This is a genomic window from Pseudomonas sp. NPDC087185, assembly GCF_044744955.1.
Classification (GTDB): Bacteria; Pseudomonadota; Gammaproteobacteria; order Pseudomonadales; family Pseudomonadaceae; genus Aquipseudomonas.
On record NZ_JBIUZK010000006.1, the window covers coordinates 284910 to 340746 of the forward strand.

Annotated in this window: 54 protein-coding genes and 1 other RNA gene (2 of these 55 only partly in view); 16 read left to right on the plus strand and 39 right to left on the minus strand. The window is 62.4% G+C overall.

What is annotated here, in order from left to right:
* A protein-coding gene (locus ACIPIJ_RS21475) for a multidrug efflux RND transporter permease subunit (protein WP_401080300.1) crosses the window boundary here: on the plus strand, nt 1-1657 show its 3' portion. Its footprint begins 1388 nt before the window's first position; the window shows 1657 of its 3045 coding nt (coding positions 1389-3045); its start codon lies beyond the left edge, outside the window; it ends in the stop codon at nt 1655-1657.
* A gap of 95 nt (nt 1658-1752) precedes the next feature.
* On the opposite strand, the gene ACIPIJ_RS21480 is transcribed toward ACIPIJ_RS21475, so the two are convergent.
* The 5 genes from ACIPIJ_RS21480 to colR form a co-directional block, all read right to left on the minus strand.
* Nucleotides 1753-1983: a hypothetical protein gene (locus ACIPIJ_RS21480; protein WP_401080302.1), complete on the minus strand. Its 231-nt coding sequence runs from the start codon at nt 1981-1983 to the stop codon at nt 1753-1755.
* Complete coding sequence (locus tag ACIPIJ_RS21485; protein WP_401080304.1) at nt 1980-2681, minus strand: lipopolysaccharide kinase InaA family protein; 702 nt, start codon at nt 2679-2681, stop codon at nt 1980-1982. The genes ACIPIJ_RS21480 and ACIPIJ_RS21485 overlap by 4 nt, the downstream gene beginning before the upstream one ends.
* A 6-nt stretch (nt 2682-2687) precedes the next feature.
* Complete coding sequence (locus ACIPIJ_RS21490) at nt 2688-3368, minus strand: class I SAM-dependent methyltransferase (protein ID WP_401080306.1); 681 nt, start codon at nt 3366-3368, stop codon at nt 2688-2690.
* A gap of 107 nt (nt 3369-3475) precedes the next feature.
* Nucleotides 3476-4786 (minus strand): sensor histidine kinase, encoded by a 1311-nt coding sequence (locus ACIPIJ_RS21495; protein ID WP_401080308.1) that lies wholly within the window; start codon nt 4784-4786, stop codon nt 3476-3478.
* A complete protein-coding gene (gene colR / locus ACIPIJ_RS21500; protein ID WP_003255215.1) occupies nt 4776-5459 on the minus strand; it encodes a two-component system response regulator ColR in 684 nt (227 codons plus the stop codon). Before colR ends, ACIPIJ_RS21495 begins: the two co-directional genes overlap by 11 nt.
* A 181-nt stretch (nt 5460-5640) precedes the next feature.
* Here colR and ACIPIJ_RS21505 point away from each other — a divergent pair, with 181 nt between their 5' ends.
* Entirely contained in the window at nt 5641-6369 is a 729-nt protein-coding gene (locus ACIPIJ_RS21505; protein ID WP_401080310.1) for a phosphatase PAP2 family protein, read from the plus strand.
* Between the two features lie 76 nt (nt 6370-6445).
* Here ACIPIJ_RS21505 and groL read toward each other — a convergent pair whose 3' ends face one another.
* The 5 genes from groL to ACIPIJ_RS21530 form a co-directional block, all read right to left on the minus strand.
* Nucleotides 6446-8089 carry a chaperonin GroEL gene (groL, locus tag ACIPIJ_RS21510; RefSeq protein WP_401080312.1) on the minus strand — a complete coding sequence of 548 codons (1644 nt, stop codon included), beginning with the start codon at nt 8087-8089 and terminating at the stop codon, nt 6446-6448.
* Between the two features lie 48 nt (nt 8090-8137).
* Nucleotides 8138-8431, minus strand: coding sequence for a co-chaperone GroES (locus tag ACIPIJ_RS21515; RefSeq protein ID WP_009395550.1), 294 nt, complete (start codon nt 8429-8431; stop codon nt 8138-8140).
* Between the two features lie 242 nt (nt 8432-8673).
* Nucleotides 8674-9135, minus strand: coding sequence for an FxsA family protein (locus ACIPIJ_RS21520; RefSeq protein WP_401080314.1), 462 nt, complete (start codon nt 9133-9135; stop codon nt 8674-8676).
* A 66-nt stretch (nt 9136-9201) separates the two neighbouring features.
* Entirely contained in the window at nt 9202-9933 is a 732-nt protein-coding gene (locus ACIPIJ_RS21525) for a HugZ family protein (protein WP_401080316.1), read from the minus strand.
* A 73-nt stretch (nt 9934-10006) separates the two neighbouring features.
* On the minus strand, nt 10007-11017 hold the full coding sequence (locus ACIPIJ_RS21530; protein ID WP_401080317.1) for a DUF481 domain-containing protein: 1011 nt from the start codon (nt 11015-11017) through the stop codon (nt 10007-10009).
* 151 nt (nt 11018-11168) lie between these two features.
* Between ACIPIJ_RS21530 and ACIPIJ_RS21535 the strand changes: the two genes are divergently transcribed.
* Nucleotides 11169-11522 carry an MGMT family protein gene (locus ACIPIJ_RS21535; RefSeq protein WP_401080319.1) on the plus strand — a complete coding sequence of 118 codons (354 nt, stop codon included), beginning with the start codon at nt 11169-11171 and terminating at the stop codon, nt 11520-11522.
* Between the two features lie 43 nt (nt 11523-11565).
* The gene (locus tag ACIPIJ_RS21540) at nt 11566-13113 is read left to right on the plus strand and encodes an AmpG family muropeptide MFS transporter (RefSeq protein ID WP_401080321.1); all 1548 of its coding nucleotides are present in this window, start codon (nt 11566-11568) and stop codon (nt 13111-13113) included.
* A gap of 133 nt (nt 13114-13246) precedes the next feature.
* Here ACIPIJ_RS21540 and ACIPIJ_RS21545 read toward each other — a convergent pair whose 3' ends face one another.
* The 3 genes from ACIPIJ_RS21545 to ACIPIJ_RS21555 all read right to left on the minus strand — a co-directional run bounded on the left by ACIPIJ_RS21545 (nt 13247) and on the right by ACIPIJ_RS21555 (nt 16057).
* A complete protein-coding gene (locus ACIPIJ_RS21545) occupies nt 13247-14491 on the minus strand; it encodes an MFS transporter (RefSeq protein ID WP_401080323.1) in 1245 nt (414 codons plus the stop codon).
* 123 nt (nt 14492-14614) lie between these two features.
* Nucleotides 14615-15457 carry a mechanosensitive ion channel family protein gene (locus ACIPIJ_RS21550; protein WP_401080325.1) on the minus strand — a complete coding sequence of 281 codons (843 nt, stop codon included), beginning with the start codon at nt 15455-15457 and terminating at the stop codon, nt 14615-14617.
* 114 nt (nt 15458-15571) lie between these two features.
* Nucleotides 15572-16057, minus strand: coding sequence for a YajQ family cyclic di-GMP-binding protein (locus tag ACIPIJ_RS21555; protein WP_401080327.1), 486 nt, complete (start codon nt 16055-16057; stop codon nt 15572-15574).
* Between the two features lie 102 nt (nt 16058-16159).
* On the opposite strand from ACIPIJ_RS21555, the gene ACIPIJ_RS21560 reads away from it, so the two are divergent.
* From ACIPIJ_RS21560 to ACIPIJ_RS21585, 6 genes are all read left to right on the plus strand, one after another.
* Complete coding sequence (locus ACIPIJ_RS21560) at nt 16160-17077, plus strand: putative 2-dehydropantoate 2-reductase (RefSeq protein ID WP_401080329.1); 918 nt, start codon at nt 16160-16162, stop codon at nt 17075-17077.
* A gap of 36 nt (nt 17078-17113) precedes the next feature.
* On the plus strand, nt 17114-19144 hold the full coding sequence (locus tag ACIPIJ_RS21565; RefSeq protein WP_401080331.1) for an ATP-binding protein: 2031 nt from the start codon (nt 17114-17116) through the stop codon (nt 19142-19144).
* 1 nt (nt 19145) lies between these two features.
* Nucleotides 19146-19712, plus strand: coding sequence for a cob(I)yrinic acid a,c-diamide adenosyltransferase (locus ACIPIJ_RS21570; protein WP_401080333.1), 567 nt, complete (start codon nt 19146-19148; stop codon nt 19710-19712).
* Nucleotides 19713-19916: 204 nt separating this feature from the next.
* Nucleotides 19917-20786, plus strand: a complete 870-nt coding sequence (locus ACIPIJ_RS21575; protein ID WP_401080335.1) for a T6SS effector BTH_I2691 family protein — start codon at nt 19917-19919, stop codon at nt 20784-20786.
* Nucleotides 20725-22686 (plus strand): hypothetical protein, encoded by a 1962-nt coding sequence (locus ACIPIJ_RS21580; RefSeq protein ID WP_401080337.1) that lies wholly within the window; start codon nt 20725-20727, stop codon nt 22684-22686. Before ACIPIJ_RS21575 ends, ACIPIJ_RS21580 begins: the two co-directional genes overlap by 62 nt.
* Nucleotides 22683-23528: a hypothetical protein gene (locus tag ACIPIJ_RS21585; protein ID WP_401080339.1), complete on the plus strand. Its 846-nt coding sequence runs from the start codon at nt 22683-22685 to the stop codon at nt 23526-23528. The genes ACIPIJ_RS21580 and ACIPIJ_RS21585 overlap by 4 nt, the downstream gene beginning before the upstream one ends.
* A 57-nt stretch (nt 23529-23585) precedes the next feature.
* On the opposite strand, the gene ACIPIJ_RS21590 is transcribed toward ACIPIJ_RS21585, so the two are convergent.
* The 4 genes from ACIPIJ_RS21590 to secA form a co-directional block, all read right to left on the minus strand.
* Entirely contained in the window at nt 23586-24530 is a 945-nt protein-coding gene (locus ACIPIJ_RS21590) for a Nudix family hydrolase (protein ID WP_401080340.1), read from the minus strand.
* On the minus strand, nt 24527-25159 hold the full coding sequence (locus ACIPIJ_RS21595) for a glutathione S-transferase family protein (RefSeq protein WP_401080342.1): 633 nt from the start codon (nt 25157-25159) through the stop codon (nt 24527-24529). The genes ACIPIJ_RS21590 and ACIPIJ_RS21595 overlap by 4 nt, the downstream gene beginning before the upstream one ends.
* A 136-nt stretch (nt 25160-25295) precedes the next feature.
* Nucleotides 25296-26513, minus strand: coding sequence for a bifunctional glutamate N-acetyltransferase/amino-acid acetyltransferase ArgJ (gene argJ, locus ACIPIJ_RS21600; RefSeq protein ID WP_401080344.1), 1218 nt, complete (start codon nt 26511-26513; stop codon nt 25296-25298).
* 88 nt (nt 26514-26601) lie between these two features.
* Nucleotides 26602-29337 (minus strand): preprotein translocase subunit SecA, encoded by a 2736-nt coding sequence (gene secA, locus ACIPIJ_RS21605; RefSeq protein ID WP_401080346.1) that lies wholly within the window; start codon nt 29335-29337, stop codon nt 26602-26604.
* A 304-nt stretch (nt 29338-29641) separates the two neighbouring features.
* Here secA and ACIPIJ_RS21610 point away from each other — a divergent pair, with 304 nt between their 5' ends.
* The gene (locus ACIPIJ_RS21610; protein ID WP_401080348.1) at nt 29642-30097 is read left to right on the plus strand and encodes a DUF721 domain-containing protein; all 456 of its coding nucleotides are present in this window, start codon (nt 29642-29644) and stop codon (nt 30095-30097) included.
* A gap of 61 nt (nt 30098-30158) precedes the next feature.
* On the opposite strand, the gene lpxC is transcribed toward ACIPIJ_RS21610, so the two are convergent.
* The 18 genes from lpxC to rsmI all read right to left on the minus strand — a co-directional run bounded on the left by lpxC (nt 30159) and on the right by rsmI (nt 49578).
* Complete coding sequence (gene lpxC / locus ACIPIJ_RS21615; protein WP_012312873.1) at nt 30159-31070, minus strand: UDP-3-O-acyl-N-acetylglucosamine deacetylase; 912 nt, start codon at nt 31068-31070, stop codon at nt 30159-30161.
* Between the two features lie 112 nt (nt 31071-31182).
* Nucleotides 31183-32379: a cell division protein FtsZ gene (gene ftsZ / locus ACIPIJ_RS21620; protein WP_016488958.1), complete on the minus strand. Its 1197-nt coding sequence runs from the start codon at nt 32377-32379 to the stop codon at nt 31183-31185.
* A gap of 55 nt (nt 32380-32434) precedes the next feature.
* A complete protein-coding gene (gene ftsA / locus ACIPIJ_RS21625; protein ID WP_346615700.1) occupies nt 32435-33697 on the minus strand; it encodes a cell division protein FtsA in 1263 nt (420 codons plus the stop codon).
* A gap of 14 nt (nt 33698-33711) precedes the next feature.
* Nucleotides 33712-34581 carry a cell division protein FtsQ/DivIB gene (locus tag ACIPIJ_RS21630; protein ID WP_401080351.1) on the minus strand — a complete coding sequence of 290 codons (870 nt, stop codon included), beginning with the start codon at nt 34579-34581 and terminating at the stop codon, nt 33712-33714.
* Between the two features lie 6 nt (nt 34582-34587).
* Entirely contained in the window at nt 34588-35544 is a 957-nt protein-coding gene (locus ACIPIJ_RS21635) for a D-alanine--D-alanine ligase (protein ID WP_401080353.1), read from the minus strand.
* Complete coding sequence (gene murC, locus ACIPIJ_RS21640; RefSeq protein ID WP_401080355.1) at nt 35541-36989, minus strand: UDP-N-acetylmuramate--L-alanine ligase; 1449 nt, start codon at nt 36987-36989, stop codon at nt 35541-35543. Before murC ends, ACIPIJ_RS21635 begins: the two co-directional genes overlap by 4 nt.
* A complete protein-coding gene (gene murG, locus ACIPIJ_RS21645) occupies nt 36982-38061 on the minus strand; it encodes an undecaprenyldiphospho-muramoylpentapeptide beta-N-acetylglucosaminyltransferase (protein WP_401080357.1) in 1080 nt (359 codons plus the stop codon). The genes murC and murG overlap by 8 nt, the downstream gene beginning before the upstream one ends.
* On the minus strand, nt 38051-39265 hold the full coding sequence (gene ftsW, locus ACIPIJ_RS21650) for a putative lipid II flippase FtsW (RefSeq protein WP_401080359.1): 1215 nt from the start codon (nt 39263-39265) through the stop codon (nt 38051-38053). The genes murG and ftsW overlap by 11 nt, the downstream gene beginning before the upstream one ends.
* A complete protein-coding gene (gene murD, locus ACIPIJ_RS21655; protein ID WP_401080361.1) occupies nt 39262-40608 on the minus strand; it encodes a UDP-N-acetylmuramoyl-L-alanine--D-glutamate ligase in 1347 nt (448 codons plus the stop codon). Before murD ends, ftsW begins: the two co-directional genes overlap by 4 nt.
* 6 nt (nt 40609-40614) lie before the next feature.
* A complete protein-coding gene (gene mraY, locus ACIPIJ_RS21660) occupies nt 40615-41697 on the minus strand; it encodes a phospho-N-acetylmuramoyl-pentapeptide-transferase (RefSeq protein ID WP_401080363.1) in 1083 nt (360 codons plus the stop codon).
* The gene (murF, locus tag ACIPIJ_RS21665) at nt 41697-43064 is read right to left on the minus strand and encodes a UDP-N-acetylmuramoyl-tripeptide--D-alanyl-D-alanine ligase (protein ID WP_401080365.1); all 1368 of its coding nucleotides are present in this window, start codon (nt 43062-43064) and stop codon (nt 41697-41699) included. Before murF ends, mraY begins: the two co-directional genes overlap by 1 nt.
* Entirely contained in the window at nt 43057-44547 is a 1491-nt protein-coding gene (locus ACIPIJ_RS21670) for a UDP-N-acetylmuramoyl-L-alanyl-D-glutamate--2,6-diaminopimelate ligase (protein ID WP_401080367.1), read from the minus strand. The genes murF and ACIPIJ_RS21670 overlap by 8 nt, the downstream gene beginning before the upstream one ends.
* Complete coding sequence (locus ACIPIJ_RS21675) at nt 44544-46277, minus strand: peptidoglycan D,D-transpeptidase FtsI family protein (RefSeq protein ID WP_401080673.1); 1734 nt, start codon at nt 46275-46277, stop codon at nt 44544-44546. The genes ACIPIJ_RS21670 and ACIPIJ_RS21675 overlap by 4 nt, the downstream gene beginning before the upstream one ends.
* Nucleotides 46277-46570 (minus strand): cell division protein FtsL, encoded by a 294-nt coding sequence (ftsL, locus tag ACIPIJ_RS21680; RefSeq protein ID WP_401080369.1) that lies wholly within the window; start codon nt 46568-46570, stop codon nt 46277-46279. Before ftsL ends, ACIPIJ_RS21675 begins: the two co-directional genes overlap by 1 nt.
* The gene (gene rsmH, locus ACIPIJ_RS21685; RefSeq protein ID WP_401080371.1) at nt 46567-47514 is read right to left on the minus strand and encodes a 16S rRNA (cytosine(1402)-N(4))-methyltransferase RsmH; all 948 of its coding nucleotides are present in this window, start codon (nt 47512-47514) and stop codon (nt 46567-46569) included. Before rsmH ends, ftsL begins: the two co-directional genes overlap by 4 nt.
* Nucleotides 47511-47966 (minus strand): division/cell wall cluster transcriptional repressor MraZ, encoded by a 456-nt coding sequence (gene mraZ / locus ACIPIJ_RS21690; protein WP_401080373.1) that lies wholly within the window; start codon nt 47964-47966, stop codon nt 47511-47513. Before mraZ ends, rsmH begins: the two co-directional genes overlap by 4 nt.
* Before the next feature lie 309 nt (nt 47967-48275).
* Nucleotides 48276-48635: RNase P RNA component class A (gene rnpB / locus ACIPIJ_RS21695), an RNA gene on the minus strand.
* Between the two features lie 67 nt (nt 48636-48702).
* Nucleotides 48703-49578 carry a 16S rRNA (cytidine(1402)-2'-O)-methyltransferase gene (gene rsmI / locus ACIPIJ_RS21700; protein ID WP_401080375.1) on the minus strand — a complete coding sequence of 292 codons (876 nt, stop codon included), beginning with the start codon at nt 49576-49578 and terminating at the stop codon, nt 48703-48705.
* Nucleotides 49579-49766: 188 nt separating this feature from the next.
* Between rsmI and ACIPIJ_RS21705 the strand changes: the two genes are divergently transcribed.
* From ACIPIJ_RS21705 to ACIPIJ_RS21725, 5 genes are all read left to right on the plus strand, one after another.
* A complete protein-coding gene (locus tag ACIPIJ_RS21705) occupies nt 49767-51584 on the plus strand; it encodes a penicillin-binding protein activator (RefSeq protein WP_401080377.1) in 1818 nt (605 codons plus the stop codon).
* Nucleotides 51584-51955: a YraN family protein gene (locus tag ACIPIJ_RS21710; RefSeq protein WP_401080379.1), complete on the plus strand. Its 372-nt coding sequence runs from the start codon at nt 51584-51586 to the stop codon at nt 51953-51955. Before ACIPIJ_RS21705 ends, ACIPIJ_RS21710 begins: the two co-directional genes overlap by 1 nt.
* An 86-nt stretch (nt 51956-52041) precedes the next feature.
* Nucleotides 52042-52635, plus strand: a complete 594-nt coding sequence (locus ACIPIJ_RS21715; RefSeq protein ID WP_401080381.1) for a phosphoheptose isomerase — start codon at nt 52042-52044, stop codon at nt 52633-52635.
* Complete coding sequence (locus tag ACIPIJ_RS21720; RefSeq protein ID WP_401080383.1) at nt 52632-53210, plus strand: BON domain-containing protein; 579 nt, start codon at nt 52632-52634, stop codon at nt 53208-53210. The genes ACIPIJ_RS21715 and ACIPIJ_RS21720 overlap by 4 nt, the downstream gene beginning before the upstream one ends.
* Nucleotides 53211-53289: 79 nt before the next feature.
* Entirely contained in the window at nt 53290-53508 is a 219-nt protein-coding gene (locus tag ACIPIJ_RS21725; protein ID WP_401080385.1) for a YgdI/YgdR family lipoprotein, read from the plus strand.
* Nucleotides 53509-53556: 48 nt separating this feature from the next.
* Here the strand turns inward: ACIPIJ_RS21725 and ACIPIJ_RS21730 are convergent, their stop codons facing one another.
* From ACIPIJ_RS21730 to ACIPIJ_RS21745, 4 genes are all read right to left on the minus strand, one after another.
* Nucleotides 53557-53988: a ClpXP protease specificity-enhancing factor gene (locus tag ACIPIJ_RS21730; protein ID WP_401080387.1), complete on the minus strand. Its 432-nt coding sequence runs from the start codon at nt 53986-53988 to the stop codon at nt 53557-53559.
* A 10-nt stretch (nt 53989-53998) separates the two neighbouring features.
* Complete coding sequence (locus tag ACIPIJ_RS21735; protein WP_401080389.1) at nt 53999-54622, minus strand: glutathione S-transferase N-terminal domain-containing protein; 624 nt, start codon at nt 54620-54622, stop codon at nt 53999-54001.
* A gap of 120 nt (nt 54623-54742) precedes the next feature.
* Nucleotides 54743-55522 (minus strand): cytochrome c1, encoded by a 780-nt coding sequence (locus ACIPIJ_RS21740; RefSeq protein ID WP_401080391.1) that lies wholly within the window; start codon nt 55520-55522, stop codon nt 54743-54745.
* Nucleotides 55522-55837 carry the end of a cytochrome bc complex cytochrome b subunit gene (locus tag ACIPIJ_RS21745; RefSeq protein WP_401080676.1) on the minus strand. Its footprint extends 896 nt past the window's final position, so the window shows 316 of its 1212 coding nt (coding positions 897-1212); the start codon falls outside the window, past its right edge; it ends in the stop codon at nt 55522-55524. The genes ACIPIJ_RS21740 and ACIPIJ_RS21745 overlap by 1 nt, the downstream gene beginning before the upstream one ends.

Below are 55837 nucleotides of genomic sequence, written 5' to 3' on the forward strand. Positions count from 1 at the left end.
CCTGACCCTGGCCGGTGCGGTGATCATCTCCGGCATCGTCGCCCTGACCTTGTCGCCGATGATGTGCGCCCTGCTGCTGCGCCAGGAGCAGAACGCCCACGGCCTGGCGCATCGCCTGGACGTGCTGTTCGAACGCCTCAAAGGCCGCTACCAGCGCCTGCTGCACACGACCCTGGAAAGCCGTCCGGTGGTGCTGGTGTTTGCCGTGATCATCCTGTGCCTGATCCCGGTGCTGCTCAAGTTCACCCAGAACGAGCTGGCACCCAACGAGGACCAGGGGGTGATCTTCATGATTAGCAGTTCGCCGCAGCCGGCCAACCTGGACTACCTGAACGCCTACACCGACCAGTTCACCCCACTGTTCAAGGCCTTCCCCGAGTACTACTCGTCGTTCCAGATCAACGGTTTCAACGGCGTGCAGAGTGGCATCGGCGGCTTCCTGCTCACGCCCTGGAACGAGCGCGACCGCACGCAGATGGAGTTGCTGCCGCTGGTGCAGGGCAAGCTTGAAGAAATCGGCGGCCTGCAGATCTTCGGCTTCAACCTGCCGTCGCTGCCAGGCACCGGCGAAGGCCTGCCGTTCCAGTTCGTGATCAATACCGCAGGCGATTACCCGGCCCTGCTGGAGGTCGCCCAACGGGTCAAGGAACGGGCCCAGGCATCGGGCAAGTTCGCCTTTCTCGACATCGACCTGGCCTTCGACAAGCCCGAAGTGGTGGTCGACATCGACCGGGCCAAGGCGGCGCAGATGGGCGTGTCCATGGACACCCTGGGCGGCACCTTGGCCACCCTGCTGGGAGAGGCGGAAATCAACCGTTTCACCCTGGAAGGCCGCAGCTACAAGGTGATCGCCCAGGTCGAGCGGCCCTACCGGGACAACGCGGGCTGGCTGAACAACTACTACGTGAAGAACGATCAGGGCCAACTGCTGCCACTGTCGACGTTGATCACCCTGAGCGACCGCGCCCGCCCACGCCAGCTCAACCAGTTCCAGCAGCTCAACTCGGCGATCATCCAGGGTGTGCCCTTGGTGAGCATCGGCGAGGCGCTGCAGACGGTTCGCGACATTGCCGCCGAGGAAGCGCCGGAAGGGTTCTCGTTCGACTATGCCGGGGCCGCACGCCAGTACATTCAAGAAGGCAGCGCGCTGTGGGTAACCTTCGGCCTGGCGCTGGCGATCATCTTCCTGGTGCTGGCGGCGCAGTTCGAAAGCTTCCGCGACCCGCTGGTGATCCTGGTGACGGTGCCATTGTCGATCTGCGGGGCGCTGTTGCCGCTGTTCCTGGGCATTTCCAGCATGAACATCTACACCCAGGTGGGGCTGGTGACACTGATCGGCCTGATCAGCAAGCACGGCATCCTGATCGTCGAGTTCGCCAACCAGTTGCGCGAGGAAAAGGGGCTGAGCGTGCGCGAGGCCATTGAAGCGGCGGCGGCCATCCGTTTACGCCCGGTGCTGATGACCACGGCGGCGATGGTGTTCGGCATGGTGCCGCTGATTCTGGCGACCGGCGCCGGGGCAGTGAGCCGGTTCGATATCGGCACGGTGATCGCGACGGGGATGTCGATCGGAACCCTGTTCACGCTATTTGTGTTGCCTTGCATCTACACGCTGTTGGCGCATAAAACCGCGGTCAAGGAGACTGTTGTTGCCTGATCCGGCCTCATCGCGGGGCAAGCCAGGGGCCGGTTAGGCCAACACCAGAAAAGCAAAGGCCCCGCAATAGCGGGGCCTCACTGGCTCGAGCAGGGTCAGCCAAACGGCCGAAGCCCCTGTCGCAACCCGAACAGGAACAGCAACAGGTCCTGGTCCGGCTGGGCCTTGACCTGCTGTTGCTTCAATTCCCGCGGTAACGCGCATTGCTCTGCCTGTTCAGCCTTGCTGAACACCTCTGGCCGCGGCTCTTCCCAAGCAGCAACCGCTACCGTGGTCACCGCCAGCCCAGCTATCAGAAACAAAGCTCGAGCGATTTCTAATTTCATTGCTCTAACCCTTTGACAGCGCTGCCAAACGCCATCTTGTAAAAATAGAGCAGTGATTGCCATTCTGCGTCATTGAGCGACGAATGGCGGCGCAGCTGGCGCAGGTCGTTACCGGCCGCACGCTGGCAACTGATGCGGCGGCGGCATTTCTCGAGATCCAGCAGCGCAACTTCGACGCGGGCCTGCTCACCCTCGCCGATCACTTTGATGAAGACGTGCTTGCCGTACAGGCAGCCATGTTGCCAATGGCCCAGATGCATGCGCGCCAAGTTGTCGGCCAGGTCCTTGAGCATGCGTTCGTGGACCACCTGTGGGTAATGCTCACGGGCACCTTCGGCGTGCCAGGTGTCGAGTTCGACGAAGCCATCCAGCGCCTCGCTGACCAGCAGCGCACGCCATTGGTGGTCGGCATCACGCTCGGCGCCGCAAAAGACAATACGCGGTACCCGCACCCCCAGTTGCTCGAAACTGTTCAGGGCGTCGAGTTCACGCAGCACCGTCGGCCTACCGAACGGATGCAACAGGCTGCGATAGATATGGCCTACCTGGCGCTTGGCATACAGCAATTTGCCATTGGCGTCGTTGAGACGTTGCACGCCACTTTCGCCGCCGCGCCGCTGGTTGGGTTCCTCGACCCATTCGCCTTGCTGGCGCCAGTAATAATCGAAGCGTGATTCCCCGCTCTGGGCTACAGCCATCAAACACTACCCCTTACGCAATACATAGACCCGCCACATGGCATAGAACGGCAGGAAGTCGAGGCGCTCCTGGATTCTGAAGCCGGCGGCCTGAAATTCTTCTTCAACTGTGTCTGCAGGTAACACGAAACGGTTCTGGTAGCTGTCCTGATCGGCCTTGGCCCGCCGCCGTTGCTCGAGCTTCTGGCGTCGCCAGGCCTTGAAGTTACCGTCCACCCACAATGACAGGATTACACTGTCACGGCTAACCCTTTGAAATTCTGAAAGAATCGTCTTTCGGTGGGCAGCCTCGCCGATGTGGTGAAACAGCCGCATGCAAAAAATACTGTCGACCGAATTATCGGGCAAATCGATGGCGAACGCTGAAGTTTGCAAAGGGCGTACCCGCGCCACCACTTCTGGCGGTTGTGCCGCACAGGCTGTCTCGATCATCGCCTCGGAATTGTCAGCACCAATGATCACGCGGTTGGGTTTTTCTGCCAGCAGCGGCCAGAAGCGGCCCGCGCCGCACGGCAGGTCCAGTACCAAGCCCGGTTCGCCGGCCAGCGCCAGGGCACGGCGGGCCAATTGCTCGTCGCGCTTGTGGGACAGGCGACGCGCCAGGCCGTCCTGATGCTTGAGGAAGTACTCACGCGCATGTTGCTGGTCGTACTTCTCGGAAAATTCGAGTTTGATCGGGCTACGCATCGGGCATCTCCTGGCTCCAGTGCGCTTACCTTAGGTAACGCAGCGTAGGAAACAGGTCATGCCGATGTGAAAAAAGTGTTATCACCAAAGCAAGATGTATCAGCACATTACTCGCAAAGCTGGGAAGGGTCAGTCTTTTCCGCACCTTGGCTCAAGTCCACCTGGAAACGACAGCCATGCGGTGCAGTGGAGGTCAGCGTCACGCGCCAACCTTGGTCATCACAGATCCGCTGCACCAGCGACAGGCCAAGGCCCAACCCTTCGCCTCGCCGCTCGTCGCCGCGCACGAAGGGTTTGAACATCGCTTCGCGCTGTTCTTCCGGAATGCCCACGCCACTGTCTTCGACGCTGAAGCCATTGGCTTCGAGGCTCAGGCGGATGTAGCCGCTGTCGGTGTAGTGCGCAGCGTTTCGCAACAGGTTGCCCATGACTGACTGCAGGAAAGTGGCGTTGTACAACAACGGCCCGGCACTGACACGGCCATCGAAATACAGCGTCAACCCCTTCTGCTCGATGGTGTCGCGCCACACGCCGATCAGGTCGTCGGCCACCTCGCGCAACGTCGCCTGGGATGCCACGGCGCCCTGGTCACGCTGGGCACGGGCGAGCATCAGGAAGGTCTTGACCAGCTCGCGCATTTCTTCGGTGGCGCGGGCGATCCGCTCCACCTGGCTGCGTGAGCGGGTATCGAGGTTGGGGTTTTCGATCAACAACTCGCAGGAGGTGGCCAGCACCATCAGCGGCGTGCGCAATTCGTGGCTGACATCACTGGTGAACAGGCGCTCGCGTGTCAGCGCATCACGCAGGCGGCCGAGCGTATCGTCGAATGCCACCGCCAACTGGCCGACTTCATCGGCCGCGTAATCCGGCGCCAAGGGCGGTGCCAGGCCAAGCAACTGGTCACGATGGCGGACCTGCCGCGCCAGGCGAATCACCGGCGCCATTACCCGCCGAGCCAACAACCAGCCGAGGAACACCGCCAGCACCAAGCTGAGCACGAAGCCCACCACCACCACAGCGAACAGCACCCGCTCACGCTCTTCGAAATCGCTCTGGTCCTGCAGCAGCACGTAACGCCGGCCGTCCACGATCTCGACCATCGCATGGTAGGACAGCTGATCGCGGAACACCTCGTGGAAGCCTTCATTGAGGTGGCGCAAGTCTTTGGGCAGCTCGAAGTCATCCCGCCCGCCGCTGAAGTAGAACAGCTGGTCGGGCCGCGGCCGGTGGCTCCAGTCGCTGACACTGTCCATGCGCAGCAGGCGTTGCAGGTCCCCCCCCAGCACCGAGGAAATCAGACGTTCCTCGACCAGGTGCACCGTGGCGACGATACCAAAGGCGAAGGCCCCTGCCACCAGCGCGCTCATCAGCGCAAACGCAATGATGATGCGCTGCGCCAGGCTTTGCTTAAACTCCATCGCGGCCCTCGGCGAGGCGATAGCCGACGCCATGGACGGTATGCAGCAGCGGTTTTTCGAACGGTTTGTCGATCACCTGGCGCAACTGATGCACATGGCTGCGCAGGCTGTCGCTGTCGGGGCAGTCATCGCCCCACAGGGCCTCTTCCAGCACCTCGCGGCGTAACACGTGGGGGCTTTTCTGCATCAGCACGGCGAGCAGCTTGAGGCCGACCGGGTTGAGCTTGAGCAGGCGGCCCTGGCGGGTCACTTCGAGGGTATCCAGGTCGTAGCTCAGGTCGGCGACCTGCAAGGTACGGCGCCCGCCACCCTGGGCACGGCGCAGCACGGCTTCGATGCGCGCGGCCAGCTCCGACAGGGCGAACGGTTTGAGCAGGTAATCATCGGCGCCGGAACGGAAGCCCTGCAGGCGGTCATCCAGCTGGTCACGGGCGGTCAGCATGATCACCGGAGTATCGCGGCGGGCATCCTCGCGCAGGCGCTTGCACAGGGTGTAACCGTCGATCCCGGGCAACATGATATCGAGCACGATCAGGTCGTAATGCTCAGTGGCGGCCAGGTGCAGGCCCGACAGGCCATCCTGGGCGCAGTCGACGGTGTAGCCCTTCATGCCTAGGTAATCGGCAAGGTTGGCAAGGATATCGCGGTTGTCTTCAACCAAAAGAATGCGCATCGGGTTCTCCTGTGCGGCGCTTCGCGGTGGTGCGCGGCAGGCGCAGCTTAAGGCCATCGCCGGGTCTGCACCAGCCCTGCGATACATTGAGCGAAGTTGACGGATTTTTCACTCATCCTTCACGGACACAGCATAGCGCTGGCAGGACAATGCCCGGTCTTTTCCGCCCCCTGGAGCTGCCATGCAACAACGCATTCGTCCTCGTCCGATCAATTACTGGCTGTACCTTGGCATTCCACTGGCCACTGCAGCGGCCTTGATCGTGCTTGAGCTGACCTCGGTCGACATGGACGTGGCCAACCTGTTTTTCGACCCCGCAGCCGGCGAATTCATTGGCCGCCACAGCTATCTGCTGGAGAACATCCTGCATGATCGGGTCAAGCAAGGCGTGATCCTGCTGGGCCTGATGGCGCTGCTCGCGTTTGCCCTGAGCTTCGTCTGGCAGCGGCTGTTCGGCTGGCGCCGAGAGCTCGGCTGCCTGGTACTGGCGCTGGGCCTGTCCACAGCCTTTGTCACACCGTTGAAAAAGGTCACGCAGGTGCAGTGCCCCTGGAGCCTGAGCCAGTTTGGTGGCAAGGAGACCTACAGCAAATTGCTGGAGCCACGCCCGGCAACCGACAAGCCTGGGCTGTGCTGGCCGGGCGGCCATGCGGCGACCGGCTTCTGCCTGTTCGGCTTGTTTTTCATGCTGCGTGACCGGCGCCCACGCCTGGCCCGGGTGGCATTCGCGGTAGCCTTGGTGGCCGGTTCGGTGTTGTCGCTGGGCAGGATGATGCAGGGCGCGCACTTCCTGTCGCACAACGTGTGGACGGCAGTGTTCTGCTGGCTGATCGGGCTGGGTTCGTATTACCTGATCCTGTACCGACGAGGGACCGCAGAGGTGCCCGCCGCTGAACGCAACATGGCCTGAAACCCTCGCCAACACCGACCCATAAAAAAGCCCCGCACTAGGCGGGGCTTTTTCTTGCTACAGGGGTAAGGCTGGCTTACATCATGCCGCCCATGCCACCCATGCCGCCCATGTCTGGCATGCCGCCGCCAGCTGGAGCCTCGCTCGGTGCATCAGCAATCATGGCTTCGGTGGTGATCATCAGACCGCCGATCGAAGCAGCTGCTTGCAGAGCCGAACGGGTGACCTTGGCTGGGTCGAGGATACCCATCTCGATCATGTCGCCGTATTCGCCGGTAGCAGCGTTGTAGCCGAAGTTGCCCGAACCCTGCTTGACCTTGTCGGCCACAACGCTTGGCTCGTCGCCGGCGTTGGCAGTGATCTGGCGCAGCGGTGCTTCAACAGCACGACGCAGCAGGGCGATACCGACGTTCTGGTCTTCGTTGTCGCCTTTGAGGTCAACGATGGCGTTCAGGGCGCGCACCAGGGCAACACCACCGCCAGGCACCACGCCTTCTTCAACGGCTGCACGGGTAGCGTGCAGGGCGTCTTCAACGCGGGCTTTCTTCTCTTTCATTTCAACTTCGGTGCCAGCACCGACCTTGATCACGGCAACACCGCCAGCCAGTTTGGCCAGACGCTCTTGCAGCTTCTCACGGTCGTAGTCCGAAGTGGTGTCTTCGATCTGGGCACGGATCTGCTTGACGCGCGCCTGGATGTCATCTTCAACGCCAGCGCCGTCGATGATGGTGGTGTTTTCCTTGGACAGGATGACGCGCTTGGCGTTACCCAGGTGCTCCAGGGTAGCGGTTTCCAGGGACAGGCCGATTTCTTCGGAGATGACCTGGCCGCCGGTCAGGACAGCGATGTCCTGCAGCATGGCTTTGCGGCGATCGCCGAAGCCTGGTGCCTTGACCGCAGCAACCTTGACGATACCGCGCATGTTGTTGACTACCAGGGTAGCCAGCGCTTCGCCTTCGACGTCTTCGGCAACGATCAGCAGTGGGCGGCCGGCCTTGGCAACGGCTTCCAGGACTGGCAGCAGCTCACGGATGTTGGAGATCTTCTTGTCAACCAGCAGCAGCAGCGGGCCTTCCAGCTCGGCAACCATGGTGTCCGGCTTGTTGACGAAGTACGGCGACAGGTAGCCACGGTCGAACTGCATGCCTTCAACAACAGACAGTTCGTTGTCCAGGCCCGAGCCTTCTTCAACGGTGATCACGCCTTCTTTACCGACTTTTTCCATGGCTTCGGCAATGATGTTGCCGATGGAATCGTCAGAGTTGGCGGAAATGGTGCCTACCTGGGCGATGGCCTTGGAGTCGGCGCATGGCTTGGACAGGTTTTTCAGCTCGGCGACGACGGCAGCGGTGGCCTTGTCGATACCGCGCTTCAGGTCCATCGGGTTCATGCCGGCAGCGACGGCTTTCAGGCCTTCGTTGACGATGGCTTGAGCCAGAACGGTAGCAGTGGTGGTGCCGTCACCGGCAGCGTCGTTGGCCTTGGAAGCGACTTCCTTGACCAGCTGGGCGCCCATGTTTTCGAAGGCGTCTTTCAGCTCGATTTCTTTGGCGACGGAAACGCCGTCCTTGGTGATGGTCGGCGCGCCGAAGCTCTTGGCCAGGACCACGTTGCGGCCTTTCGGGCCCAGGGTCGCTTTTACCGCGTCAGCCAGAACGTTGACACCAACCAGCATTTTCTTACGGGCGGAATCGCCGAATTTTACGTCTTTAGCAGCCATGATCGTTTAATCCTTGGAATTCTTTGGAGTAACGGGAAGTCGGGGAAATCAGCCTTCGACAACGGCGAGGATTTCGTTCTCGCTCATCACCAGCAGGTCTTCGCCATCGACTTTCACGGTGTTGCTGCCCGAGTAAGGGCCGAAGACCACTTTGTCACCCACTTTCACGGCCAGCGCACGCACTTCGCCGTTGTCCAGGATGCGACCGGTGCCGACGGCAACAACTTCGCCGCGGTTTGGTTTTTCAGCGGCCGAACCCGGCAGGACGATACCGCCAGCGGTTTTCGATTCTTCTTCGCTGCGACGGATGACTACGCGGTCATGCAGAGGACGAAGCTTCATTGTCGATCTCTCCCAAATTGTGGTTTTCATCGGCCGGTATCGACACCGGCGGGGTTGATGCGGTCCGGCATTGCCGGGGGTGGCCCGCGACGGGCGAACCACCTGTGTAATGTCTGGCGTTGCCACCAGAAACCTTGCGGTGACCACATACATGAGGCCGACATAATCAATTACAAGGCTTGGTAGGGAAAAATTTTCAGGGCCATGAAAAGCTTGGGGCCGCAAAGCGGCCCCAAAGGTGATTACTTGTCGCGGCGCTCGTACTCGCCTTCGATCACATTGGGCCGCTGGCCGCTGTCACGCGGTTGGGCCTGGAAGGGGTCGTCCTGAAATGCCCGTTGGCGCATGGCCTGGGCCTCGGCACGCTGACGCATCTTGCGCGCGGCCAGGTGGCGGGTGAACGGCAGCAGGCACAACAGGCCGAGCACGTCGCTGATGAAGCCCGGCAGCAGCAGCAGGCCGCCACCGACCGCCAGCATCAGGCCCTGGAACATGTCCTCAGCGGGCAGTTCGCCACGCTGCAGGCTCTCACGGGCACGCAGTGCGGTGGCCAGGCCGGCCACGCGCATCACCAGCACACCCAGTGCGGAACCGGCGATGATCAACAGCAACGCCGGAAAGAAACCAATGGCTGCGCTGACTTTGACGAAAACGAACAACTCCAGCACAGGGAACAGCAGAAACAGCAGTAGAAAAGCACGCATCAAGGATTCCTCGACGGAAGACAATCTTCCCTTAACACCATCACATGGATGCGTGCGCCCGGTTTTTCAAGCTTCGACTTCCGTCGCAGCCGGCCATTGGTCGGCGCGCGCCAGCAAAACCAGGGCTTCGCGAACTTGTGTCGGCGTATTGCAGGTAACCGGGAACGGCAGCCAAAAGATGCCCTGGCCAATGCGCAGGTGCATGCCTTCGCTGTCGATGCCGACCAACTGCGCCGCTGCGCTGCGCGGCAGCTCGGTCAACTCGACATAGTGGGCAATGGCGTTGGCATGGTCGCTGTTCATGTGCTCGATCATGCTGGCCTCGGCCTTGCCCGCGAACGGGTTGGCCAGGGTCACCTGGTCGAGCCAGTGGATCGCACCGAAGCCGCCGATGTAGCGGTGGCGTACCGGCTGCAGCACCCAGAAGTCGAAATCGTGCGCCTTGTGATAGTTGGCGGCATCGGGGAAATAGCGGTAGTAGCGCTCGGCAGCTGCCTCGATGGTGCTTTCGTCGACCAGCTTATGGGCCTCGGCCATCACCGTCAGGCGGCCAACGGCCTGCACGTCCTCGGCTTCACGTTCGCCCACCAGCAGGGAGCACTTCGGGTCCTTCTGCAGGTTGTGGGTGTGCTGGGCGATGCGGCTGATGAGGATCAGCGGGTTGCCCTCGGCATCCAGGCAATACGGCACCACCGACCCGAAGGGGAAGCCAGGCATGGATTTGGAATGGGTCGAGAGCACGCCGCGGTATTCTTTGAGCAGCAGTTCCCGGGCGGGGCGAATGGCGTTGGTACTCACTGGCGCGCTCCTGGCGGCGGACTGGATGGGTGACAAGATAAGCATTATCACCCGCCAGTGCCACTGGGGCCGTTTACCAGGTCACGCCGAAACCGGCGGTGTAACGCGTCTTGTCCAGGTCACTCTCACGCGTGCCGGTGATGATGTCCTTCTCTGCCTTGAGGTTGAGCGAGGCCCATTCGGTGACCTTGTAGCGCAGCCCCACTTCGGCATCCAACGAGTAGTCGGCGACGCCACCCAGCGGCTTGGCGAACTCGCCGTTGGTGAACAGCTGGACGTTCTTGCCGATCAGGTAGCGGGTGTAGTCCCACTTCACCGCAGCCGAGTAGAAGTTGTCCTTGCCACCGTCCTGATACTCGAAGTCAGTACGGTTGATCAGCGAACCAAGCGAGAACGCGCCCAGTTCGTCATCCCAGAACTGGTAACCCGGGCCGGTACCCACGGTGCGCTGACGCGCCAGGTCCTCGACGTGATCGCGCTTGTACTCCATACGCCCCTGCCAGAACCACTTCTCGGTGATGAAGCGGTCGAGTGCGTACTCAGCGCTCCAGTTGTTGGCCGTGGTGACGTCGTCCTTGGTTTCGCGGTTGTATTCGCCCTCGGCGTTGTGCCGCCAACGGCCATGGCGGGCCGTGGTCTTGAAGCCGACGTCATAGTCGTCGGTATCGTTCTCGGCACGCTTGTAGTCCAGGGCTGCGTCGACATTGCCTTTCCACACCAGGTCCTCGACCACGGGCTTGGGCTTCATGATCTGCTCGATGCTGGCCAGTTCGACGGTCTTCGGCGCCTCGCCATTGGCCAGGGTCACCTTGCCAGGCTCGGCCGCTTTCAGCGACTTGGCCCGCTCGCCGTTATAGGCATCTTGCTTGACCAGCAGTTCCTGATCGCTTTCGAGTGTCTGGACCTGCTTCCAGTCGAGCGAGATGGAACCCCCATACGGGGTCTCCAGCAGCAGCTTGCCGCCGTCGAAGACGCGGATCTTGCCGCTCAGTCGGTCCCCGTTTTTCATCCACACGGTGTCGGCGAACGCGGGAGCAGCGCACAGGGAAGCGGTCAACAGGCACAACAACGATCTAGAATGCATAAGCGGACTACGGGTTCGATTAGCGAAAAAGCCGGGCATTATCCAGATACCGACAACCAGAGCAAGGACAGACCGACCAGCATGCCGTTGAGTTCAACTCTCATTTGCCGTGACCACTGGTCCGGTTTCACTTCAGGCCAGGGCTGCCGCGATGTCTGAGGCCTATGAGCACGCGCTGGATTCACCAGAGGCCCGACGAACGGCACTGTATTCGGTGCTTGGCCAAGTACCTGAGGGCAAGGTGGTCAGCTATGGTCAACTCGCCGAACTGGCAGGGCTTGGCCGGGCAGCGCGCTGGGTTGGCCGCACCCTCGGGCAGTTGCCTGCGCACACACGGCTGCCGTGGCATCGGGTACTCGGTGCCGGCGGGCGTCTGAGCCTGGCATTGGGTACGCCCTCGGGCGATGAACAACGGGCACGGTTGCGTGCGGAAGGCGTGAATGTAACCAATAATCGTGTGGATATGACGCGCCATGGCTGGCGCCCGATGGAGCACAGCGGTTAGAGTGCGCGTTTTGTTTTCGCAAACTTGAGGCAGATGTTGGCCCATGCCCCGTAAAACCTGGCGCGCTGCGCTTGCTGCCTATGCCAGCCCGTCAACCCTGGTGCTTTTGCTGCTCGGCTTTGCGGCCGGTCTGCCCTACATGCTGGTGTTCTCGACCCTTTCGGTATGGCTGCGCGAAGCTGGCGTGGCGCGCGAGACCATTGGCTACGCCAGCCTGATCGGCCTGGCCTACGCCTTCAAATGGGTGTGGTCACCGCTGCTCGACCAATGGCGCCTGCCCCTGCTCGGCGGCCTTGGGCGTCGGCGTTCGTGGCTGTTGCTGTCACAGGCGCTGGTGGTGATCGGCCTGGTCGGCATGAGCCTGTGCGACCCGCAGCAACACCTGTCGTGGCTGATCGCCCTGGCGGTGCTGGTGGCGTTCGCTTCGGCCACCCAGGACATCGCCGTCGATGCCTATCGCCTGGAAATCGCCGACGACCAGCGCCAGGCTGCCCTCGCCGCCAGCTACATGGCCGGTTACCGGGTCGCGGCCCTGCTTGCCACTGCCGGTGCGCTGTTCTTTGCCGAATGGTTCGGCTCCACGGGCTACAGCTACCTGCACAAGGCCTGGGCTGGCACCTATGTGCTGTTCGGCGTGATGATGCTGCCGGCGCTGTTCACCACCCTGGTGATGCGTGAGCCGCCAGTGCCGTTGCGCACTCAACTGTCGGCGGCGCGTTACGGCCTGGTCCACCAGTTGGCTTCGGTGTTCGTGCTGATCATCCTGCTGGTGTCGGTACCGGCAAGCTTCACCCAACTGTTCAACACCGACTGGGCCAGTGTCATCTTCGGCGATGCCACCCCGCTCGACCTGCTGCTCGAAGACCGCGCCTTCCTGCGCCTGATCCTCTACGCATCGCTGACCTGGGCGTGCCTGTCGGGCCTGGGGCGCCGCGGCCTGGCGCCGGTGCTGACGCCGATCAACGACTTCATCACCCGCTACCGCTGGCAAGCCTTGCTGCTGCTCGGGCTGATCGCCACCTATCGCATGTCGGACACGGTGATGGGCGTGATGGCCAACGTGTTCTATATCGACATGGGCTTTACCAAGGACCAGATCGCCAGCGTGAGCAAGGTCTTCGGCCTGATCATGACCCTGGTCGGCGCGGGTGCGGGGGGGTTGCTGATCGTACGGTTCGGCATCCTGCCGATCCTGTTCATTGGCGGTGCGGCCTCGGCGGCGACCAATATCCTGTTCCTGATGCTGGCCGACATGGGCCCGAACCTGGAAATGCTGGTGGTGACCATTTCGCTGGACAACTTCAGTTCAGGCCTGGCCACCTCGGCGTTCGTCGCCTACCTGTCGAGCCTGACCAACCTGAAGTTCTCGGCCACGCAATACGCCCTGCTCAGCTCGATCATGCTGCTGCTGCCGCGCCTGATCGGTGGCTATTCGGGGGTGATGGTGGAGAAGTTCGGCTACCACGACTTCTTCCTGATTACCGCGCTGCTGGGTGTGCCAACGCTGATCCTGATTGCGCTGCACTGGCGGCAGGAAGCGGGCCGAGGCAAACAGGCGCCCGTGGAGCATTCGGCGGCCGAGCGGCCCTGAGAAATTTCCGCAACCTGTAACGGCCCTTTCGCGGGGCAAGCCCGCTCCCACAGATGATCACCACGCTTGAACGAGGTGGTGGGCCTGTGGGGGCGGGCGTGCCCCGCGAAGAGGCCAGTACAGGCGCTGAAGATTACTGCACGACAGCCCCTTCATCAGGCCTGCCACCCACCACGAACCACAACGGCCAGAGCGCCAGCGCCCCCGCCACACCCGCCGCCAATGCGAAGTGCATCAGGCTCGCTCCCGCCCCGATCATCGCCATCACCGCACCGCCCAACCCCAGCAAGGCAATGGTGATCATCCCCAGCATCGCCGATACCAAGCCCTTGCTCTGCTCGCTGGAGAACAGCGTCATGCGGTACAGCACCGCGTTGGCCACGCCCAGGCCCAGTGCATACAACGACATGCCGGCCACTACACTGGTCACCGTCGGCCAGTACCAGGTTGCCAGCATCATCAGGCTCAAACCGGCCAGGTAGGGCCACAGCGCACCCCGCACTAGCGCCGGCAAGGGGTAGCGGTCAGCGATGCGGTTGATGATCAGGTTGCCGAGGATCAGCCCGCCGAACACCGGAAGCTGCCACAGCGCGTATTCCATCGTGCTCAGCCCCTCGTCATGGATGAGCAAGACCGGCGACAGGCCGATCCAGCCAATCAGCGGCAGCCCTACCAGGCCCAGTGCGGCGCTGCCGGCGACGAAGCGTCGATTGGCCAGTAACTGGCCATAGCCTGCGAGCAACGGCAGCAGGTGGATCGGCGTGAACGCCAGGCGCGAGCCGTCACGACGCTCCACGCCAAGGGTCTCTGGCATCAGGCGGTACAACAGCCCCCACACCAGCACGGCGCCAATCGCGAACGCCACGAACAGCCAGCGCCAGTCCAGCCACTGCAGCATCAGGGTGCCCACCAGCGGGCCTAGCAGCGGCGAAAGCAAGGCGATATTGGCCAGCAAGGCCATCATCCGCACGGCATCGGCCTCGCTGAATGCCTCGTTCAGGGCCGGGTAGCTGACCGTCACCACGAAGCCCAGGCCGATACCCTGAAGCAGGCGCAGCAGGTTGAACAGGCCGATGTCCTGCACCCAGTAGGTCGCCAGGCAGGCCACACCGAAGCACGCGCAACCGACCAGCAGCAGCGGGCGGCGACCATAACGGTCGGCCAGCGGGCCGATCAGCCATTGCAGCACTACTCCACCGAGCAGGTACAGGTTGAGGGCGTGGGGGATGAATTCGGGGCTGGCGTTCAGGTGATCGACGACCACAGGCATGGCCGGCATGACAGCGTCGCTGGCCAGGTAGGTCAGCAGCTCGAACAGGGCCAGGGTCAGGCCGAACAACAGGGCTCTGAGGGGGGTGATGTACAGCAGTGGCTTCATGATGAGTTTCGGGTAGAGGCAGGAGGGGTCAGGCTATATGCCAGAAATGGCGGTGTTTGGCTGTGAACAAGTGTAATGGGCAAAAAAAAGGGCCGCGAATGCGGCCCCGGATTCAACCCGACTTTACTGCGCTGCCGTTTCCTGCACCACGCGAATCACCCGCTGCGGGAATGGGATGTCGATACCTTCAGCCTTTAACCGGTCACGCGCCTGTTCATTGAGCATGAACATCACGTCCCAATAGTCGGCGGTCTTGGTCCAGATGCGCAGCGATACGGTGATCGAGCTGTCACCCAGGGTGGAGATCACCGCCTGCGGCGCAGGCTCTGCCAGTACCCGAGGGTCCTGCGCCAGCTCCAGCAATACGTTGCGCGCCTTCTGCAGGTCGGCGTCATAGTCCACACCCACATCGAACACCACCTTGCGCGTCGGCTGGCGGTTGGTGTTGGTGATGATGCCGTTGGACAGGCTGCCGTTGGGCATGATCACCGTCTTGTTGTCACCGGTGCGCAGCACGGTGTGGAAGATCTGGATGCTGTCGACGGTACCGCTGACGCCCTGCGCTTCGATCCAGTCGCCAATGCGGAACGGGCGGAACATCAGGATCAGCACGCCACCGGCGAAGTTCGCGAGGCTACCCTGCAAGGCCAGGCCGATGGCCAGGCCGGCGGCACCGATGGCGGCGACGAAGGACGTGGTCTCGATGCCGATCATCGACGCCACGCTGACCAGCAGCAGCACCTTCAGCACGATGTTGGCCAGGGTACTGATGAAGCCCTGCAGTGCCAAGTCGGCGTTGCGCAGGCCCACCAGCTTGCCCAGGCGCGCGCTGACCCGATTGACGACCCACCAGCCGACCGCCAGGGTCAGCAGTGCCAGCAGCACACGGCTGCCGTACTCCATGATCAAGGGGATCCAGGTCTGCGATTGGCGGACCAGCTGATCGACTTCAGCGTTCAAATCCATGTTCATCTCCTGATGCCGAACGGCATGTACTCGGTAACACTGGCCGCCAGTATTTCAGCGGCCACGGACCCCATGGACATCATTACGCCATAAGGGTTCCTGGCAACGCCCGGATCAGTCGCGGAAGTTGTTGAACTGCAGCGGCATGTCGAATTCCTTGGCGCGCAGGGCAGCAATGGCCTCCTGCAGGTCGTCACGTTTCTTGCCGGTGACACGCACCTGCTCGCCCTGGATGGCGGCCTGGACCTTGAGCTTGGCGTCCTTGATGTGGGCGACGATCTTCTTCGCCAGCTCCTTGTCGATGCCTTCGCGGAACTTGGCTTCCTGCTTCATCTCCTTGCCCGAAGGGTAGGCGTCTTTGGTTTCCAGGCATTTGACGTCGATCTTGCGCTTGACCAGCGCCAGGCGCAGGATCTCGATCATCGCCTCGAGCTGGAACTCGGCCTCGGCGGTCAGCAGCACGGTCTGTTCCTTGTCCTTGAACTCGAAGCTGCCCTTGCCCTTCAGGTCGTAACGGCGGTCGAGCTCCTTGATGGCGTTTTCGACGGCGTTCTGCACTTCGTGCTTGTCCAGTTCCGATACCACGTCGAACGAAGGCATGGTTGTTCTCCATAAAATAAAAGCGCGCTCAGTCTGAAGATGGAGCGCGTCGGGGTTAGAAGGTTAAAATGCGGGCTCATTATAACGGGTTGCGAAACGCAGATGAGCAGCACCTGGCATATTCTCGGCGCCGGTAGCCTCGGCAGCCTTTGGGCCTGCCGCCTGGCACGTGCGGGCAAGGCCGTGCGCCTGATCCTGCGCGATCGGCAGCGCTTGCAGGCCTATCAGCACGCCGGTGGGCTGACGCTGGTCGAACAGGACCAGCCGACGCATTACGCGATTCCCGCTGAAACCGCCGAGTGCAGCGGGCCAGTGCACCGCTTGCTGGTCGCCTGCAAGGCCTACGACGCCGCGCCCGCGATCGCCCGCCTGGCCCCACGCCTGGCCGACGGTGCCGAAATCGTGCTGTTGCAGAACGGCCTCGGCAGCCAGGACGAAGTCGCCGATCAGGCGCCGCGTGCCCGCTGCATCTTCGCCTCCAGCACCGAGGGCGCGTTCCGCGAGGACGACTGGCGGGTGCGCTTTGCCGGTCACGGCTTCAACTGGCTGGGCGACCCGGCCAACCCAAGCCTACCGGACTGGTTCGACGACCTGCACGAGGCCGGTATTCCGGCCGAGTGGACCGTGGACATCCTCACCCGCCTCTGGCGCAAACTGGCACTCAATTGCGCGATCAACCCGCTGACCGTGCTGCACGACTGCCACAACGGCGGCCTGCTGGCGCACCTGAGCGAAGTCGACGGTTTGAGTAACGAACTGAGTGAGTTGTTGCAGCGCTGCGGCCAACCCAAGGCAGCCGATGACCTGAGCGAGGAAGTACAACGGGTGATCCTCGCCACCTCGGCCAACTACTCTTCCATGTACCAGGACGTGCGTGCGGGCCGGCGCACCGAGGTGCACTACCTGCTCGGCCACGCCTGCCGCGCCGCGGCACGCCACGGCATGGCGCTGCCACAGCTGGAACGCCTGCACCAGCGCCTGGTCGATAACCTGCGTAAACGCGGCTTGCCCTGCGCCTGACGCGCCCCTCAACCGAATACGGACATAGCCTTGCCCATGACCCTGCGCCAACGCCTGGAAAACCTCCCGGTCGGGCAAAAGCTCCTGGCAGCCCTGCTGGTCCTGCTGGTGACCATCCTGCTGGTGGCCAACTTGACGTTCATCAGCGCCGCCTACTGGATCACCCAGGAAAGCATGGCACCGCAGGCGTTGCAGACCATCGGCCGGCTGGTCGCCAACCCGCAACTGGCGGCCCGTGCCGGTGATAATCAGGACACCGCCAGAGCGCTGCTCAAGGAACTCGACAGCTACACCCCGCTACGCGCCGCCGCGGTCTACGGTGGCGATGGCCGCCTGCTGGCGCAGTTGCAGCATGGCGAGCCGCTGGCCCTGCCCAAGCGCTACCGCAACATCGACGGCTGGCGCCTGATGGAGTTTCGCAGCACCCAGCTGATCCGCATCCCCCGCGATGCCAGCCCGCCGGCGCACCTGCTGCTGGTGGCCAGCAGCGAACTGCCCACCGCGTTCTACACCGGCACGCTCAGTGCCAGCCTGGCGATCCTGGTGTTCAGCATCCTGCTGTGGCTGGTGATCGCCCGGCAGATCAAGCGCCTGATCACCCAGCCGATCAACCAGCTCGAAGAACTCAGCCGCCAAGTCACTCGCGAAGAAAGCTATGCCCTGCGCGCCAAACGCGGCAACGACGATGAAATCGGCAGCCTGGCCAACGCCTTCAACACCATGCTCTCGCGCATCGAGGCGCGCGAACAGCAGCTCAAACGCACCCGCGACGAGTTCCAGGATGCCTACGACCAGGCCCAAGGCCTGGCCGAAGAAACCCGGCATACCAACCGCAAGCTGGAGCTGGAAGTCCAGGTGCGCAGCAAGATCGAGAAAAAGCTCACCGGCTTTCAGAACTACCTCAACAGCATCATCGACTCCATGCCCTCGGCGCTGATTGCCCTCGACGAGCAGCTTTACGTGACCCAGTGGAACCACGAAGCCACGGTGCTCTCCGGCACGCCGCTGGACGAAGCGCTGAACCAGCCGATCTTCATCGCCTTCGAGCCACTCAAGCCGTTCCTGCCGCAGCTCAAGGAGACGGTGGAAAAACACCGCGTGGCGAAAATCGAACGGGTCACCTGGCCCAAGGACGACGACCAGCGCCACTACGCCCTGACCTTCTATCCGCTGATGGGCGGTGGCGGCCGTGGCGTGGTCATCCGCATCGACGACATCACCCAGCGCCTGTCGCTGGAAGAGATGATGGTGCAGTCGGAGAAGATGCTTTCGGTCGGTGGCCTGGCGGCGGGCATGGCCCACGAAATCAACAACCCTCTGGGGGCGATCCTGCACAACGTGCAGAACATCCGCCGGCGCCTGTCGCCCGAGCTACCGCGCAACCAGGAGCAGGCCCACGAGCTGGGCATCGACCTGCCCGTGGTCAACCGCTACCTGGAAAGCCGCGAAGTGCCGCAACTGCTCGATGGCATTCAGCAGGCTGGCGCCCGGGCAGCCAAGATCGTCACCCACATGCTCAGCTTCAGCCGCCGCAGCAACCGCCAGCTGGCGCCCTGCGACCTGCCGGCACTGATCGACCAGGCCGTGGAAATCGCCGGCAACGACTTCGACCTGGCCATCGGTTTCGACTTCAAGGGCCAGGCCATCGTCCGCCAGTTCGACCCCAACCTCGGCCCGGTGCCTTGCACCGCCAACGAGCTGGAGCAAGTGCTGCTGAACCTGCTTAAAAACGCTGCTCAGGCCATCCACCAGCGGCCGCAACCCAGCGAGCCTGGGCGCATCACCCTGCGCACCCGGCTCAGCCCGCCATGGGCGGAAATCCAGGTCGAAGACAATGGCGTCGGCATGCCCGAAGCCGTGCGCAAGCGCACCTTCGAGCCGTTCTTCACCACCAAGGAAATCGGCCAGGGCACCGGCCTTGGGCTGTCGGTTTCGTACTTCATCATCACCAACAACCACAAGGGGCAGATGGAAGTGCAGTCCACGCCCGGCCAGGGCACCTGCTTCACCCTGCGCCTGCCCCTCGGCCAGCCGGCAACCACGGCGCCGACTCACACGGAGACCTGACATGGGCTATCGCCTGTCGAAAATCTACACCCGCACCGGCGACAAGGGCGAGACCGGCCTGGGTGACGGGCGCCGAGTGCCCAAGGACCATCCCCGGATCGAAGCGATTGGCGAGGTGGATAGCCTCAACAGCCAGCTTGGGCTACTGCTGGCTGGCCTGGCCGAGCAGGGACTGGATGAGGTGAGTGAGGTGCTCGCGCCTTGCCAGCATCGCTTGTTCGACCTGGGCGGCGAGCTGGCGATGCCGAGCTATCAGGCGTTGAACCAGGCCGAAGTAGCACGCCTGGAGGCTGCCATCGATGTGTGGAATGAGGAGCTGGGGCCACTGAAGAACTTCATCCTGCCCAGTGGCTCGGCGCTGATCGCCCAGGCGCATGTGTGCCGCAGCCTGGCGCGCAGCGCAGAGCGCAGGTGCCAGCAGCTGAATGCGGTGGAACCGTTGGAGGGGGTGGGGTTGGCGTATATCAATCGGCTGTCGGACCTGCTGTTTGTGGCGGCGCGGATTATCGGGCGGCGACAGGGGGTGGCCGAGGTGTTGTGGCAGGCCAGCACGAAGCCTGAAAACTAAAACAGATAGCGAAACTTCTTACGCTTTTTTAGGAATATCCTAGCAAGATCGATCGCCGCATCAACATTAAGCTTCTTGTCTCTATCAGAGTTACAGCCTGGAAAGAAGGTTGTAACGGGACAAGGAGCTTCCCCATGCGACAATCCTTCATCTTCCCGCCAATCCCCTCTCTCACCCGCCAGGGCATTCATCGAGGGGTGTCGCATGCCTGACAGCGCCTCTGTTTCCCGAGCTGTCTCCAGGCCTGCCTGTAGCGCTCGCATCCCTATTCTGCCGATTCGCTACGCCATAGTGCCCAAGGCGCCGGGAGCCCCCCACATTCGTTACGCAGATGCCGGCTTTGCCTTGGAGCAGGGCTTCGCCGCACTGCAGCACAGCGCCTACACCCTGCGCGCCCTGCGCGCAGGCTATGTCTATGTCTTCATGAAGGGCCCCTGCGGCGAAAAGCTGGTCATTCATGAATACAACGGTGCGGGCCGCTACAGAGAACTGCGATACCGCGGCCTTGAGGACTATCACCGACGGGATAGCTACACCACCGGCCCGTCCACGGGCTGGGTCTGGGCGGATACCTATCCTGATACCGCAGGCGAAGTCTGGATCGGCTACAGCGCCCACTTGTGGAGCAACGCGATGTGCGCACGCATCATGGCGTCGGCTGTATTACGCAAGCGCCACCTGCGTGCACTCGACATCCCGGAACTGATTGCCGGTGCCCCCTCCAACTCCAGCCAGGACCACGTGCTACCCGTCAGCGCACTGCGTGATTGGGTCGAGGACTTCAAACCTGACACCCTGCGGATGAGCCTGGAGTGGAGCAGCCATCCATGCCCGCACATGCTGAGCTTCGGCATGCTGGCCGGTATGGCACGTCACTATCCCCACACCCAGCCGAGGATACCCGCAGTTGTAGCGTTGCATGACGCCGAAGGCATCTCGATGGATCTAGGGCTATCGGCCAGTGCCTTTCAGCATGCACTACGTGATCCCTCAGCGCCCGACCCGAGTCGTCATGTCTTTGCTGGTCCGTCAGGCCAGGAGCCGGTGCCTACCTGCTATCGGCTGGATGTGTGACAGCGCACGTTACGAGGCTTTCATCGCCGAACGCGACGCACAGCAGCAAATATTGGCCGACTTGCAGACGCAGGCGTTGAGCGCCAGCGCGGACCATGACCTTTGGCTGGCCACTGCCGAAGGTGAGCATGTGGACGACCCCAAAACACTCGCGGCCGCGTTCGCCAGCTACGATCGTGACAACTACTCGAGTGCCATCGGGCTGGAAATGAGCCTGGCGCTGATGCTCGGCAGCATGAGCCAACCCGTCCCCAGCGCCGAAGATCGAGACCTGCGGTTCAAGCGCCTGGAGAAGTGGCTCGATCAACATGACAGCCCTTTGTACCTGGCGCTCGCCCCGTTCAACCCATTCCGGGACAGGGCTGATGCAGCCGGCACACTAATAGGTGCCACCGACAGCACCATCGAAGTCCTCGCCGGGCGCTTCCCGGCAATAGCCGACATTACCGATCTCACGGCACAGGCGGTGTACACGGTCGTACTCAAGCGGTTGAACGGGCAGACCCGCTGGGATGCCAGCCACTCGTTTCAGCAGCGGGTATTGGCGGCGGTACAGGAGGCCAACGCCGAGAAGGCGGTTGGCCTGTTGAGCACGCGCTACAAGATTACCGGCCAAGCCATACGGGAAAGCGGTGCTAGCAAGGCAGTGACTGAATTTATCGATGCCGGTATGGCGCAGATCGAAGAATCAAAGGCATTGCGCATCAGTGGTAGCCGCACAGTGACGCTGGAAATGACCACCACGCAGACCGTGAAACCCAAAGCGAAGGCGATACTTCGCTCGGTCGCAGGCGCAGGACTGAATGCCGGCATGCTCTGGCTGAACATAGTCAATTTGAAGGCTGCTTACGCGAACGTACAGAAAAGTTCGGCACCGGAATATACGACGGGGTTTGCATCTGCGATCTTTGGTGTCATTGGGTCGCTGACAGCGACACTTGTAACGACCCGAGCTGCTCAGAAATCAGTGATAGTAAAACTCAGCAGTTCGGCGCCAGGCATGGCGTTTGGCAATGGGCTGATTACGTTCGTGACCAGTAAAGCTTTTACCCGAATTTTTGGGTATCCAGCCATTATATCCGGGCTTGCCTCAGACCTTCTGAAAGCTTTACGGCAGTCCAAAAACGGTGACAGAACCGCTGGAATGGGTGGCGCAATTTCCGGCATAACAATTGCGATCGGCTCTGCAGTCGTTCTTGAAGCCAGCTTTTTATTTACCGGCGCAATAGCCTTGATCTCTCTCGCCGCATTGAAAGCAGTTACGATAGCTCTACTGGGCGTCTCAATCCTCACAGCCGGCTTGTATTTACAAGGGAAGATACATGAGCGCCTGCATAGCCCGCTGGAGCTCTGGGCCGCTCGAAGCACATTTGGAAACTTGCAAAACGACGGCGAAGAACGCCTAGGCATCCAGCTTGACCACATGAAAAAACTGCCCAGATTTCTCACTTTCATTGACGAACTGCAGAGTTGGTACGCAACCTACTACACCCCTCTCAGACTTACTCACGAACAAGCCCAAGCACTCGGCATTGATAATTTCAACAGCAAAATATTTACAGAGTTCGACTGGCCCCATCCTGACTGGGGCACAATAGTTCAGACGGGTGTTGAACACTCAGCTACTCGGGGTGAGATCACAGTATTTCTCCGAGGTTACTTGCTCGGACAGAGCACTTGGACGGCTAGTCTTAGCCATAGACATCCGCTTTCAAAAACGACTACTTGGTTAAAGGTCATACCAACTCTCGCCCTAACAGCCGAAGGCCTGCTAATCAACTTCAGCACTGCGCTGCCACCGGGAAGCTCTATAAACTTGTCTATCGACCACTTCCCAAACCAAGGAATTGCTGAGGATTTAAAATCCACCGCCACGCTTTCAGTGAGCCCACACGAATGAGCATCACATGGTTATTCCAAAGTCACAATAGACCTTCCATTTCGCCAAGCATCGGCGACCAACTTATAGAAATTAACTGCAACTACCTGTGTTTAAGAAACCCCTGGACACCGGACTCCATCTTAATGGGAAAAATGTATGCAGCGAGCACTGTATTTCTAGTGATATTCCAAGCGTGCTTATGGCATGACTCTGACATCTGGCAGCCCGAGACCTTTGACTTACCATTTGCAGCAGTATTAATAGCCGGCGCTTTTTTTGCCACACCCTTCCTATGGTATCGAATTTTTTTGATCAAAAAACTTTCACATTTTTATTTCGACCGCCACTCTAAAACCATTATCTACAAGCGAAACAAACACACACTGATATTCGACTGGAAAAAATGTGTAGGCGGATTTCTACAAAAAACTGAATTTACCGGCAACTCATTCATCATCGAGTACGGGCTAGCAGTAGCCGAGCGCCCCGAAAACGGAAGGATTGAACCCAAGAATGCAATATGGATCCCCACCAACGAACCCGCCGAATGCAACCCAATCTACGCACAAGAAGTCTGGGAATACATCTGCCAGTTCATGGACCACGGCCCCGACAAACTCCCCCCACCTAAAGAGCCGAACTGGTGGTTCATCCCCCTGTACACGGTCTGCCTAACACCCAAGCAGGCATGGAACCACTACGCGCCCTGGCGAACCGGCGAGCCGGGTGAGATGCAGGGTAAGAAAAACTGGATGCTTCCCTTCTGGCTGGTGCTGTTCCCTTACAACTTGTTCTTGGCGCTCAGCTGGTGGGCGACTTGCCGACTGTTCAACGTCAAGAGCCCACCGCCACCGATTTGAGAGCAAAAAAAAGCCTGACAACCACCCATCAGGTAGCTGTCAGGCCGGATAACAACCTCAGGCCTCAGGCCAAAATGCCCGAATCCCGGCAACGCCTTGCGCACCAGCTTCCCAGGCCCGCTCACGCTCGCTCGGCCCTACCCCACCCAGCAAGAACACCGGATGGCTGAAGCCTGCGATCAACCGCTGCGCCTCATCCCACCCCAGCGGCGCAGCCTCAGGGTGCGTCTGGGTCGCCTGCACCGGCGACAGGGTGACGAAGTCCACGCCCATCTGCTCGGCCAGTGCCAATTCCTCGGCATTGTGACAGGACGCTGCCAGCCAACGCTCTTTCGGGAACGGCCGGCCCTTGGCGGCGTACTTGCGCAACTGCGCTGCGGTCAGGTGCCAACCGGCGGACGGGAAGTCGCCCAGCCACTCCAGCGGCCCCTTGAGCATCAGCTGTGCCTTGCCCCCGCAAAGCCCTACCGCATCCACGGCCACATCGCGGTACTTGGGGTCGTACATGTCCGGCGCACGCAGCTGGATCAGCCGGATGCCGTTGGCGACTGCCCGCTGGATGCCTTTGAGCATGTCGGGTACTTCCAGGCCATCCGGGGTGATCAGGTATTGGTCGGGGAGGCGAGCAGCGGCGACGATCGGCTTGTTGGCCTCGGGGAATTCGTATTGCGCAAGGTCCCGTGGCGAGACCCAGGCCAGCGGCTGGCCTTCGGCGCCATGCGGTTCTCCCGTGAAGGCCTCGACTTCGCGGACGTCCAGCAACACCTGCTTGTCCGGGTAGTCGTGGCTGACCTTGATCAGCGCCCGCGAACGGGTCACTTCGATACCCAGCTCCTCGCGAAGCTCACGGGCCAGCGCCGCTTCGACGCTCTCGCCCGCTTCCACCTTGCCGCCTGGGAATTCCCACAGGCCGCCCTGGTGCTGGCTGTCGGCGCGCCGGGCAATGAGAATGCGGCCGTCGTTACCACGAATGACCGCTGCTGCTACATGAATCCGCTTCACCCTTCACGCTCCGCCAGGCCAGCTTGCTGCCAGGCCTTGAAGGCTGGCCACTGGTAAATGGTCTCGATGTAAGTTGCAGCCTCGGCTGGCACCTCCACGCGGTAGGTGCGCAGGCGCACGGCAATCGGGGCGAAGAAGGCGTCGGCCAGGCTCGGTTTACCGAACAGGAACGGCCCGCTGTCCTTGGCCACCAGGCGGCACTCGGACCACAGCGCAACGATACGGTCGATGTCCACCTGCACGTCCAGCGGGACGTTCTCCAGCGCTTGGTCACGTGACAGGTCGAACGGCATCGCATTACGCAGGGCGAAGAAGCCACTGTGCATCTGTGCGCAAGCCGAACGGGCCTGGGCACGGGCGGCCACGTCAGCAGGCCACAGCTGGGCCTCGGGGTGGCGTTCGTTGAGGTATTCGGCGATGGCCAAAGAGTCGGCGATCACACCGTGCTCGGTTTTGAGCAGCGGCACCTTGCCGGTGGCGGAAAATGCCAGAAGCCGCTGACGGGTGTCGGGCTGGTCAAGTTTGATCAGGGTTTCTTCGTAGGGTACACCGGCCAGTTCAAGGGCCAGGGCGCCGCGTAGCGACCAGGAAGAATACAGCTTGTCGCCGATGATCAGGTGATAGCTCATGGGTCGGCTCCATTGTTTGGAATTCTGGGGCTGCTGCGCAGCCCTTTCGCGACACAAGGCCGCGCCTGCAAAAAAGCGCTGACCAGTGCAGGAGCGGCCTAGTGTCTCGACGGGCCGCAAAGCGGCCGCAATTGCATCAGGTACGGTATTCGGCGTTGATCTTCACGTACTCGTGGGACAGGTCGGTAGTCCAGATGGTTTCGCTGCACTGCCCGCGACCCAGCTCGATACGAATGGTGATTTCTTCCTGGGCCATGACTGCCGAGCCTTGTGCCTCGGTGTAGCTCGGGCTGCGGCCGCCCTGGCTGGCGATGCAGACGTTGTCGAGGTACACGTCGATCAGGCTGACATCCAGCTCCGGCACGCCGGCACGGCCCACAGCGGCCAGGATACGCCCCCAGTTCGGGTCGGAGGCGAACAGCGCGGTCTTGATCAGCGGCGAGTGGGCAACGGCGTAACCGACGTCCAGGCACTCCTGATGGTTACCACCGCCGTTGACCTGCACGGTAACGAACTTGGTGGCGCCTTCGCCGTCACGGACGATGGCCTGGGCCACTTCCATGCACACTTCGAACACGGCTTTCTTCAGCGCTTCGAACAGCGCGCCGCTGGCCTCGGTGACTTCCGGCAGGTTGGCCTTGCCGGTGGCGATCAGCATGCAGCAGTCGTTGGTCGAAGTGTCGCCATCGATGGTGATGCGGTTGAACGACTTGTTGGCGCCGTCGAGCATCAGGTCCTTGAGCACCGCTGGGGCGACCTTGGCGTCGGTGGCGATATAGCCGAGCATGGTAGCCATGTTCGGGCGGATCATGCCGGCGCCTTTGCTGATGCCGGTCACGGTGACCGTCACGCCTTCGTGCTGGAACTGGCGGCTGGCACCCTTGGGCAGGGTGTCGGTGGTCATGATGCCGGTGGCGGCTTCGGCCCAGTGGTTTTCCGAGAGGTTGTCGAGGGCGGCCTGCAGGGCGCCTTCGATCTTCTCGACCGGCAGCGGCTCACCGATCACGCCGGTGGAGAACGGCAGTACGGCTTCGGCAGGCACACCCGTCAGTTCGGCCAGCTTGGCGCAGGTGCGCTCGGCAGCGGCCAGGCCTGGTGCGCCGGTACCGGCGTTGGCATTGCCGGTGTTGGTCAGCAGGTAGCGTACGGTGCCCTGAACGCGCTGCTTGGACAGGATCACTGGCGCTGCGCAGAACGCATTGAGGGTGAACACGCCAGCCACGCTGGAGCCTTCGGCGCAGCGCATGACCACTACATCCTTGCGCCCTGGGCGCTTGATGCCGGCAGAAGCAATGCCGAGTTCAAAACCCGGAACCGGGTGCAGGGTGGGCAAAGGACCAAGACCAACAGCCATTAGAGCGCTCCTAGAAAAACGGTGAATATGGAAAAAGGGGGCCGCAATGCGGCCCCCAGGGTTGTCACGATACAACAATCAGGTCAGATCACTCGATCTGACCATGGCAATGCTTGAATTTCTTGCCCGAACCACACCAGCACGGCTCGTTGCGGCCCAGCTTCTGGTCATTGCGCACCGGGGCAGCGGCCACGGCCACTTCGGCGCCCTCTTCGCTCAACTGCTCGCTCTCGAGGCCTGGCGCCGGGGCATGCTGGAACTGCATGCGGCTGGCCAGCTCTTCGGCTTCGCGACGCAGGCGGGCTTCCTCTTCGACCGGGTCTTCGCGGCGTACCTGAACGTGCGACAGCACTCGGATGGTGTCGCGCTTGATCGACTCGAGCAGCTCCTGGAACAGGCTGAAGGATTCGCGCTTGTACTCCTGCTTCGGGTTCTTCTGCGCGTAACCGCGCAGGTGAATGCCGTGGCGCAGGTGGTCCATGGTCGACAGGTGGTCTTTCCACAGGTCGTCCAGTACGCGCAGCAGGATCTGCTTCTCGAAGGTGCGCAGGGCGTCGATGCCGGCCTGGTCTTCCTTCTCGTTGTAGGCGTCGGTGATTTCCTTGATCAGCTTGGCGCGCAGCGTCTCCTCGTAGAGGTGATCGTCCTCGTCGAGCCACTGCTGGATCGGCAGCTTCATGGCGAAGTCGCTGGACAGCGAAGCTTCCAGGCCGGCCACGTCCCACTGCTCGGGCAGCGATTGCGGCGGGATGTGCTGGCTGATGGTGGCATCGAGCACTTCCTGGCGGAACTCGGCGATGGTGTCACCGATGTTCTCGGCAGCCAGCAGGCTGTTGCGCATGTGGTAGATCACCTTGCGCTGTTCGTTGGCCACGTCATCGTATTCGAGCAGTTGCTTACGAATATCGAAGTTGCGGCCTTCGACCTTGCGCTGGGCCTTTTCGATGGCGTTGGTGACCATGCGGTGCTCGATGGCCTCACCGGACTGCATGCCCAGGGCCTTCATGAAGTTCTTCACGCGGTCGGAGGCGAAGATGCGCATCAGGCTGTCTTCCAGCGACAGGTAGAAGCGGCTGGAGCCTGGGTCGCCCTGACGGCCGGAGCGGCCACGCAGCTGGTTGTCGATACGGCGCGATTCGTGGCGCTCGGAGGCGATCACGTGCAGGCCACCCGACTCGATCACCTGCTGGTGACGCTTCTGCCAGTCGGCCTTGATCTGGGCGATCTGCTCGGCGCTCGGGCTTTCCAGGGCTGCCACTTCGGCTTCCCAGTTGCCGCCCAACAGGATGTCGGTACCACGGCCGGCCATGTTGGTGGCGATGGTCAGCGCGCCCGGGGCACCGGCCTGGGCGATGATCTCGGCTTCCTTCTCGTGGTACTTGGCGTTCAGTACCTTGTGCTCGATGCCTTCCTTCTGCAGCAGGTTGGACATGTGCTCGGAGGTTTCGATGGTCGCGGTACCCACCAGCACCGGGCGGCCGAGCACCATGCTTTCCTTGATGTCAGCGATGATCGCGGCGTATTTCTCGTCGGCGGTCAGGTACACCAGGTCGTTGAAATCCTTACGCGCCAACGGCTTGTTCGGCGGGATGACCATCACGTTGAGGCCGTAGATCGACTGGAACTCGAACGCCTCGGTGTCGGCGGTACCGGTCATGCCGGACAGCTTGGTGTAGAGACGGAAGTAGTTCTGGAAGGTGGTCGAAGCCAGGGTCTGGCTCTCGGCCTGGATGTTCAGGTTTTCTTTCGCTTCGATGGCCTGGTGCAGGCCTTCGGACAGGCGACGGCCGGGCATGGTACGGCCGGTGTGCTCGTCGATCAGCAGGACCTGGCCGTCCTGGACGATGTACTCGACGTTGCGGTGGAACAGCTTGTGCGCGCGCAGGCCGGCGTAGACGTGGGTCAGCAGGCCCAGGTTATGCGCCGAGTAGAGGCTCTCGCCTTCGGCCAGCAGGCCAGCCTGGGTGAGCATCTCTTCGATGAACTGGTGACCGGCTTCGTTGAGCTCGACCTGGCGGCTCTTCTCGTCGATGGAGAAGTGGCCTTCCTGGGTGACCTGGCCTTCGACTTCTTCGATGTGCTGGGTCAGGCGCGGGATCAGGCGGTTGATCTCGATGTACAGCTTGGAGCTGTCCTCGGCCTGGCCCGAAATGATCAGCGGCGTACGCGCTTCGTCGATCAGGATCGAGTCGACTTCGTCGATCACCGAGAAGTTGAGTTCACGCTGGAACTTCTCTTCCTGGCTGAACGCCATGTTGTCGCGCAGGTAGTCGAAACCGAATTCGTTGTTGGTGCCGTAGGTGATGTCGGACGCGTACGCGGCGCGCTTCTCCTCGGGTGGCTGGAAAGCCGAGACGATGCCGACGGACAGGCCGAGGAACTCGTACAACGGGCGCATCCAGTTGGCGTCACGGCGGGCCAGGTAGTCGTTGACGGTGACCACGTGCACACCTTTGCCGGACAAGGCATTGAGGTACACGGCCAGGGTACCGACCAAGGTCTTGCCTTCACCGGTACGCATTTCTGCGATCATACCCTCGTGCAGGGTCATGCCGCCGATCAGCTGCACGTCGAAGTGGCGCATGCCCATCACGCGCTTGCCGGCCTCGCGGGCCACGGCGAAGGCTTCGGGCAGCAGTTGGTCCAGTGTCTCGCCTTTGGCCAGGCGCTCCTTGAACTCTGCGGTCTTGCCCCGCAGTTGCTCATCGGAGAGGGCGACCATTTTCTCTTCGAAGGCATTGACGATACTCACCGTCTTGAGCATGCGTTTGACTTCACGCTCATTCTTGCTTCCAAAAAGTTTCTTTAACAAAGGCGCAAACATATCGGCAGGATCTTCCACACGTAGGGATGGAGGGCGGCCCCATGAGTCGCCCGTGCAGCCCTGAGGCCGCATGCGAACGAGCATTCTACCCGGAAACGATGGTGAGGAAAGTGGTGGATTTCCACGATGCTGGCACAGCGCTTTGGCGGGGGCGTTTCTAAGATAAGGGCATTTTCCCTGAGTTCAACCCAGAGCATGATGAAACGTATCGAGAACGACTCGTATCCGGCGAATACACTGCTACGGGCAAGGAGATACCCGGCATCTGTTAGACTGTCGATCTTGTAACCTCATGCGTACCCCCATGGCCTTCAAACCCTCCCCCGCCCAGCAGCCATCCGCGCTGCTGCGCCAGGTCCGCCCGCTGCGCCTGCTGCTGAACCAGGCCGAGCGCCTGGAGCATCTGCAACGCCTGCTGGAAAGCCAGCTGCAACCGGCTGCGCGTGAGCATTGCCATGTGGCCTCGTGGCGCGACGGCACCTTGTTGCTGGTGGTTACCGACGGGCACTGGGCCACGCGCCTGCGCTACCAGCAGAAGCGCCTGATGCGCCAGCTGCAGGCTCTGGAAGCGTTCGGCAACCTGCAGCGTATCCTGTGCAAGGTGCAGCCCCCGCTGGTTCCGGCCAAGCGCGGCAGCAATACCAGCGAACTGTCTCCCAATGCCGCCGAGAGCCTTCGTGATACCGCCGAAGGCATCAGCGACCCCAAGCTGCGCGAGGCGCTGGAACGCCTGGCCAGCCACGCCAAGAGCAAAAGCTGAACCAGCGGCCATAAAAAAGGCCACCCGAAGGTGGCCTCAATGAACTAGAGAGTGTTCGAACTTACACGGCCGCAACAGGGCGCATGTACGAGATCGGTGCCGTGCTGGCATCTTCGAAGGTGACCACTTCCCAGGCATCGGTTTCGGCAATGAGCTTGCGCAGCAGCTGGTTGTTCAGCGCGTGCCCGGACTTGTAGCCCTTGAACTCGCCGATCAGGCTGTTGCCGAGCAGGTAGAGGTCGCCGATGGCGTCGAGAATCTTGTGCTTGACGAATTCGTCTTCGGAGCGAAGGCCGTCTTCGTTCAGTACACCGGTTTCATCGACGACAATGGCGTTCTCGACACTGCCGCCCAGCGCAAGGTTGTGCTTGCGCAGGTATTCGATGTCACGCATGAAGCCAAAGGTGCGGGCGCGGCTGACTTCTTTCACGAACGAGGTGCTCGAGAAGTCGACGACTGCACTCTGGGTTTGGCCCTTGAGGACCGGGTGATCGAAGTCGATCTCGAAGCTCACCTTGAAACCTTCGAAAGGCAGGAAAGTGGCGCGCTTGTCGCCCTCTTCCACTGTCACTTCACGCAGGATGCGGATGAACTTCTTGGCTGCGTCCTGTTCTTCCAGGCCGGCAGACTGAATCAGGAATACGAAGGGACCGGCGCTGCCATCCATGATCGGAACTTCCGAGGCGGAGAGCTCGACGTAGGCGTTATCGATGCCCAGACCCGCCATGGCGGAGAGCAGGTGCTCGACGGTATCGACCTTGACGTCGCCGTTGACCAGCGTGGTGGACATGGTTGTCTCACCGACGTTGGCCGCACGTGCCGGGATCTCGACCACAGGGTCGAGGTCGGCGCGACGGAAGACGATGCCGGTATCGACAGGCGCAGGCTTGAGGGTCAGGTAGACCTTCTCCCCGGAGTGCAGGCCGACGCCTGTGGCACGGATGGTATTCTTCAGGGTGCGTTGTCTAATCATGGCATTGGCCGCTTCATCGCAAATTGCGAACAGGTATCAACAAAGGCTGGGGATGATAACAGACCCGGCCTTTGCTGAACACCAACCACCCTTATACCCCTGATAAATTCCATTAATCAGCCTGACGACGCAGGAAGGCTGGGATATCCAGGTAATCCAGATCATCCTGAGGGTTGAGTTTAGCTGCCGCGGCGGCACCTGCATGGGCCTGGTTGCGCATTACGGTCGGGCGCTCCAGGTCGCGGTAGTTGACCGCAGGCTGCTCCTGGCGAACCGGGGCCGGGTTGGAGGCCTCGTACGCCTGCTGAGCGGTCTGCAGGGTGTTGTCGACCACCTTAACCGGCTTCTCGATGCGCGCGCCCAGGCCAGTAGCGACCACCGTCACGTGCAGTTCGTCGCGCATGTCAGGGTCGATCACGGTGCCGACCTTGACCATCGCGTGGTCGGAGGCAAAGGCTTCGATGATGCTGCCGACGTCGGAGTACTCACCCAGCGACAGGTCAGGGCCTGCGGTGATGTTCACCAGGATGCCGCGGGCGCCCTGCAGGTTGACGTCTTCGAGCAGCGGGTTGCGGATTGCCGCCTCGGTGGCTTCGCGAGCACGGTTCGGGCCGCTGGCGCAACCGGTACCCATCATCGCCATGCCCATCTCGCCCATCACGGTGCGCACGTCGGCAAAGTCGACGTTGATCATGCCCGGGCGCTTGATGATGTCGGAGATACCGCGAACGGCACCGGCCAGTACATCGTCAGCCTTGGCAAAAGCGGACAGCAGGCTGGCATCCTTGCCCAGGATGGTCAGCAGCTTCTCGTTGGGGATGGTGATCAGCGAGTCGACGCTCTCGGCCAGCATGCGGATGCCTTCATCGGCGATCTGCATACGTTTGCGGCCTTCGAACGGGAACGGACGGGTCACCACGGCAACGGTGAGAATGCCCATTTCCTTCGCCACTTCGGCGATGATCGGCGCCGCACCGGTACCGGTACCGCCGCCCATGCCCGTGGTGATGAACACCATGTTGGTGCCCTGCAGCACCTCGGCGATGCGCTCACGGTCTTCCAGCGCGGCCTGACGGCCGACTTCCGGGTTGGCACCGGCACCCAGACCCTTGGTCACACCGGTACCCAGTTGCAGGATGGTGCGTGCGCCAATGCTTTTGAGCGCCTGAGCATCGGTGTTGGCGCAGATGAACTCGACGCCTTCGATGCTGCTCTTCACCATGTGGTTGACGGCGTTGCCGCCGCCACCGCCGACGCCGATCACCTTGATGACCGGGCTTTGCGGGACGTTGTCTACGAGCTCGAACATTTTCCCTCTCCTTACAGTTCTCTAGTTGTCGCGCCTACCACTACTGCTTTGAAACTTAGAAGTTGCCCTGGACCCACTTCTTGAAGCGCTCAAGCACTGGGGCCTTCGGTTCATCGCCATAGCTGTTGTTGCTGCTGTTGCTGTTACCGGTCAGGATCAAGTCCTCGGACTGCTTCAGCAGCCCGTAGGTGAGCAGGCCCACGCCGGTGGAATAGATCGGGTTGCGCACCACGTCGCTCAGCCCCCGAACGCTGTGCGGTACGCCCAGGCGTACCGGCATGTGGAAGATTTCCTCGGCCAGCTCCACGGCGCCTTCCATCTTCGCGGTACCTCCGGTCAGCACGATGCCGGCGGGCACCAGGTCCTCGTAGCCGCTGCGGCGCAGCTCGGCCTGGATCAGGGTGAAGAGCTCGTCGTAACGCGGCTCCACCACCTCGGCCAGGGCCTGACGCGACAGCTCGCGCGGTGGGCGATCACCCACGCTCGGCACCTTGATGGTCTCGCCGGCGCCGGCCAACTTGGCCAGGGCGCAGGCGTAGCGGATCTTGATTTCCTCGGCGTACTGGGTCGGCGTACGCAGGGCCATGGCGATGTCGTTGGTCACCTGGTCGCCGGCAATCGGAATGACCGCGGTGTGACGGATCGCGCCTTCGGTGAAGATGGCGATATCGGTGGTACCGCCGCCGATGTCCACCAGGCACACGCCGAGTTCTTTTTCGTCGTCGGTCAGCACCGAGTAGGCCGAGGCCAGCTGCTCAAGGATGATGTCGTCGATTTCCAGGCCGCAGCGGCGTACGCACTTCTCGATGTTCTGCGCCGCGTTGACCGCGCAGGTGACCACGTGGACCTTGGCTTCCAGGCGCACGCCGGACATGCCCAGCGGCTCGCGCACGCCTTCCTGGTTGTCGATCACGTAGTCCTGCGGCAGGGTGTGCAGCACGCGCTGGTCAGCCGGAATGGCGACAGCCTGGGCGGCGTCGAGCACGCGCTCAAGGTCGGCAACGCTGACTTCGCGGTCGCGGATGGCGACGATGCCGTGGGAGTTCAGGCTGCGGATGTGGTTGCCGGCCACGCCGACGAACGCCGAGTGGATGCGGCAGCCCGCCATCAGCTGCGCTTCTTCCACCGCGCGCTGGATCGACTGCACGGTCGACTCGATGTTCACCACCACGCCCTTCTTCAGGCCGCGAGACGGATGGGTGCCGATCCCGACGATCTCCAGGGTGCCGTCTTCGCCCACTTCACCGACCAGCGCCACCACCTTGGAGGTGCCAATGTCCAGCCCGACGATCATTTTGCCGCTATGCGCGTTTGCCATGGTCCTGCCTCTCTCTAATTCTTCGCAACGGCGGGTTGGGCCGTCGTCGGTGCGTTCGGTTCCCGCCAACCAACGGCAAGTCCGTTGGAATAACGCAGATCAATGCGGGCGATGTTGGTGATCTGCTCTTTGAGTGTCTTGTCGTAAATGGCAATGAAACGGCGCATCTTCTCGACCAGATGGTCGCGCCCCAACAGCAGCTCGATGCCCGGGCCGGCGCTGCCAGCACCGGTGGTCAGGAACCAGCTGCCGCGCTCGCGCAGCTCCAGGCGAGCGATGGAAAAGCCCATGGGGCGCAGCATCTGGCTCAGTACCTGATACTGCTGCATGACTTGCTGCTGAGCACGCTGCGGCCCGGCCAGCTGCGGCAGGTGCTCGTAGTTGGCCAGCTCGCGCGGGGTAAAGGCTTGCCCCTGGTTGTTGAGCAAGGCTTCATCACCCCAGCGCGCCACCGGCAGCTGCTCTTCCAGGCGAATGACCACTTCGTCCGGCCACACCCGGCGCACTTCGGCGTGGGCGATCCAGGGCATCTGCTCGAGCTCTGCACGCATCGCCGTAAGGTCGACACTGAAGAAGCTCGCCGCCACGTACGGCGCGATGCGCTGCTGCACCGACTGCTGGCTGATGTAGCTGAGGTCGCCTTGCACGTCGATCTTGGTGATCGGCCGGTCGGCATACGGCATCAGGCGGATGGCGCCCTCGTAGGCACCAAAGCCTGCGGCCACCAGCAATACAGGCCAGAGCAGGCGCTTGAGGCCACCCAGGCTCGGCCGCGGCAGGCGCGCCGATACGGGCTCGTCGGCCACCAGTCGGCTGGCACCGCGCGGCACCGGCTTGCTGCGGCCGGTAACGGGTTGCTGCTGACGTATCATCGCGCCTTGCATGGCTGGTTAACCTCGCGTCGCTACGCTGTCGGCCAGGATCGCCAGCACCAGTTGCTGGAAGTCCAGGCCGGCCGCGCGGGCCGCCATGGGCACCAGGCTATGATCAGTCATGCCCGGTGCGGTGTTGACTTCGAGCAACCAGAACCGGCCTTGCTCGTCCTGCATCACGTCCAGCCGGCCCCAACCTTCGATGCCGATGGCATCGCAGGCGCGCGCGGTCAGGTCGATCAGTTCCTGTTCCTTGACGGCGTCCAGGCCGCACGGGATGCGGTACTGGGTGTCATTGGCGATGTACTTGGCGTCGTAGTCGTAGAACACGTGCGGGGTGCCCAGGGCGATCGGCGGCAGCACCTGGCCACGCAGAACCGCGATGGTGAACTCCGGGCCGTGAATCCATTGCTCGACCAGAACTTGCGAATCGTAGTTGGCGGCGTCCTTCCAGGCAGCGATCAGTTCCTGCTCGCTGCTCACCTTGGCCATGCCGATGCTAGAGCCTTCATGGGCAGGTTTGACGATAAGCGGGAAGCCCAGTTCCCCACTGGCTGCAACACAATCGCTTTCGCTGGCCAGCACGGCGTGGCGCGGGGTCGGAATGCCCAGGCTCTGCCACACCTGCTTGGTGCGCAGTTTGTCCATGGCCAGGGCCGACGCGAGGATGCCGCTGCCGGTGTAAGGAATGCCCAGGCACTCCAGCAGGCCTTGCATGCTGCCGTCCTCACCGCCACGGCCATGGAGGATGATGAAGGCGCGGTCGATCTTTTCGCTCTGCAGGCGCGCCAGCAGGTCGTCACCGACATCGATGGCGACCACGTCGACACCGGCGCTGGTCAGCGCCTCAATCACCGCAGCGCCGGATTTGAGCGAGACTTCACGCTCGGCGCTCTTGCCGCCGTACAGCACGGCGACGCGGCCGAAGGCCTTGACGTCCAGGGTCGAGTGCAACTTTTCGTAGGCGCTGGTCATTTCGACTTCTCCTGCTTGGCGCCAGCGAACAGCGGGCTTTTCATCAATTGCGGGGCCAGGCCACCGACGTCACCGGCACCCTGGCACAGCAGGATGTCGCCGGCGCGCAGCAGCGGCTTGACCAGCGGCGCCAGCTCGGCACCACGTTCGATGTAGATCGGGTCCAGCTTGCCGCGCTGACGGATGCTGTGGCACAGCTGGCGGCTGTCGGCGCCAGGGATCGGCTCTTCGCCGGCCGGGTAGACCTCCATCAGCAGCAGCACGTTGGCATCGCCCAGCACTTGTACGAAGTCGTCGTACAGGTCACGGGTGCGGCTGTAGCGGTGCGGCTGGTAGACGATGACCAGGCGCCGGCTAGGCCAGCCACCACGCACGGCCTTGATCACCGCGGCCACTTCGGTCGGGTGGTGACCGTAGTCGTCGACCAGCATCACGCTGCCACCGTCGACCGGCAGTTCGCCGTACACCTGAAAGCGTCGGCCGACACCTTGGAAGCCGGAAAGGCCCTGGACAATGGCCTCGTCGCTGATGCCTTCGTCGGTGGCGATGGCGATGGTCGCCAGGGCGTTGAGCACGTTGTGGTTGCCAGGCATGTTCACCGACACGTCAAGCGGCTCGCAGTCACGGCGCAGCACGGTGAAGTGGGTCTGCATGCCCTGCTGGCGAACGTTGATGGCGCGGATGTCGGCCTCTTCGCTGAAGCCATAGGTCACGGTCGGGCGTTTGACCTGAGGCAGAATCTCGCGCACCACCGGGTCGTCCAGGCACATGACAGCCAGGCCGTAGAACGGCAGGTTGTGCAGGAACTCGACGAAGGTTTTCTTCAGTTTGTTGAAGTCACCCTCGTAGGTGGCCATGTGGTCGGCGTCGATATTGGTGACCACGGCGACCATCGGCTGCAGGTGCAGGAAGCTGGCGTCGCTCTCGTCGGCTTCGGCGATCAGGTAGCGGCTGGTGCCCAGCTGGGCATTGGTGCCGGCAGCGGTCAGGCGGCCACCGATGACGAAGGTCGGGTCCAGCCCGCCGGCGGCGAATACCGAGGCCAGCAGGCTGGTGGTGGTGGTCTTGCCGTGGGTACCGGCCACCGCTACGCCGTGGCGATAGCGCATCAACTCGGCGAGCATCTCGGCACGCGGCACCACTGGAATACGCCGCTCGAGCGCGGTGGCGACTTCCGGGTTGGCTGGGTTGATCGCGCTGGACACCACCAGCACATCGGCATTGGCGGCGTTCTCGGCACGGTGGCCGACAAAGATCTCGGCGCCGAACGACTCCAGGCGCTCGGTGACCGGCGACGCCTTGAGGTCGGAGCCGGACACCTGGTAACCCAGGTTCAGCAGCACTTCGGCAATACCGCACATGCCCACGCCGCCGATACCGACGAAGTGGATGCGGTTGATGCGGCCCATCTTCGGGTGAGGCATGGCTTTCTGGCTTTCAACCATGGGCCACCTCCAGGCAGATATCGACCACGGTGCTGGTTGCTGCAGGCTTGGCCAGGCGCCGTGCGGTGCCAGCCATGTTGTTGAGTTTCTCGGGTTGCATCAGCACCTCGTTCAGGCGTTCAGCGAGCTGCGCTGCGCCAGTTGTCGCTTGTGGCATGAGGAAGGCGGCGCCTTCCCCTGCCAGATATTGGGCGTTGTGGGTCTGGTGGTCGTCGATGGCGTGGGGCAAAGGCACCAGCATCGAAGGCAAGCCCGCTGCGGCGAGTTCGCTGACAGTCAGGGCACCGGCCCTGCACACCACCATGTCGGCCCAGCCATAGGCATGGGCCATGTCTTGGATAAAGGGCTCTACCTGAGCCTCGACTCCCGCCTCCTGGTAACGCTCGGCGGTGATCGGCGCGTGGTGCTTGCCGGCCTGGTGGAACACCTCTGGGCGCAGGTTCGCAGGCACTTCGGACAGGGCCTTAGGCAACAATTTGTTCAATGGTTCCGCACCCAGGCTGCCCCCCATGACCAACAGGCGCGCGCGGCGCGCGGCCAGGGGCGCACGTTGCGCGTCCATGAACAGCTCCGGGCGCACTGGATTGCCCGTGGTTCGCAGCTTGTCGCTAGCATCGAAGGTGCCTGGGAACGCTTCGCAGACCCGCGCCGACAGCGGCACCAACAGGCGATTGGCGGTACCGGCGCGGGCGTTCTGTTCGTGGATCACCAGCGGCACACCGCACAACCGCGCAGCCACGCCACCCGGGCCGGTGACATAGCCACCGAAGCCCAGGACGCAAACCGGCTTGAGCTGACGAATGATGCGCCGCGCCTGCAGCACCGCCTTGACCAGGGTGAAGGGTGCCTTGAGCAACGACAGCTTGCCCTTGCCACGCAGGCCGCTGACCTGGATCAGGTGCAATGGCAGGCCGGCCTGTGGTACCAGCTCATTCTCGATCCCGCGTGGCGTACCCAGCCAGTGCACGTTGTAGCCACGCTTCTGGAATTCACGGGCGCAGGCCAGTGCCGGGAACACGTGGCCACCGGTACCGCCCGCCATGATCAGAACATTTTTGCCGTCAGCGGCCATGACTGGTCTCCTCGGCAAAATCGCTTTCGCTGAATTCGTGTTCCTCACTGCCCAGGTGCGTGCGGCTTTCCCATTCGATGCGCAGCAACAAGCCCACGCAGGCGCAGCAGATCACCAACGAGCTGCCCCCGTAGCTGAGGAATGGCAGCGTCAGGCCCTTGGTCGGCAGCAGGCCCACGTTCACGCCGATGTTGATCAGGAACTGGCCGATCCACAGGAAGGCCAGGCCGAACGCCATGTAGGCGGCGAAGAACTGCTTGGCCTTTTCGGCCCACAGGCCGATGTACAGGGCACGCACGGTGACGAAGACGAACAGCGCGATGGTTACCAGCGAACCGACCACGCCCAGCTCTTCAGCGAGCACCGAGAACACGAAGTCGGTATGCGCCTCTGGCAGGTAGAACTGCTTCTGCACGCTGTTGCCCAGGCCCACGCCCAGCCACTCGCCGCGGCCGAAGGCGATCAGCGCCTGGGTCAGCTGGTAGCCGGAGCCGAACTGGTCGGACCAGGGGTCGGTAAAGGTGATCAGACGCGCCATCCGGTAGGGCTGCGCCTGCACCAGCACGAACACCGCGACCACCGCCAGCACCACCATCAGGCTGAAGCGGAACAACCCCACCCCGCCGAGGAACAGCATGGCCGCCGCAGCCCCCATCATCACTACCGTGGCACCGAAGTCCGGCTCCATCAGCAGCAGGCCGGCCATTGGCAGCAGCACGATGAACGGTTTGAAGAAGCCCATCCAGCTTTCGCGCACTTCGGTCTGGCGGCGCACCAGGTAGCCGGCGAGGTAGATGACCACGAAAACCTTGGCGATCTCAGATGGCTGGACGTTGAAGAAGCTGAAGCCGATCCAGCGCATCGAGCCGTTCACTTCGCGGCCGATGCCGGGCACCAGTACCATCACCAGCAGGGCGAAGGCCCCCACCAGCATCATGAAGCCCATGCGCTGCCAGGTGGCGATCGGCACCATCATGGTAGCGCCGCAGGCGACCAAGCCGATGGCCACGTACACCAGATGGCGGAACATGTGGTAAAGCGGATTGCCGGATTGTACGGCTGCCACTTCCGAGGACGCCGAGGTGATCATCACCAGGCCCAGGCCAAGCAGCGCAAGGCAGCCGGCCAGGAACGCGAAGTCGAGGTCGATGCCACGGCCGCTGATCAGCGGCGACGGGTACGGCTTGAGGATGTTGAAGATCATGCCAGCCCCCCCGCCGCCTGGGCGAACAGGCGCCCGCGCTCTTCGAAGTTCTTGAACATGTCGAGGCTGGCGCAGGCGGGCGACAGCAACACGGCATCGCCAGGTTGGGCAAGCTCGGCGCACCGTTGCACGGCCTCATCCAACGTCTTCACCCGCACCAGCGGCACGGCATCGCCCAGGGTTTCGGCCAGGCGCTCGGCATCGCGGCCGAGCAGCACCACGGCGCGGCAGAAACGCGCGACCGGCTGGCGCAGGGCAGCAAAGTCGGCGCCCTTGCCGTCGCCGCCGGCGATCAGCACCAGTTGCCCTTCGATGTCGGCGCCCAGTCCTTCGATGGCAGCCAGGGCGGCCCCCACGTTGGTGGCCTTGGAATCGTCATACCAGTTCACGCCGTTGCGTTCACGCACCCACTGGCAACGATGGGCCAGGCCGCCGAATTCGCGCAGGGCCTCGAGCATCGGCTCGAACGGCAGGCCCGCGGCATGGCCCAGGGCCAGGGCCGCCAGGGCATTGCTTTGATTGTGGGCACCGCGGACCTTGAGCTCACGCGCTGGCATCAACGCCTGGAACTCGAAGGCCAGGTATTTTTCGCCATCGACTTCACGCAGGCCAAAGCCTTTGAAGTCTGGCTGGTTGAGGCCGAAGGTCCAGCACGGGCGGCCTTCGACTGGCAGTGGCCGGCTCAGGGCATCCTGACGGTTAACGACCACTTGCTGGGCACCACGGAAGATCCGGTGCTTGGCCAGGTGATACGCCGGCAGGCCGCTGTAGCGGTCCATATGGTCTTCGCTGATGTTCAGCACGGTGGCCACTTCAGCATTGAGCTGGTCGGTGGTTTCCAGCTGGAAGCTCGACAGCTCCATGACATACAGCTCGACGTCATCGCTGAGCAGGTCCAGCGCCGGCGTGCCCAGGTTGCCACCGACAGCCACGCGCTTGCCGGCCTTGGCCGCCATCTCGCCGACCAAGGTGGTCACGGTGCTTTTCGCGTTGGAGCCGCTGATCGCGATGATCGGCGCCTTGGCATGGCGAGCGAACAGCTCGATGTCACCGGACAGCTTCACGCCACGCGCCGCCGCCTGCTGCAAGGCCGGGGTGGCCAGGGCCAGGCCAGGGCTCACGTACAGCTCGTTGGCGCGGCACAGGAAGTCCACGTCCAGTTCACCACAGCGCACTTCCACCTGCGGATAATCACGGCGCAGGGTGTCCAGTTCCGGCGGTTGCTCGCGGGTGTCGGCGACCGCAAAGGCAATGCCCCGGCTCGCCAGGAAGCGAACCAGGGACATGCCGCTCTTGCCGAGGCCGACAACGATGCGGAATTGGTCGGAAGCGATCAGTGACACGCTCGTCTACCTCAATTTCAGGGTTGCAAGGCCGATCAGCACCAGAATCACGGTGATGATCCAGAAACGGACGATCACCCGTGGCTCAGGCCAGCCCTTGAGTTCAAAGTGGTGGTGGATCGGCGCCATGCGGAACACGCGCTTGCCAGTGAGCTTGAAGGAAGCGACCTGGATCACCACCGACAGGGTTTCCATCACGAAGATGCCACCCATGATGAACAGCACGATTTCCTGACGCACGATCACGGCGATGGTGCCCAAGGCGGCGCCCAGCGCCAGCGCACCGACGTCGCCCATGAACACTTGGGCTGGGTAGGTGTTGAACCAGAGGAAACCCAGGCCCGCGCCAATCAGCGCGCCACAGAAGACGATCAGCTCGCCCGAACCCGGCACGTAAGGGATCAGCAGGTATTCGGCGAACTTCACGTTACCCGACAGGTAGCAGAAGATGCCCAGCGCGCCGCCGACCATCACCGTTGGCATGATCGCCAGGCCATCGAGGCCGTCGGTCAGGTTGACCGCGTTGCTCGAGCCAACGATGACGAAATAGGTAAGCACGATGAAACCGATGCCCAGCGGGATGGTAACGTCCTTGAGAAACGGCACGATCAGGGTGGTTTCGACCGTCGTGGGGGCAGTCTTGAACAGGAAGATTGCAGCGCCCAGGCCGAACACCGACTGCCAGAAGTACTTCCAGCGGCTCGGCAGGCCACGCGAGTTCTTTTCGATCACCTTGCGGTAGTCGTCGACCCAGCCGATCGCACCGAACAGCAGCGTAACGATCAGCACCGTCCACACGTAGCGGTTGGACAGGTCGGCCCACAACAGCGTGCTGATGCCGATGGCGGACAGGATCAACGCGCCCCCCATGGTCGGGGTGCCGGATTTGGACAGGTGCGATTGCGGGCCGTCGTTACGGACAGCCTGACCGATCTGGCGAATCTGCAGGGTACGGATCATCCAAGGGCCCAGGCACAGCGCCAGCGACAACGCGGTCAGTACACCGAGGATCCCGCGCAGGGACAGGTACTGGAAGACCGCGAAGCCCTTGTGAAACTGTTGCAGATACTCAGCCAACAGCAGCAGCATTAATGTTTCTCCCCGCTGGCACCGCACAGTGCAGCCACGACGTTTTCCATCGCAGCGCTGCGCGAGCCCTTGATCAAGATAGTGGTATTGCTGGCAGATTCGGCGTGAACGGCCTCGATCAGCTCAGCTTGAGTAGCGAAATGACGGCCATCGGCGCCGAACGCGTCGACCGCATGTTTCATGTTGGAACCCACTGCATACAGGGCGTCGACCTTGCCGCGCGCGTACTCGCCCACCTGACGGTGGCCTTCCTCCGCCCACTGGCCCAGTTCGCCGATATCCCCAAGCACCAGAACGGTGCGCCCGGAAAAGCCGGCGAGTATATCAATGGCCGCGCACATGGAGGTGGGATTTGCGTTGTAACTGTCATCGATCACGCGCACGCCGTTCGGCGCGATTTGCGCCACGGTGCGGCCCTTGACCGGTTGAACGGCGTTCAGCCCTGCAGCGATGCCATTGAGGCTCAGACCAACGGCATGCGCAGCGGCTGCGGCGGCCAGGGCGTTGCTGACGTTATGCTCACCCAGCACATTCAGCTGCACGGCTACCGACTCACCGGCGCCATGCAGCGTGAACGACGGGCAGCCACGCGCATCACGGCCGATATCGGTGGCGTAGAAGTCGGCGCGCACATCATTGCGGGCAAAACTGATGACCTTGTGCGCACCGGCACGTGCTTTCCAGATAGCAAACGCCTTGTCGTCCAGGTTGAGTATGGCCGTGCCGCCCTCGCCCAGGCCTTCCAGGATCTCGCCCTTGGCTTCGACGATCTTGTCCGGGCCGCCGAACTCGCCAACGTGGGCAGTACCGGCGTTATTGATGATGACTACCTGCGGCTGGGTCAGCCCCACGGTGTAGCGGATCTCGCCGATGCGCGAAGCCCCCAGCTCGATGACCGCTGCACTGTGCTCGGGGGCAATTTCCAGCAGGGTCAGTGGGGCACCGAGGTCGTTGTTCAGGTTGCCGCGGGTGGCATGCACCAGGCCGCGGGTACGCAGGATGCTGGCGAGCATCTCCTTGACCGTGGTCTTGCCGCTGGAGCCAGTAATGGCCACCACCGGCTTGTCGAAGGCGACGCGGTTCAGCGCCCCCAGCTGGCCGAGCGCGACACGGCAGTCCTTGACCAGCAGTTGCGGCAGGTCGACACCGACCACTTCACGCTCGACCAACGCCGCCACGGCGCCTTTGGCCTGTACATCGGCCAGGTAATCATGGCCATCGAAACGCGGGCCGGTCAGGGCGACAAACAGTTGTCCGGCACCGACGCTGCGGCTGTCGATGCTGACACCGTCGAAGCGGGCGTCGGCACCGACCAGGTGAGCACCCAATGCTGTGGTCAGCTGGCTGAGTGTCATGGGCTTAAGCATGTGGCGCCTCCCAGGCTGCAAGGGCCTTCTCGGCTTCGACCAGGTCGGAGAAATCATGGCGTTCGCCATTGATCTCCTGGTAGTCCTCGTGCCCCTTGCCTGCCAGCACGATCACATCATCGGCAGCGGCAGAAGCGATGAGCCGTGCAATGGCCTCACCGCGACCGGCGACGAACGCAACGTCGGCAGGCCGGGCAAACCCAGGGCGAATATCGCCGAAGATGCCTTGCGGGTCTTCGGTACGCGGGTTGTCGTCGGTGACCATGACGCGATCAGCCAGGCGCTCGGCCACCTGGGCCATCAGCGGGCGCTTGCCGCGATCGCGGTCACCGCCACAGCCGAACAGGCACAGCAACTGACCGTGAGCGTGCGGGCGCAGGGCTTCGAGGACCTTATCCAGGGCGTCGGGGGTGTGCGCGTAATCGACCACCACCAGCGGCTTGTTGCCGCCGCCCAAGCGCTGCATACGGCCAACCGGCCCTTGCAGTTGCGGGGTGACTTTGAGAATTTCGTCCAGCGAGTAATCCAGCGCCAACAGCGTTGCCACGGCCGCGAGCATGTTGCTCAGGTTGAAGCGGCCGAGCAGCTGGCTACGCAACGTGCGCTCACCCTGGGCGGTTCTGATGACAGCGCGCACGCCATCGTCATCGAACGTCGCTTCACGGCAATACAAGGAAGCGTCCGGGTTTTCCAGGCTATAGCTGAGCAGCCGGGTCTCGATATGATCAGCACTCGGGCGGCGGGCAAAGTCAGCTGCCAGGCGGCGCCCGAAAGCGTCATCCAGGTTGACCACCTGGCAACGCAGGCTGGGCCAGGCGAACAGCTTGGCCTTGGCGGCCTCGTAGGCCTCCATGCTGCCGTGGTAATCCAGATGATCCCGGGACAGGTTGGTCATCACCGCGATATCGAATTCCAGCGCCGCAACGCGCCCCTGCTCCAGAGCATGCGAGGAAACTTCCATCGCCACGGCCTTGGCGCCGCCCTTCTTGAGGTCGTAGAGGGTCGACTGCACCGCGATCGGGTCCGGCGTGGTCAGGCGGCCGCTCTGCAGCTCGCCAAAGAACCCTGTGCCCAGCGTGCCGATCAGGCCGCAACGCTGGCCCAGCAAATCAAGCGCCTGAGCCACCAGTTGGGTGACGCTGGTCTTGCCATTGGTGCCAGTAACCCCTACCAGGTTCAACTGACGGCTCGGCTCGCCATAGAAACGACCGGCGATATTCGACAATTGGGCGATCAGCCCCTTGACCGGAATCAGCGGCGCATCGGTGATCGGCAGTACGCTTGCGCCCTGCACTTCATAGGCGACCGCAGCAGCGCCAAGGGCCAGGGCATCGGCGATATGGTCACGGCCATCGACCTTGGCCCCCGGCACGGCGAGGAACAGGTCACCCGGGCGCACGGCGCGGCTGTCCAAGGTCAGTTCACGGATCAAGGGATCGCGGCTGGCGTCGGCGAAAAGCTTGCTCAGTGGCATCGTCATCATCCACGCCCTCCCTTGGCGGGTACTGCATTGACTTGCTGTTGCTCGGTTGGCGGCGGCAGGTTGTCCGGCGGCACGTTCATCAGCCGCAGGGTGCCGGACATGACCTTGCTGAACACCGGCGCCGATACCAGGCCACCGAAGTAGCCGCCCTTGCTCGGTTCGTCGATGACCACGACGACGGCGTAACGCGGGTCGCTCATCGGGCCGAAGCCTGCGAACAACGAGCGGTAGGCGTTCTCGGTGTAGCCCTTGGAGCCGACGGTCGCCTTACGCGCCGTACCCGACTTACCACCCACGTGGTAGAACGGCACCTGGGCGCGGAACACGCCGCGCGGCGCCTCGATCACCTGCTGCAGCATGCCCTGCACGGTTTCGGCGGTTTCTTTCGGAATGGCCTGCACCGCCTCGGGGGCCTTGTCGACCTTGAGGATCGACAGCGGCACCATCTTGCCGTCGTTGGCCAGCGCTGCGTAGGCATGCACCAATTGCAAGGCGGTTACCGACACGCCGTAGCCGTAGGACAAGGTGGCGGTTTCGGCCTTGCGCCATTCGCGGTGGTTGGGCAGGTTGCCGACGCGCTCGCCCGGGAAACCCAGGCCGGTGTACTGGCCCAGGCCGACCTGGGACATCACCCGGTAGATGGCTTCGCCGCCGATATCGAAGGCGATCTTGCTCATGCCGACGTTACTGGAGTTGATCAGGATGCCGGTCAGGTCAAGGATCGGGCCCTCGCTGCGGGACACGTCCTTGATGGTGTAACGGCCGATCTGCAGGCTGCCCGGGTACACCTCGACCTTGTCGGTCGGTTTCCAGCGGCCGCTCTGCAACGCAGCACTCATGGAGATTGGCTTGACCGTGGAGCCCGGCTCGAACACGTCGATGATCGCCCGGTTACGCATCGCGGCCGGGAACATGCTACGGCGGTTGTTCGGGTTGTAGGTCGGCTGGTTGACCATGGCTAGGACCTCACCGGTCTTGACGTCCATGATCACCAGGCTGCCGGCCTTGGCGTCCTGCTCGGCGATGGCGTTGCGCAGCTCGCGGGTGGCCAGGTATTGCAGGCGCAGGTCGATGGACAACGCCAAGGTCTTGCCGGCCTTGGCGTTCTTGGTCACCTGGATGTCCTTGATCAGCCGGCCGCGCCGGTCCTTGATCACCTGCCGCTTGCCGGGCACGCCGGCCAGCCATTCATCGTAGGCCAGTTCCACGCCTTCACGGCCATGGTCGTCCAGGTCGGTGAAGCCGACCATGTGTGCGGTGACATCACCGGCCGGATAGAAGCGGCGGAATTCTTCAAGGCCGTAGACACCCGGCACTTTCAGGTCGAGCACGTGCTGGCCCTGCTCAGGGGTCAGGCCACGGACCAAGTAGATGAACTCTTTGCTGGCCTGCTGGGTCAAGCGCTCGGTCAGCTGCTGGGCGTTTTGCCCAAGTGCAGCGGCCAGCTGCGGCCAGCGCTCTTTGGAGGCCTGCATTTCCTTGGGGTTGGCCCACAAGGTGGTGACCGGCGTACTGACGGCCAGCGGCTCACCGTTGCGATCGGTAATCAGACCACGGTGTGCCGGAATCGGGATATGACGCAGGCTACGGGCATCGCCCTGGCCTTTGAGGAAGTCACGGTCGACCACCTGCAGGTCGATGATGCGCCAGCAGATGGCACCGACCATCACCGCCAGCAAGCCGATCACCACGCGGAAGCGCCACGGGTAGAGTGCGCCTTCGAGCTTCATCATGGCGCCACCATCCGCACTTCGTCTGCCGCAGGCACACGCATTTTCAGCTGCTCGGAGGCCAGGCTCTCGATGCGGCTGGCGGCGGTCCAGGTGCTTTGCTCGAGGATCAGCCGGCCCCACTCGGCCTGGGCCTTGTCGCGCTCGTTCAACTCACCGTACAGGGTATTGAGCAACTGGCGGTTCCAGTGGGCGCTGTAGGACACGGCGATGGCCGAAACGAGCACGCCGACAAACAGCAGAAGCATCAGCAAGCTGCCGCCTGGCAAAGGTTTGGCAAATAGCCGGCTCACCGAAGCTTCTCCGCCACCCGCATGACGGCGCTGCGCGACCGCGGGTTGGCTTTGAGTTCTGCATCGGAGGCGAACTGTGCCTTGCCGATCAGTTTGATCTTGGGCTCGAAGACCTTGTGCTGCACAGGCAGATTGCGCGGCAGGTTGTCGGCCTCGCCTTTGACCAGCTTGCGCATGAACAGCTTGACGATACGGTCTTCCAGCGAATGGAAGCTGATCACCGCCAAGCGACCACCGACTTCCAAGGCGTCGAGCGCCGCTTCAAGGCCGGTCTCGAGGTCGCCCAGTTCGTTGTTGACGTGGATACGCAGGCCCTGGAAGGCACGGGTGGCCGGGTTTTTGCCCTTTTCCCACGCAGGGTTTGCCACCTTGAGCACTTCGGCCAGGTCGGCGGTACGTGTGAACGGCTGCTTCTCGCGGCGCTCGACCACGGCACGGGCCATGCGCCCGGCAAAACGCTCCTCGCCGTACTCTTTGAATACACGAGCGATTTCTTCGGCAGGCGCAGTGGCGATGAACTCGGCGGCGCTGATGCCCTGATCAGGGTTCATGCGCATATCCAGTGGGCCGTCATTGAGGAAGCTGAAGCCACGCTCGGGGTCATCCAGCTGCGGCGAAGACACGCCCAGGTCGAGCAGAATCCCGCTGACCTTGCCATCCAGGCCGCGCTCGGCCACCTCGGCGCCCAGCTCGGCAAAGCTGCGCTGCACAATGACAAAGCGGCCGTCTTCGGCCGCCAGCGCTTGCCCGGTGGCAATCGCTTGAGGATCTTTGTCGAAACCCAGTAGCCGCCCTTGCGGCCCGAGCTTGCTGAGAATCAGACGGCTGTGCCCGCCGCGGCCGAAGGTGCCGTCGAGATAGCAACCGTCGGCGCGCAGGGCCAATGCCTCGACAGCTTCGTCGAGCAGGACGGTGATGTGGTTGAAGCCGCTATCTATGGTCACAGGATCAGGTCACGCAAATCGTCGGGCATGGCGCCCGGTTGTTGGATAGCTGCAAGGTCGGCTGCCGAAACTGCGTTCCAGGCCTCCTCATCCCACAGCTGGAATTTGTTCAACTGCCCCACCAGCATCGCCTTCTTGTCCAGCTTGGCGTAGTCCCGCAGGCGGGGCGGTACCAGGAAACGACCGCTGCCATCGAGCTCCAGGTCAACCGCATTACCGATCAGCAAACGCTGAAGGCGGCGGTTTTCCTCACGCAACGACGGCAAGGCGCGCAACTTGGTTTCAATCTGTTCCCACTCATCGAGGGGATAAACACACAAGCAGGGGTCAACGGCGTCAATGGTCACGATCAGCTGACCCTTGCAACGCGAATCGAGCTCGTCACGGTACCGGCTCGGCATGGCGAGACGGCCCTTTGCATCGAGGCTGACGGCGTTGGCTCCGCGGAACACGGCTGCGATTCCCCACAATGTTAACTTTTTTGTGCCAGAAAACCCACTTCATCCCACTTTCTGCCACTTGCGCACACTATAGGAATCCGCCCGCTGCACCGTCAAGGCACGTTCATAAGGAAAACCCTTACAGGACCGCGATTTAGCGCGATATTGGAAGATGGAAGGAGTGCCGGCGCATGAAAAAAACGTGAAAAATCAAACCAACTCAAACGAATGCAGTTCGAAGTTAAAGTGATTTATTAAGAGTAAGATTTTTTCGGTATTACCAGGACGGATCTGCTATCGATTAAGCAGGAGGGGAGAGAGGTGGAGAGTCGATCTGTAAGCCGGGTTTTGTCGAGGACAGTCATTCCTCTACGACGGCCATCACTGGACGCCTCTAGCAACCTACCCGGTTCCGACGCGGGCCACGCCTGATGGAACCCTATTTGGTCTTGCTCCGAGTGGGGTTTACCTAGCCACGAACTGTTGCCAGCCGTGCGGTGCGCTCTTACCGCACCTTTTCACCCTTACCGGCACCGAAGTGCTTAGGCGGTTATTTTCTGTGGCACTTTCCGTAGGCTCGCGCCTCCCAGGCGTTACCTGGCACTCTGCCCTATGGAGCCCGGACTTTCCTCCCCCGCCTTTTGCGGAACAAAAGACGGCAGCGACTGTCCGATCGACTCTCCGCCGACAAGGTTAACGGCAGGCGCGCTCAAGAACAAGCAATACCGCAAATTACATCAAATGGCCACTACTGCGCTTTCTGCTTTTCCAGTGCCACTTGATACAGCAGGTTCTTGCGTACGCCGGTAATTTCCGCCGCCAACGCCGCTGCGCGCTTGAGCGGCAACTCGGCCAGCAACAGGTCGAGCACACGCTGCGCCTCGGCACTGATCGCCTCCTCGCCCTCCGGCGCGCTCCATCCGCCCACCAACACCACGCACTCGCCACGCTGCTGGTTGCTGTCACCCGCCACGAACGCGCGCAATTCACCGAGCGGCAGGCCCTTGAGGGTCTCGAAAGTCTTGGTCAGTTCGCGCGCCAGCAGCGCCGGGCGTTCGGCCCCGAATACCAGTTCCATGTCCTCCAGGCATTCGAGAATGCGGTGAGGCGCTTCGTAGAAGATCAACGTGCGCGGTTCTTCCTTCACCTGCTCCAGGCGCGCACGACGGCCGGCTGTCTTGGCCGGCAGGAAGCCTTCGAAAATAAACCGGTCGGACGGCAGCCCAGCGGCCGAGAGCGCTGCGATCAGCGCGCACGCGCCCGGTACGGGCACCACCTTGACGCCTGCGGCGCGCGCCTGGCGCACCAGGTGGTAGCCTGGGTCGGAAATCAATGGGGTACCGGCATCAGACACCAGCGCCACATCCTCACCCGCCAGCAGCTTGGTGATGAAGCGCCCACCTTCGTCGCGTTCGTTGTGCTCATGGCAGGCCGCCAGGGGCGTATCGATGCCGAAATGCTGCAGCAGACGAATCGAGTGCCGGGTGTCCTCGGCGGCGATCAAGGCGACATCCGCCAGCACCTTCAATGCCCTGGCACTCATGTCGTCGAGGTTGCCGATGGGGGTCGCGACCACGTACAGCGTCCCCACGGTGGATTTCGAAGCCCCTGCCACATCAGTCACTGCGCACACCTGTCTTTCGGATCAAAGGCTTCATTGTAGCCCGAGCGCCGGTAACAGGGCGCAAAGAACTTCACCCGCAGTTGCCACCAGGACACCTATAGTCAAGGTTCTGCAATCAGCAAGATCGCGCCCCGGCCAACGCTTCGGTACAATTGCCGGCCAACTTGATCGAGTAACAGGACCTTTACATGATCGCTTGCCTGCGGCTGTTCACAGCCCTCTGCCTCGCTGCCCTGCTGGCAGCCTGCGCCAGCTCGCCCTCATCCAGCCTGGGCGAGCTGCCACGCACCCCGGACGCGAGCATTGAGCAACTGCTCGAAAAAGCGGCTGCCAGCAAGTCTGCTGAAGACGCCGCCTTGCTGCGCCTGAGCGCTGCCGACCTGGCCTACAAGCAGAAGGACTATCCGCGCGCCGCACGCATTCTCGAGCAGGTCCCGATGGAGACGCTCAAGCCGGCCCAGCAAATCTTCGCCGCCACCCTCGGCGCGGAACTGGCCATGAGCCGCAACCAGCCCAAGGCCGCCCTCAGCGCCCTCTCGCACCCAAGCCTGCAGCATGTCGGCGAATTGCCGGTGGAGCAGCAAGTGCGCACCTACAGTGTGCAGGCTGCTGCCCTCGAGGCCGACGGCCAGGCGCTGGCTGCAGCCCAGCAACGCGTGCTGCTGGGCCCTCTGCTCAGCGGTCAGGCTGCCAGCAGCAACAATGACGCCATCTGGACCCTGGTCGCCTCGCTGCCTGCAGAGCAACTGCAGCAGCCCACCGGCGACCAGACCTTGGCCGGCTGGACCAGCCTGGCCCTGGCCGTGAAAAGCGCCGGCACCCTGGAGCAACAGCAGGCCGCCATCGACACCTGGCGCAAACAGCATCCCGACCACCCTGCCGCGCAACAGCTGCCGCTGGCCCTGACCAAACTCAAGGAACTGGCCAGCCAGCCCCTGACCAAGATCGGCCTGCTGCTGCCTCAGGAAGGCCCGTTGGCCGGTGTCGCCCGCGCGCTGCGTGACGGCTTCATGGCCGCCCACTTCCAGGCCCAGCAGGCTGGCCAGCAAGCGCCAGCCGTGCAGGTGTACGACAGCTCGCGCATCGGTTCGCTCGACGACTTCTATCGCCAGGCGCAGGCCGACGGCGTGCAACTGGTGGTTGGCCCGCTGGAAAAACCGCTGGTGAAGAAACTTGCCGCCAACGCGCAACTGCCCATCCCGACCCTCGCGCTGAACTACGCCGACGCCGGCCAGAAGGCCCCGCCACAGCTGTTCCAGTTCGGCCTCGCCGCCGAGGACGAAGCCCGCGAAGTTGCGCGCCGCGCCCGCGCCGACGGCATGGTCCGCGCCGTAGCCCTGGTGCCAAGCGGGGAATGGGGGGATCGCGTGCTGGCAGCCTTCCGCCAGGACTGGGAAGGTAATGGCGGTACCGTGATCGCTGCCGAGCGCATCGCCCAGCCGGTCGCCCTGGCTCAGCAGATCGCCAACCTGTTCCAGTTGCGCCAGAGCGAAGGCCGTGCACAAAGCCTGCAGAGCACGGTCGGCGGTAGCATCGCCGCCCAGCCGTCGCGCCGCCAGGACATCGATTTCATCTTCCTCGCCTCGACCCCGCAACAGGCGCAGCAGATCAAGCCGACCCTGAACTTCCAGTACGCCGGTGATGTACCGGTCTACGCCACCTCGAACCTGTACAGCGCCAGCGGTGACGTCAACCAGTACAACGACATGAACGGTATTCGCTTCTGCGAGACCCCCTGGCTGCTGGACACCACCAACAGCCTGCGCCAGCAAGTGGTCCAGCAGTGGCCGCAAGCTGCCGGCAGCCTCGGCCGCCTGTATGCCATGGGCGTCGATGCCTACAGCCTGGCACCTCGCCTGGGCCAATTGAAAGCACTGCCGGACAACCGCGTAGAAGGCCTCTCGGGCAGCCTGAGCATGAACGCCAACCAACGCGTCGAGCGCCAGCTGCCATGGGCCGAGTTCTCCGGCGGCCAGGTCAAGCGCCTGCCGGACACTTCGCACTGATGCCAAACGCATCACCGACCCGCGCCGGCCAGGACGCAGAAAACCAAGCCCTTGAGTACCTTCAAGGGCAAGGCCTGCAGCTGCTGACGCGCAATTGGCGATGCAAAGGCGGTGAGCTTGATCTGGTCATGCTCGACACCGATACAGTAGTATTCGTCGAAGTCCGCTACCGGTTGCACGCGGGCTTCGGTGGCGCCCTCGGCAGTATCGACGGGCGCAAGCAGAAACGGCTGGTGCTTGCCGCCAGTCTTTTTCTGCAGAAGGAGTCTCGCTGGGCCAACCACCCGTGCCGCTTCGACGTTGTCGCCTTGCAGGGTAGCCACCATGCAGGCCGGCCGCTTCAATGGCTGAAAAACGCCTTCGAATGCTGAACCCACTCCCATTTTTTTGCTCTATGTTTCGCGGGCTGGTCCCTGTTGCGCGTAGCAAAGGCCACCGCCCCACTTAAGGTCACCAGATGGACATGCAATCCCGAATTCGCCGGCTGTTCCAGGCCAGCATCGATACCAAGCAACAGGCAATGGACATCCTGGCACCGCACATCGAGCAGGCCAGCCTGGTCATGGTCAATGCGCTGCTCAACGAGGGCAAGATGCTCGCCTGTGGCAACGGCGGCTCGGCCGGTGATGCCCAGCATTTTTCTTCGGAGCTGCTCAACCGCTTCGAGCGTGAACGCCCGAGCCTGCCGGCCATCGCCCTGACCACCGACAGCTCGACATTGACCTCGATCGCCAACGACTACAGCTACAACGAAGTCTTCTCCAAGCAGATTCGCGCACTGGGCCAGCCCGGCGATGTATTGCTGGCAATTTCGACCAGCGGCAACTCGGCCAACGTGATTCAAGCGATCCAGGCCGCACATGATCGCGAAATGATTGTCGTAGCATTGACCGGACGTGACGGTGGCGGCATGGCTTCGCTGCTGCTGCCCGAGGACGTGGAAATCCGCGTACCTTCGACGGTCACCGCTCGTACCCAGGAAGTCCACCTGCTGGCGATCCACTGCCTGTGCGATCTGATCGACAGCCAACTGTTCGGGAGTGAAGAATGATCCCCATGCGCCTCGGCCTGATGGCCCTGACCCTGTGCCTGAGCGTCACCGGCTGCAGCTCGGTACTGACCTCGACCCGTAATTCCCCGATCGAGGATGATCGCGGCACCCGCACCATCGGCAGCAAGATCGACGACTCGCTGATCGAAACCAAGGCTGCGGTCAACATCTCCAAGGCCAGCCCTGACCTGGACAAGGGCTCGCATATCGTCGTCAGCAGCTACAACGGTGTAGTGTTGCTGGCCGGGCAAACCCCACGCGCCGACCTCAAGAGCCTGGCCGAACAAACCGCCGGCCAAGTGCAGCGCGTCAAGAAAGTGCACAACGAACTGCAGGTGATGCAGCCATCCTCCATCCTCGCGCGCAACAACGATGCCTGGCTGACCACCAAGATCAAGACCCAGATGCTGACCGACAACGCCGTGCCCAGCTCGCGCATCAAGGTGATCACCGAGAACGGTATCGTCTACCTGCTCGGCCTGGTGACACAGCAAGAAGCCAACTCCGCCACCGCCGTGGTACAGGGCGTGTCCGGCGTGCAGAAGATCGTCAAGCTGTTCGAGTACATCGACTGATCCCTCTGCCTGTGCCGGCCCCTCACCGGCCGGCACAGGCAACCACGCACCACCCTTTCAGAACCCCAGGAAACACCGCATGAAAAAGCTTCTGCTGCCCGCCCTGCTGATCGGCACCTTTGCCGCCCTGGCCGGCTGCTCCACCCCCAGCCTGATCACCCTCAACGATGGCCGCGAGATCCAGGCCGTCGATGCCCCGCACTATGAGAAGAATTCGGGCTTCTACGAGTTCGAGCAGCTCGATGGCAAACGCACCCGCATCAACAAGGACCAGGTGCGCAGCATCAGCGACCTGTAATCCCAGGCCTGCAATGAAAAAGGCGATCCATGCGGATCGCCTTTTTTGTTACTTCACCACCTTCAGGCTCGGCCGCCCGGTCGGGCGCGGCGGCTGGCCACCCCCTTCCGGCGGGCCTTCGTCATCCGGCTCGACACCTTCGTCGTCCAGCTCTTCACCTTCCATCAACGGTGGCTCCAGCTCGAAGACCATACCCTGGCCGTTCTCACGGGCGTAAATACCGAGAATTGCACCTACCGGCACGAACAACGAATGAGCAACGCCGCCGAAGCGCCCTTCGAAGCTCACCGCATCGTTGTCCATATGCAGGCTGCGCACGGCACTGGGGGAAATATTCAGGACGATCTGGCCGTCACTGGCGAAACCCTGCGGCACCTGGACAGCCGGAAACTCGGCATTGACCAGCATGTGCGGGGTGCAATCGTTGTCGACGATCCACTCGTACAGTGCACGAACCAGATAGGGGCGACTGGAGTTCATCAACGGCTCCTTAAAGCTTACGCATTTCACGTTCAACGGAGGACAGGCTCGCCAGGAATGGCTCGCGGGCGAACTGCCGCTCCATGTAATCCTGCAGCGGCTTGGCTTGCCGCGGCAACTCGATACCCATTACCGGCAAACGCCAGAGGATGGGCAGTAGACAACAATCGACCAGGCTTTGCTCATCACTCATGAAACAAGCAAATTCGTTGAACAAGGGCGAGACGCCGGTCAGGCTCTCACGCAGTGCCTTGCGGGCCTCCGCGCGCACGGCTTCAGTGCTGCGCGCGTCAAGCACGGTATCGGCCAACGCACACCAGTCACGCTGGATGCGGTGTATCAACAAGCGGCTGTTACCGCGCGCGACCGGGTACACCGGCATCAGCGGCGGATGCGGGTAACGCTCCTCGAGGTATTCCATCACCACGGTCGATTCATAGAGCGCCAGGTCGCGATCGACCAGGGTCGGCACGCTGCCGTAAGGGTTCACCTCAACCAGCTTGGGTGGCAGACGCCCAGGATCGACGTCGATGATCTGCACGCTGACACCTTTCTCGGCAAGCACGAGGCGTACCCGATGAGAATAGTGATCAGCGGGATCGGAATAGCAGGCTAACCTATTGGTCGCGCCCATGTAGCGCCTCCTCGCATGGGGATGCTTGTGAAACTGCAAATGCAAACGCGCCCTGGACGCCCCCTCGCTTGCACAAGGGGGCGCCCAGGGCGCGTTCAACTACCAGAAACTACTGCGTGATCAGTGCACGTCCTTCCAGTATTCGCGCTTGAGCAAGTAGGCGAACACGAAGAAGAAAGCCAGGTACAGCAACACATAGGTACCGATGCGCTGGCTTTCCAGTTTGACCGGGTTGGCCGAATAGGCCAGGAAGGTCACCAGGTTCTTGACCTTCTCGTCGAACTGCTCGGTCGTCAGGGTACCGGAATTCGGCGTGATGGTCAGCTGGTCACACGCTTCATGGGTCAGCGGGCTGCCCGTCAATGGGTCGAATTGTTTCTTGCCATCGACGACCATCTGCACCTGCTTGCAACCGACCACCTGGTTGCCCTGCAGGCCGACCAGCACGTTGGGCATGCCCACGTTGGGGAACACCTTGTTGTTCACCCCATAGGGCCGCGAAGGGTCCTCATAGAAGCTGCGCAAGTAGCTGTACAGCCAATCGGTACCGCGTACGCGGGCGACCAGGGTCAGGTCGGGAGGCGCTGCGCCAAACCAGGTCTTGGCATCACTGGGCTTCATGCCGATGTTCATGTGGTCACCGATCTTGGCACCGGTGAACACCAGCTTCTCGAGCATCAGCTCATGAGGGATCCCCAAGTCATCGGCAACCCGCTCGTAACGTTGGAACTTGGCGCTGTGACAGCCCATGCAATAGTTGGCAAAGGTCCGCGCACCATCTTGCATGGCAGCCTTGTCGGTCAGGTCGATATCGACCTTGTCCAGCTCCAGGCCATGTTCGGCAGCGAAGGAAAAGGCAGGCATCACTGCCAGCAAAAGTACTGCAATCAACTTTTTCATCAGCCAGTCACCCTTTCCGGAACCGGTTTGGTCTTCTCAAGCCGCGTGTAGAACGGCATCAGCAGGAAGTAGGCGAAGTACAACACCGTGCACACCTGCGACAGCAAAGTGCGCCCTGGCGTCGGTGCCAATACCCCCAGCACGCCGAGAATGACGAAGGCGATGCAGAACACCAGCAGGAAGGCCTTGCTGATCCAGCCCTTGTAGCGCATGGAGCGCACCGGGCTGCGGTCCAGCCAGGGCAATACGAATAGCACGGCGATGGCGGCGCCCATGGCGATCACGCCCATCAGCTTGTCAGGCACGGCACGCAAG

What these genes read in the sequence shown, in the direction of transcription:
- ACIPIJ_RS21480 (WP_401080302.1), bottom strand. Translation starts at nt 1,983, where the DNA reads ATGAAATTAGAAATCGCTCGAGCTTTGTTTCTGATAGCTGGGCTGGCG.
- ACIPIJ_RS21485 (WP_401080304.1), bottom strand. Translation starts at nt 2,681, where the DNA reads ATGGCTGTAGCCCAGAGCGGGGAATCACGCTTCGATTATTACTGGCGC.
- ACIPIJ_RS21490 (WP_401080306.1), bottom strand. Translation starts at nt 3,368, where the DNA reads ATGCGTAGCCCGATCAAACTCGAATTTTCCGAGAAGTACGACCAGCAA.
- ACIPIJ_RS21495 (WP_401080308.1), bottom strand. Translation starts at nt 4,786, where the DNA reads ATGGAGTTTAAGCAAAGCCTGGCGCAGCGCATCATCATTGCGTTTGCG.
- colR (WP_003255215.1), bottom strand. Translation starts at nt 5,459, where the DNA reads ATGCGCATTCTTTTGGTTGAAGACAACCGCGATATCCTTGCCAACCTT.
- ACIPIJ_RS21505 (WP_401080310.1), top strand. Translation starts at nt 5,641, where the DNA reads ATGCAACAACGCATTCGTCCTCGTCCGATCAATTACTGGCTGTACCTT.
- groL (WP_401080312.1), bottom strand. Translation starts at nt 8,089, where the DNA reads ATGGCTGCTAAAGACGTAAAATTCGGCGATTCCGCCCGTAAGAAAATG.
- ACIPIJ_RS21515 (WP_009395550.1), bottom strand. Translation starts at nt 8,431, where the DNA reads ATGAAGCTTCGTCCTCTGCATGACCGCGTAGTCATCCGTCGCAGCGAA.
- ACIPIJ_RS21520 (WP_401080314.1), bottom strand. Translation starts at nt 9,135, where the DNA reads ATGCGTGCTTTTCTACTGCTGTTTCTGCTGTTCCCTGTGCTGGAGTTG.
- ACIPIJ_RS21530 (WP_401080317.1), bottom strand. Translation starts at nt 11,017, where the DNA reads ATGCATTCTAGATCGTTGTTGTGCCTGTTGACCGCTTCCCTGTGCGCT.
- ACIPIJ_RS21535 (WP_401080319.1), top strand. Translation starts at nt 11,169, where the DNA reads ATGTCTGAGGCCTATGAGCACGCGCTGGATTCACCAGAGGCCCGACGA.
- ACIPIJ_RS21540 (WP_401080321.1), top strand. Translation starts at nt 11,566, where the DNA reads ATGCCCCGTAAAACCTGGCGCGCTGCGCTTGCTGCCTATGCCAGCCCG.
- ACIPIJ_RS21545 (WP_401080323.1), bottom strand. Translation starts at nt 14,491, where the DNA reads ATGAAGCCACTGCTGTACATCACCCCCCTCAGAGCCCTGTTGTTCGGC.
- ACIPIJ_RS21550 (WP_401080325.1), bottom strand. Translation starts at nt 15,457, where the DNA reads ATGGATTTGAACGCTGAAGTCGATCAGCTGGTCCGCCAATCGCAGACC.
- ACIPIJ_RS21555 (WP_401080327.1), bottom strand. Translation starts at nt 16,057, where the DNA reads ATGCCTTCGTTCGACGTGGTATCGGAACTGGACAAGCACGAAGTGCAG.
- ACIPIJ_RS21560 (WP_401080329.1), top strand. Translation starts at nt 16,160, where the DNA reads ATGAGCAGCACCTGGCATATTCTCGGCGCCGGTAGCCTCGGCAGCCTT.
- ACIPIJ_RS21565 (WP_401080331.1), top strand. Translation starts at nt 17,114, where the DNA reads ATGACCCTGCGCCAACGCCTGGAAAACCTCCCGGTCGGGCAAAAGCTC.
- ACIPIJ_RS21570 (WP_401080333.1), top strand. Translation starts at nt 19,146, where the DNA reads ATGGGCTATCGCCTGTCGAAAATCTACACCCGCACCGGCGACAAGGGC.
- ACIPIJ_RS21575 (WP_401080335.1), top strand. Translation starts at nt 19,917, where the DNA reads ATGCCTGACAGCGCCTCTGTTTCCCGAGCTGTCTCCAGGCCTGCCTGT.
- ACIPIJ_RS21580 (WP_401080337.1), top strand. Translation starts at nt 20,725, where the DNA reads ATGTCTTTGCTGGTCCGTCAGGCCAGGAGCCGGTGCCTACCTGCTATC.
- ACIPIJ_RS21585 (WP_401080339.1), top strand. Translation starts at nt 22,683, where the DNA reads ATGAGCATCACATGGTTATTCCAAAGTCACAATAGACCTTCCATTTCG.
- ACIPIJ_RS21595 (WP_401080342.1), bottom strand. Translation starts at nt 25,159, where the DNA reads ATGAGCTATCACCTGATCATCGGCGACAAGCTGTATTCTTCCTGGTCG.
- argJ (WP_401080344.1), bottom strand. Translation starts at nt 26,513, where the DNA reads ATGGCTGTTGGTCTTGGTCCTTTGCCCACCCTGCACCCGGTTCCGGGT.
- secA (WP_401080346.1), bottom strand. Translation starts at nt 29,337, where the DNA reads ATGTTTGCGCCTTTGTTAAAGAAACTTTTTGGAAGCAAGAATGAGCGT.
- ACIPIJ_RS21610 (WP_401080348.1), top strand. Translation starts at nt 29,642, where the DNA reads ATGGCCTTCAAACCCTCCCCCGCCCAGCAGCCATCCGCGCTGCTGCGC.
- lpxC (WP_012312873.1), bottom strand. Translation starts at nt 31,070, where the DNA reads ATGATTAGACAACGCACCCTGAAGAATACCATCCGTGCCACAGGCGTC.
- ftsZ (WP_016488958.1), bottom strand. Translation starts at nt 32,379, where the DNA reads ATGTTCGAGCTCGTAGACAACGTCCCGCAAAGCCCGGTCATCAAGGTG.
- ftsA (WP_346615700.1), bottom strand. Translation starts at nt 33,697, where the DNA reads ATGGCAAACGCGCATAGCGGCAAAATGATCGTCGGGCTGGACATTGGC.
- ACIPIJ_RS21630 (WP_401080351.1), bottom strand. Translation starts at nt 34,581, where the DNA reads ATGCAAGGCGCGATGATACGTCAGCAGCAACCCGTTACCGGCCGCAGC.
- ACIPIJ_RS21635 (WP_401080353.1), bottom strand. Translation starts at nt 35,544, where the DNA reads ATGACCAGCGCCTACGAAAAGTTGCACTCGACCCTGGACGTCAAGGCC.
- murC (WP_401080355.1), bottom strand. Translation starts at nt 36,989, where the DNA reads ATGGTTGAAAGCCAGAAAGCCATGCCTCACCCGAAGATGGGCCGCATC.
- murG (WP_401080357.1), bottom strand. Translation starts at nt 38,061, where the DNA reads ATGGCCGCTGACGGCAAAAATGTTCTGATCATGGCGGGCGGTACCGGT.
- ftsW (WP_401080359.1), bottom strand. Translation starts at nt 39,265, where the DNA reads ATGATCTTCAACATCCTCAAGCCGTACCCGTCGCCGCTGATCAGCGGC.
- mraY (WP_401080363.1), bottom strand. Translation starts at nt 41,697, where the DNA reads ATGCTGCTGCTGTTGGCTGAGTATCTGCAACAGTTTCACAAGGGCTTC.
- murF (WP_401080365.1), bottom strand. Translation starts at nt 43,064, where the DNA reads ATGCTTAAGCCCATGACACTCAGCCAGCTGACCACAGCATTGGGTGCT.
- ACIPIJ_RS21670 (WP_401080367.1), bottom strand. Translation starts at nt 44,547, where the DNA reads ATGATGACGATGCCACTGAGCAAGCTTTTCGCCGACGCCAGCCGCGAT.
- ACIPIJ_RS21675 (WP_401080673.1), bottom strand. Translation starts at nt 46,277, where the DNA reads ATGAAGCTCGAAGGCGCACTCTACCCGTGGCGCTTCCGCGTGGTGATC.
- ACIPIJ_RS21705 (WP_401080377.1), top strand. Translation starts at nt 49,767, where the DNA reads ATGATCGCTTGCCTGCGGCTGTTCACAGCCCTCTGCCTCGCTGCCCTG.
- ACIPIJ_RS21710 (WP_401080379.1), top strand. Translation starts at nt 51,584, where the DNA reads ATGCCAAACGCATCACCGACCCGCGCCGGCCAGGACGCAGAAAACCAA.
- ACIPIJ_RS21715 (WP_401080381.1), top strand. Translation starts at nt 52,042, where the DNA reads ATGGACATGCAATCCCGAATTCGCCGGCTGTTCCAGGCCAGCATCGAT.
- ACIPIJ_RS21720 (WP_401080383.1), top strand. Translation starts at nt 52,632, where the DNA reads ATGATCCCCATGCGCCTCGGCCTGATGGCCCTGACCCTGTGCCTGAGC.
- ACIPIJ_RS21725 (WP_401080385.1), top strand. Translation starts at nt 53,290, where the DNA reads ATGAAAAAGCTTCTGCTGCCCGCCCTGCTGATCGGCACCTTTGCCGCC.
- ACIPIJ_RS21730 (WP_401080387.1), bottom strand. Translation starts at nt 53,988, where the DNA reads ATGAACTCCAGTCGCCCCTATCTGGTTCGTGCACTGTACGAGTGGATC.
- ACIPIJ_RS21735 (WP_401080389.1), bottom strand. Translation starts at nt 54,622, where the DNA reads ATGGGCGCGACCAATAGGTTAGCCTGCTATTCCGATCCCGCTGATCAC.
- ACIPIJ_RS21740 (WP_401080391.1), bottom strand. Translation starts at nt 55,522, where the DNA reads ATGAAAAAGTTGATTGCAGTACTTTTGCTGGCAGTGATGCCTGCCTTT.